The organism is Marichromatium sp. PS1 (genome assembly GCF_041155115.1).
In the GTDB taxonomy this organism is placed as follows: Bacteria; Pseudomonadota; Gammaproteobacteria; order Chromatiales; family Chromatiaceae; genus Marichromatium; species Marichromatium gracile.
Genome location: NZ_BAAFHB010000004.1, coordinates 55,942 through 111,566 on the forward strand (window position 1 = coordinate 55,942; position 55,625 = coordinate 111,566).

Sequence of the window (55,625 nt, forward strand, 5' to 3'; positions counted from 1 at the left end):
CGAACGGCAACAACGCCATCAAGATCACTGAATTCCTGCAAGGGAGCAAGGAGACGACGACGCCATGAGTCCGGAGAAAGGCAAGGGCCAGGACGATGCCGCGCTGGCCGACGACTGGGCGGCGGCACTCGAGGAGCAGAAGGAGTCCGATACCCCGCCGCAGACGACGCCGGGTGGGGCCATCCATGAGTTCGGCGCCGGTTCGCCACAGCCGATGACGCCGGAGGACTTCACCGACAATCAGACGCCGCCGTCGGACAACGTCAACCTCAACATGATCCTCGACGTGCCGGTGACCATCTCGATGGAGATCGGCCGGGCCAAGATCCCGATCCGCAACCTGCTCCAGCTCAATCAGGGCTCGGTGGTGGAGCTCGACCGGCTGGCCGGTGCGCCGCTCGACGTCCTGGTCAATGGCACGCTCATTGCTCATGGTGAAGTCGTGGTGGTCAACGAGAAGTTCGGTATCCGTCTGACCGACGTCATCAGTCCCAGCGAGCGTGTGCGAAAACTCAAATGAGATCAATGCGGTCGAGCTCGACGCCAATCCTCGTCGGCATCCTGGCGCTGCTCCCGGGGGCGGCCTGGTGCGCCGATGTCGAGCTGACCAGCGCCGGATATCTGGCGCAGCTCTTCGGCGCGCTGGTGCTGGTGATCGCCGCCATCCTCGGCCTGGCCTGGCTGCTGCGCCGGCTGCCCGGCGGGGTGGGGCGGGCCGCTGACCAGCCGATCTCGATCCTCGCGGTACGCGCCATCGGTGCGCGCGACCGACTGCTGCTGGTCCAGGTCGGCGAGGAGCAGCTGCTGATCGCCGCCGGCGCCACCGGCATGCGTACCCTGCACCGGCTGCGCAAGCCGGTGAGCGTCGCGCCGCCGGAGAACGGTGGCGGGGTCGATTTCGCCACGCTGCTCAAGCAGAGTCTGGGTCGGCGGGGGCGGTCGTGAGCGCGCGTCACTGGTTGCTGCTCGCGTTGCTGTTGCTGCCGGGGCTCGCCCTGGGGCAGCCGGGGGGGCTTGCTGCGGTGACCGTCACCGATGGCGCCGACGGTGGGCAGACCTACTCGGTCACCCTCCAGGTGCTGCTGTTGATGACGCTGCTGACGCTGTTGCCGTCGGTGCTGATCATGATGACCTCCTTCACCCGCATCATCGTGGTGCTGGCGTTGTTGCGCCAGGGGCTGGGGACCACCCAGACGCCCTCCAACCAGGTGCTCCTCGGGCTGGCGCTGTTTCTCACCCTGTTCATCATGGCGCCGGTGTTCCAGGAGGTCTACGACACCGCGGTCAAGCCCTACATGGACGAGGAGATCAGCACCGAGGCGGCGATCGGTCAGGCGGTGGAGCCGCTGCGGCGCTTCATGATCGCCCAGACCCGCGAGACCGACCTGGCGATGTTCGCCGAGATCCGCGGCATCGACGGTTTCGACTCGCCCGAGGCGATCCCCTTGAGCATGCTGGTGCCGGCCTTCGTCACCAGCGAACTCAAGACCGCCTTCCAGATCGGCTTCCTCATCCTGATCCCCTTCCTGATCATCGATCTGGTGGTGGCCAGCGTGCTGATGTCGATGGGCATGATGATGCTCTCGCCGCTGATCATCTCGTTGCCGTTCAAGATCATGCTGTTCGTGCTGATCGACGGCTGGCCGCTGCTGATGGGCACCCTGGCGCAGAGTTTCTACAGTTGAGGATGATGCTATGACTCCCGAAATGGTGATCGACGTCGGCAAGGACGCGGGCATGGTCGTGGTGCTGCTCTCGGCCCCGGCGCTGCTGACCGCGCTCGCCGTCGGTCTGGCGATCGGGATGATCCAGGCCGCCACCCAGATCCAGGAGATGACGCTGACCTTCATCCCCAAGCTGCTCGGCATGGGGGTGGCGCTGCTGTTCACCGGCCACTGGATGCTGGCGCTGGTCACCGACTACACCATCAGGCTTTATCACAGCATCCCCGAGCTGATCGGCTGAACCGCGGATGGTGATCTCATTCGACACCCTGCTCGACTGGGTGGGGATGTTCGTCTGGCCCTTCGTGCGCATCAGCGCCATGCTGCTGGTCGCGCCGATCTTCGGCGCCCGGACCGTCAACGCCCGTGTCCGGCTGTCGCTGGGCTTGCTGCTGGCGATCCTGGTCGCACCCCTGTTGCCACCGTTTCCCGCCATCGATCCACTCAGCATGGAGGGATTGGTGGTCGCCCTCCAGCAGGTGCTGATCGGTGTCATGATGGGCTTTGTCGCCCAGCTGGTATTCGCCGCCGTGACCCTGGCCGGCGAGAGCATTGCCTTGTCGATGGGATTGGGCTTCGCCTCGGTGATCGACCCCGCCGGCGGGGTACAGGTGCCGATGGTGTCGCAGTACTTCGTGATCCTCACCACGTTGCTGTTCCTCGCCTTCGATGCCCATCTGGTGTTGCTCCAGCTGATGACCCTGAGCTTCGAGGTGATGCCGGTGGGGATGCAGGGGCTGGTTGCCGAGGACTTCTGGCGCATCGCCGGGTTCGGTACCACCATGTTCGCCGGCGCCTTGCTGATCGCGCTGCCGGCGGTGGCCTCGTTGTTGCTGGTCAATCTCGCCATGGGCGTGGTCACCCGTGCCGCGCCTCAGCTCAACATCTTCGCGGTCGGTTTCCCGGTGACCCTGCTGATGGGGTTCGTGCTCATCATACTGATCCTGCCGGGGCTGCCGGCGCGGATCGGGGATCTGCTCACCGCCGCTTTCCTGCTGATCCAGCGGCTGCTCGGGGTGTGACATGGCCGAGAACGAGAACGGCCAGGAAAAAACCGAAGAACCGACCGCCAAACGCCAACGCGAGGCGCGCGAAAAAGGCCAGGTGCCACGCTCGCGAGAGTTCAACACCCTGATGGTGTTGCTCGCCGGTGCCGGCTTCATGGTGTTCTTCGGTGGTCATCTCGGCGGCCAGCTCGCCGCCCAGATGGCCGATGGCTTCACCCTGGAGCGCGAGCTGTTCTACGACACCCAGCGACTGCTGCCCTATCTGGCCAGCCAGATCGGTCGCGCGTTGCTGACCCTCGCGCCGCTGTTCGCGTTGCTCTTCGTGGTCGCGCTACTCGGGCCGATCCTGATCGGCGGTGCCAACTTCTCGGCGCAGGCGATGTCCCCCAAGCTCAATCCGCTCAAGGGGATCAAGCGCCAGTTCTCCGCCCAGGCACTGCTCGAACTTGGCAAGACACTTGCCAAGTTCGTGATCGTCTCCCTGGTCGCCGGCATGGTGCTCTGGAGCGTTTCCGACGAGTTGCTGCATCTCGGCGAGGAGCCGCTCAAGGAGGCGATCTTCCATACCGCCGACATGGCAGTATGGATCTTTCTGCTGGTCTCGGCGGCGCTGGTGCTGATTGCTGCGGTCGACGTACCCTTCCAGCTGTGGAACCACAACAAGCAGCTGCGCATGACCCGTCAGGAGCTCAAGGACGAGTACAAGGAGACCGACGGCAAGCCCGAGGTCAAGGGACGCATCCGTCAACTGCAGCAGGAGATGGCCAGCCGGCGGATGATGGCCGAGGTGCCCAAGGCCGACGTGGTCATCACCAACCCCACCCGCTATGCCGTGGCCATCGTCTACGAGCCGGCGCGAATGCGTGCTCCACGGCTGCTCGCCAAGGGGGTTGGCGAGGTCGCCGGGGCGATTCGCGGGCTCGCCGACGAGCACGACATCATCCGGGTGGAGGCGCCGCGGGTGGCGCGTGCGATCTATTTCACCACCGATCTCGGCGAGGAGATCCCCGGTGGGTTGTTCGTCGCCGTGGCGCGCATCCTCGCCTATGTCTACCAGCTCAAGCGTCACGACCCCGAGGTATCGATGCCGACCGATCTGCCTGTGCCCGATGAATATCTCGATCCGCGCGAGGCCGCCCGCGCCGCACGGGGTAAACGCTAGTGGCCGGATTCAGTGAACGCCTCGGGGGCCTGAGCCGGCTCGGGCTGGGCGCGCCGCTGCTGCTCATCGCGCTGCTGTCGATGATGGTGCTGCCGCTGCCGCCGCTGGCGCTCGATCTGCTGTTCACCTTCAACATCTCGCTGTCGCTGATCGTGGTGATGGTGGCCGTCTACACCCCGCGCCCGGTCGATTTCGCCGCCTTCCCCTCGGTGTTGCTGCTCGCCACCCTGCTGCGTCTTGCGCTCAACGTCGCCTCGACCCGGGTGATCCTGCTGCGCGGCGCCGATGGCACCGATGCCGCCGGGCAGGTGATCCAGGCCTTCGGCGACTTCGTGCTCGGCGGTAACTTCGCCGTCGGTCTGGTGGTCTTCACCATCCTGGTGATCATCAACTTCGTGGTGGTCACCAAGGGCGCGGGGCGTATCTCCGAGGTCAGCGCGCGTTTTACCCTCGATGCCATGCCGGGCAAGCAGATGGCCATCGACGCCGATCTCAACTCCGGGCTGATCACCCAGGACGAGGCGCGTACGCGGCGCGAGGACATCGCCCAGGAGGCCGACTTCTACGGCTCGATGGATGGCGCGAGCAAGTTCGTGCGCGGGGACGCCATCGCCGGCATCCTCATCCTCTTCATCAATATCCTCGGCGGCATCGTCATCGGCACCACCCAGCACGGCATGTCCTTCGGCGAGGCCGGCAACGTCTATGTGCTGTTGACCATCGGCGACGGGCTGGTGGCGCAGATCCCCTCGCTGATGCTCTCCTCGGCCACGGCGATCATCGTCACCCGCACCTCGACGGCGCAGGACATGGGGCAGCAGGTGTTCGGACAGATGTTCGAGAACCCGCGGGCACTGTTCGTCGCCGCCGCCGTGCTCGGCATCCTCGGCGCCATCCCGGGGATGCCGAATATGGTCTTCCTCGGGCTTGCGGCGATGATGGCCGGCGGCGGCTATCTGCTCAGTCGTCGCAGCGCCCAGCCGGCCGGCGCCGAGGAGGTCGACCAGCTCCCGCCCGGGGTGGAGATGCCGCCGGCGCCGGAGGAGCGCGAACTCTCCTGGGAGGATGTGCCGCCGGTCGACCTGGTCGCGCTCGAGGTCGGCTACCGGCTCATCCCGCTGGTCGATCGCGGCCAGAACGGGCAGCTGATGGGACGGATCAAGGGCATTCGGCGCAAGCTCTCGCAGGAGCTCGGATTTCTCATCCAGCCGGTGCACATCCGCGATAACCTCGAGCTCGGTCCCAACCACTACCGTATCTCGCTGCTCGGGGTCACCCAGGCCGAGGCCGAGGTCTTCCCCGATCGCGAGCTGGCGATCAACCCGGGACAGGTCTTCGGCACCGTCCCCGGCACCCCGACCAAGGACCCGACCTTCAACCTCGATGCGTTGTGGATCGATCCGAGCGATCGCGAGAACGCCCAGGGCGCGGGCTACACCGTGGTCGATGCCGCGACCGTGATCGCCACCCATCTCTCGCAGGTGTTTCGCGAGAATGCCCACCGACTGATCGGTCACGAAGAGGTCCAGCACCTGCTCGATCAGCTCGGCCGGCGCTCGCCCAAGCTGGTCGAGAACCTGCTCTCGAAGACGCTGTCGCTGAGCGCGATCCTCAAGGTGATGCAGAACCTGCTCGCCGAGCAGGTCTCGATCCGCGACATGCGCACCATCGCCGAGACCCTGGCGGAGCAGGCGCAGAAGAGTCAAGATCCCGGCGCTCTGACCGCGGCGGTGCGGGTCGCGCTGGCGCGCTCGATCGTCCAGGACCTGGTCGGGCCTGCGGGCGAGCTGCCGTTGATCGCCCTTGAGCCAACATTGGAGCAACTCTTGCATAAGTCGCTGCGAGGCAGTCAGGGCGAGACCGTCGGGCTCGAACCCGGACTGGCTGAGCGGGTTCAGCGTTCGGTGGCCGACGCGGCCAGACGCCAGGAGATGGAGGGGGCGCCAGCGGTGCTGGTGGTCGCCCCGGAGATCCGTACCTGGGTCGCGAGCTGGTTGCGCGGCGCCGTCAGCAGCCTGACGGTGCTGGCCTTCACCGAGATCCCGGACAACCGCAAGATCCGGGTGGTGGCCACCGTGGGGCAGGGCGACGCCGCTCCGGCAAAGGCATGATTGAGCGAGCAGGAGTACGACCATGAGTGTGAGGCGCTATACGGCACGGGACATGCGCGACGCGATGCGTCAGGTGCGCGAGCTGCAGGGACCGGATGCGGTGATCCTGTCGAGTCGTCGGGTCGATGGCATGCTGGAGGTGATCGCCGCGCTCGACGAGGGCGATCAGGCCGCCGCGCCGGCACCGACGGTACCGACCCGTGCGCCACGCCGCGAGCGCGCGAGCGCGCCCGAGGCGCGTGCTCCGCGCCCGGCGGTGCCGGCGACCGCGACCCTGCCCACCGACCCCGAGATCGCGGCGATGCGGCGTGAACTCTGCGACCTGCGCAGCCTGCTGGTGCAACACCAGAACGCCAGCGAGTCGGCGCGCTGGGCGGCGCGTCATCCGCTCGCCGCCGAACTGGTGACGCGCCTGACCGACTGTGGCTTCACCGAGAAGCTCGCGCGCAGTCTCGCCGGTGGGATCCTCGAGGAGACCTCGGTCGAGAGCGCCTGGTCGCGGCTGCGCGCGCGGCTCTCGGCGGCGATCCCGACGGCACAGTCGCCGGTGCTCGACCAGGGGGGCATGCTGGCGCTGGTGGGGCCGACCGGGGTGGGCAAGACCACCACCCTGGCGCGGTTGGCGCTGCGCCAGATCCGGCGCATGGGACGCGACTCGGTCAGCCTGGTCTCACTTGACCGCCAGCGCATTGGCGCCTACAAGCAGTTGCAGGCGTTCGGGCAGATGGCCGGGGTCTCGGTGATGCTGCTCGAGAACGAGCATGAGCTGGCGGCGTTGTCGAGTCGCGCCGGTGATGGCAGACTGATTCTCATCGATACGGCCGGGCATGCCGCGCGTGATGCCGCCGAGCGCCGATTGTTTGCGCAGGTGCGCGAGCGCATCGAGCTCGAGACCTGGCTGGTAATTGCCGCTACCCATCAGTCGATGGTGCTCAGACAGGTGCTCGAGGCGTTCCAGTCGAGCGAACCCTCGGCCCTGGTGTTGACCAAGGTGGACGAGACGGAACAGCTCGGCGAGACCCTGTCCGTGTTGATGGAGCAGCGGCTCGGTTTGATTTTTTATAGCGATGGTCAACGCATGACCGAAGATTTCCACAAGGTCGATACACTCTATCTCACCCGCTTGGCGCTCCAGGAGCGGGCGCACGCCATGCGTGCGCCGGGCGGCGCCCGCGCCTCTCTCGATGGTCTGGCAATGAACGCGATGCCGGCGTCCACGCGGACGTCTGGTGAACAGGGCAGCATGGTTCTGGAGTCGGTCTTGCCCTTCAGGACGCCTGCCCATGCAACCGCCTAGCAATCGGCTCAGGAGTATCGCCGTCGCCAGCGGCAAGGGGGGCGTCGGCAAGACCAATGTCTCGGTCAATCTCGCCGTCGCGCTCGCGCGCATGGGACGGCGGGTGATGCTGTTCGACGCCGACCTCGGTCTGGCCAACGCCGATCTGCTGCTCGGACTGCGCCCGACCAAGACCCTGCACGATCTCGTCGAAGGGCGGGTCGAGGGACTCGAGGATGTGTTGGTGCAAGGCCCGCAGGGCATGCAGCTGGTGCCCTCGGCCTCGGGTATCGCCAGCATGGCCAATCTCAGCCCCGCCGAGCATGCCGGGCTGATCCGTGCCTTCAGCTCCTACCGTCAGCCGCTCGACGTGCTCATCGTCGATACCTCGGCCGGCGTCCAGGAGTCGGTCACCGCCTTCTGCAAGGCGGTTCAGGAAGTGATGGTGGTGGTCTGTGACGAGCCGGCATCGCTCACCGACGCCTATGCACTGATCAAGGTGCTGCACCAGGATCACGGCTTGCGTCGTTTCCGCATGGTCTGCAACATGTTGAGCTCGCCGGAGGCCGGTCGGCGTCTGGTGCGCAAGCTCTCGGCCGTCTGCGCCCAGTACCTGCCGGAGGTGATGCTCGAGGCCTCGGGTATCATCCCGCTCGACGACAACCTGCGTCGGGCCGTGCAGCGGCGCGGGCCTGTGGTCGACCTGTATCCGGGCAGTCCCTCGGGGCGCGCCTTCACCGAGTTGGCGACCCGGGTCGATCGTTGGCCCATCACCGAGACCGACCTGGGCGGGATCGGCTTTTTCGTCGAACGGATGTTGCAAAGTGCCTGATGGCCCCGAAACGTCCATTGCAGGGGTATCCTAGCCTGGCCGACCGGCCCGACGAGCTGGTTGCGGCCAATGTCGATCTGGTACAGCGTATCGCGCATCATCTGGCGGCGCGTCTACCGCCGTCGGTGCAGCTCGACGACCTGGTCCAGTCGGGCATGGTGGGGCTGATCGAGGCCGCGCGCCAGTTCCAGGCGGGACAGGGCGCGACCTTCGCGACCTATGCGACCATACGCATCCGTGGCGCGATGATCGATGAACTGCGCCGCGCGGACTGGACCCCGCGCTCGGTCCATCGCAACACCCGTCGCATCGCCGCAGCCATCCGTGAGGTGGAGACGCGCGAGGGGCGCACGGCGAGCGACGCCGAGGTCGCCGCCGAGCTCGAGATCGGGCTGGCGGACTATCATGCGATGCTGCAGGACAGTGCGAGCGCCAACGTCCTCGGCATCGAAGACCTGGGCGGCCCGGAGATGGAAGCCGATCGCTGGTTGGCGGGGACGGAGGATTCGCCCCCGGAGCAGCTCGCTCAGGCGCAGTTTCGCCTGGCACTGGCCCAGGCCCTGGGTGGCTTGCCGGAGCGCGAGCGCCTGGTCATGAACCTGTATTACAACGAGGCGTTGAACCTGCGCGAGATCGGCGCCGTGCTCGGCATCACCGAGTCGCGTGTCAGCCAGATCCGCAGTCAGGCCTTGCACCGCTTGCGCTCACGGTTGTCCGACTGGACCGGCGAGGGCAGTGAGTCGCTGTTGTGATCGATAAATCCGACAATTGACACTGGGAGTTCAGTGTGGACAAAGGCATGAAGATCCTCGTCGTGGACGATTTCTCCACGATGAGACGCATCATCAAGAACCTGCTGCGCGAGCTGGGGTTCAATAACACCATGGAGGCCGACGACGGCAGCACGGCCTTGCCGATGCTCAAGAGCGGTGGCTTCGATTTCCTCATCACCGACTGGAACATGCCCAACATGGAAGGCATCGAGCTGCTGCGCCAGGTCCGCGCCGACCCTGAGCTCAAGGAGCTGCCGGTGCTGATGGTGACGGCCGAGGCCAAGCGCGAGCAGATCGTCGAGGCGGCCCAGGCTGGCGTCAACGGCTATATCGTCAAGCCCTTCACCGCCGAGACACTGAAGGAAAAGATCGATAAGATCTTCGAGCGGGTCGCAGGCTAGGGTCGGGCTGAAGCGACTGTCTCGCGCTGCGCCGGCCGTCGCCTCATCGTTCGCCCCTGGCGCTGACACATGGACTCAGCCCACTCCGGCACGTGCCTCCATGGCCGGCCCAGCCATGTCACGGGTAGCCTTTTCGTTCGGCCTGGGAACAATCGATGGACAATGACGAAACACGTTTGACCGCACAGCTTGCACTTGCGCAGGAGCTGGTCGAACACCTCCAAAACGGCGATGAGGAAGGCGCGCGTCTGGTCATCCAGCAGTTGCGCTTCCCCTACGAGCGTGAGCTGTTCGAGGAGCTCGGCAAGCTGACCCGCGAGCTGCACGAAGCGCTGCAGAGCTTCCGCGGCGACTCGCGTCTGGTCGAGATCACCCAGGACGAGATCCCGGACGCCAAGGAGCGGCTCTCCTATGTCGTCACCATGACCGAGCAGGCCACGCACCGCACCCTCAATGCGGTCGACGAGGGCTTGCCGATCGCCGAGCGGGTACATGACAGCGCGGTGCGGCTCTCCGAGCGTTGGGGGCGGTTCCGGCGCCGCGAGCTCTCGCTCGATGAGTTCCGCGAGTTCGCGCGCGAGCTCGACGCCTTCTTCTCCGCCACCGGTCAGGAGACCGAGCGGCTGCGCTCGCTGATGTCCGAGGTCATGATGGCCCAGGACTTCCAGGATCTTACCGGCCAGATCATCGGGCGGGTCATCCGTCTGGTTCAGGACGTCGAGGAGAACCTGGTCGGCTTGATTCGACTCTCCAGCGGACGCATGGAAGGGGCTGTCGCCAAGCCCGTCGAGCCGACCGTCGAGAAGGCCGAGGAACCCGCCCGGGGTGGTGTCGGGCCGGCGGTGCCCAACACCAGCGACGATCTCGGGGATGTCGTTTCGGGTCAGGACGACGTCGATGCCCTGCTGTCCAGTCTCGGCTTCTAGTTGCCCGAGCCCATCGAGTTCAGAGGATAAGGTGAATGCCAATCGACCCGAATGACGAAATTCTTCAGGATTTCCTGGTCGAGGCCGGCGAGCTGCTCGAAGGCTTGAACGAGCAACTGATCGATCTGGAGCAGGATCCGGCGAACCGCGACCTGCTCAATTCGGTCTTCCGCAGTTTTCATACCATCAAGGGTGGCGCGGGCTTTCTCAACCTCAATGCGCTGGTCTCGGTCTGTCATCATGCCGAGGACGTGTTCAATCTGCTGCGCAACGGCGAGCGTCATGTCGATGCGCAGTTGATGGATACGGTGCTGCGGGTGCTCGATGTCGTCAACGTCATGTTCGGCGACCTGCAATCGGGCAAGGAGCCCGAGCCCGCCGCGCCCGAACTGATCGCCGAACTCGAGCAGCTGGCCTCGCCTGCGGCGGCGGCCCCCGAGCCGCCCCCGGCTCCCGTCGAGCCGGTGCCTGCCGAGCCCGAGGCGGCGCCTGAGCCGCCCTCCGAGTCCGTGGCGGCGGGTGCCGAGCCCGCGGATGAAATCACCGAGCAGGAGTTCGAGGCGTTGCTCGATGCGCTCAGCGGTCAGCCCCAGTCCGGTGCTGCGCCCGCCGAGTCTGTGCCCCCGGAGCCGACCGCGTCGACTTCCGCCGAGGTCTCGGCTGCGGGCGGGCCGCCAGTCGAGGAAGAGCCCGCCGGCGAGGATACCGACCTCATCACTGACGAGGAGTTCGAGAACCTGCTCGATCAGCTCCACGGCAAGGGCGCCTTCACTGCGGCGCCCGCGCCGAAGGCGGCGGCCGAGAGCGCGCCTTCCTCACCCCCGCCGGCGCCACAGCCGAGCACCGCGCCCGCCCCCGCCAAGCCGGCGCCGAAGCCCGAGGGCGAGAGCAGTGCTGCGGCGGCTGCGGCGCGTGCCGTCAAACAGGCTGCCACTCCGACCGAGACCTCGGTGCGGGTCGATACCAACCGACTCGACGAGATCATGAATCTGGTCGGCGAGTTGGTGCTGGTGCGTAACCGGTTGAGCATGCTGCGCTCGCAGACCGAGGACGACGAGGTTTCCAAGGCGATCAACTCGCTCGCCCTGGTCACCGCTGATCTGCAGTCGGCGGTGATGAAGACGCGGATGCAGCCGATCAAGAAGGTCTTCAGTCGCTTCCCGCGTGTGGTCCGCGATCTCTCGCGCTCGCTCGGCAAGGAGATCGACTTCCAGACCTATGGCGAGGAGACCGATCTCGACAAGAACCTTGTCGAGGCCCTGGCCGATCCGCTGGTGCACTTGATCCGCAACGCCGTCGATCATGGCATCGAGATGCCCGACGTGCGCGAGGCCGCCGGCAAGTCGCGGCGCGGGCGGGTGATCCTGGGTGCGGCGCAGGAGGGCGATCACATCGCCCTGACCATCGAGGACGATGGCCGCGGCATGGATCCCCAGGCGCTGCGCCTGAAGGCGGTGGAGAAGGGGCTGCTCGAGCCGTCGATGGCCGAGCGGCTGTCCGATCGCGATGCCTTCAACCTCATCTTCATGGCAGGCTTTTCCACCAAGGAAGAGATCTCCGACGTCTCCGGGCGCGGGGTCGGGATGGATGTGGTCAAGACCCGCATCGCCCAGCTCAACGGTTCCGTCGAGATCGACTCCGAGCTTGGCCGGGGCACCCTGCTGCAGGTCAAGCTGCCGCTCACCCTCGCGATCCTGCCGGCGTTGATGGTGATCCTCGACGGGCGGCGTTTCGCCATTCCGCTCGCCTCGGTCTCCGAGATCCTCGACCTCGACCTCTCGCGCAGCCGCTTCGTCGACGAGCAGGAGGCGATCGTGGTGCGCAGCCATGCCTTGCCGATCTATCACATCGGTCGCTGGGTCCGCCCCGGTCGGGACGAGGGGCCACGAGGCGAGGCCCATGTCGTGGTGGTCCAGGTCGGACAGCGCAAGGTCGGCCTGGTGGTCGACGGCCTGGTGGGACAGGAAGAGGTGGTGATCAAGCCGCTCGGTCTCGGGTTGCGTCATGTCTCCGGGCTCGCCGGGGCCACGATTACCGGTGATGGTGGTATCGCACTGATCCTCGATGTCCCCGAGCTGCTCAAGGTCATGGGGCGCTCGGAGTTCGGCGGTCGCCGGGAAACGGTCGCCGAACTGGCCACAGGGAGCTGATCCGTGCCGCTCAAGGTTGTCGTTGTCGATGATTCCGCCTTCTTTCGACGTCGTATCGTCGAGATCCTGAATGCCGATATCGGCATCGAGGTGGTCGGTACCGCCGGTGATGGTCGTGAGGCCATCGAGGTGGTCAAGCGCCTCAAGCCCGATGTGGTGACCATGGATATCGAGATGCCGGTGATGGACGGCATCACCGCGGTACGACGGATCATGGCCGAGTCGCCTCGTCCGATCCTGATGTTCTCGACTCTCACCACGGATGGCGCGACCGCCACGCTCGATGCCCTGGACGCAGGCGCGATGGACTTCCTGCCCAAGCGCTTCAGCGAGATGGCCAAGGACGAGGACAGCGCCAAGATGCTGCTGCGTCGCCGGGTGCGCGCGCTGGCCCGGGGACGTGGCCCCGCGCTGACTGCGGCTCGTGCCCCGGCGCGCGCCGAGGCGCGTCATGTGCCAGCCTCCCCCGCATCCTCGGCGCCGGCTCAGTCGCCGACCCCGGCACCGCCGCCCCGCTCATCGGGTGTGCGCGGCGAGTCGTTACGCTCGTTGCGGGCGTTGCTGATCGGCACCTCGACCGGTGGGCCGGTGGCGCTGCAAGAGGTGCTCAAGGCGCTGCCGAGCCAGTTCCCGCTGCCGATCGTGGTGGTCCAGCACATGCCGGCGAGCTTCACCCCGGCCTTTGCCGAGCGCCTCAACAACCTCTGCCAGATCGAGGTGCGCGAGGCGGCCAATGGGGATGCACTCAAACCGGGGGTGGCGCTACTCGCGCCCGGCGGCATGCAGCTGGTGCTCGAGGGCGGATCGCAGCCACGGGTGCGGATCGTCGACAGCCCGCCCGGCACCATCTACAAGCCGAGTGTCGATATCACCTTCACCTCCGCCGTCGCTGCGCTACGCAGTCAGGTGCTGGCGGTGGTGCTCACCGGAATGGGGGCCGACGGTCGTGAGGGCGCGCGCGCGCTCAAGGAGCATGGGGCCCGGATCTGGGCCCAGGACGCCGCCAGCTCGGTGGTCTTCGGGATGCCGGCGGCGGTCATCGAGGCCGGGCTCGCCGATCAGGTGCTTGCGTTGAGGGATGTCGGGCCGGCGCTCGTCAAAAGCCTCTGTTGAGATGGATGTCCTGACCCTGGTCGGGCTCCTGCTGGGGCTGGTGGCCGTGGTCGGGGGCTCCGTCGCCAAGGGCAGTGGGCTGGGCGCGCTGTGGAATCTCGCCGCCTTCACCATCGTGGTGATCGGGACCCTGGGCGCGGCACTGGTCCAGGCCCGCCTGCCGGTATTCCGTCATGCATTGCGCATCCTGCCCTGGGTGGTGCTTACCCCCAGGCTCGATCCCCTGGCGATGGTCAAGCGCCTGGTCGACTGGGCGCATCTGTCTCGTCGTGAGGGACTGCTCGGTCTCGAGGCGCTCTCCGAGCAAGAGACCGATCCCTTCGTCCGCAAGGGGTTGCAGCTGCTCGTCGACGGCACCGAGCCCCAGGTGCTGAGACAGATCCTCGAGTCGGATCTCGACAATCGTGAGCACTTCGACCTGCAGGGTGCCAGGGTCTTCGAGAGTATGGGGGTCTATGCCCCGACCCTCGGCATCATCGGGGCGGTGATGGGGTTGATGGCGGTGATGCAGAATCTGGCCGACCCGAGCAAGCTTGGCCCGGGGATTGCTGCAGCATTCGTGGCCACCATCTACGGGATCGCCTCGGCCAACCTGCTGTTCCTGCCGGTGTCGAACAAGCTCAAGGGCTTGATCCAGGCGCGCGTCAATTATCAGACGATGCTCCTCGAGGGGTTGGTGGCGATCGCAGAGGGTGAGAACCCGCGCAACATCGAGAACAAGCTGAGCGGCTTCATCCAGCGTTGAGGCGGTCCATGGCGCGACGGCGCAGATACGACGACCATACCAACCATGAGGCCTGGGCCATCCCCTACGGGGATCTGGTGACCCTGCTGATGGCCTTCTTCGTGGTGATGTATGCGGTCTCGAGCATCGATGCGGGCAAGTATCGAGTGCTTTCCGACTCGCTGGAGCAGGCCTTCGGGTCGCAGCCCAAGGTCTCGCCGATACAGATCGGTGAGCCATTGCCGGGCGATGCCTTGATCGGTGAGGACATGCGCCGCACGCTCGCCCCGATCAGCAGCAGCCTGGCGCTGCTCGACCCGGCGCTGCTCGATCCTCTGGTCGACATGACCGATGTGTCCGCCGATCTCGCGATGCGCAGCATCCTCGAGGGGGGAGGGGATGTGCGCAGGCGCGAGATACTACGCGAGATCGGCGAGATGGCCGGTGAGATCGAAGGGGCGCTCGGCGGGTTGGTCGATGACGGGCGTATTCAGGTCGACCGTCAGGCCTATTGGCTGGAGATCGAGATCAACACCAGCCTGCTGTTCCTCAGTGGCTCGGCGACCCTCGAGCCGGCGGCCCTGCCGGTCCTGGAAGAGGTGGCCAAGGTGCTGGCAAAGCGCGATTCGCGCATCCATGTCGAGGGGCATACCGATGATCTGCCGATCGGTAACTCGATCTACCCCTCGAACTGGGAGCTGTCATCGGGGCGCGCGGCGACGGTGGTCAATCTGTTTGCGCAGAATGGCGTCGATCCCCGTCGCATGGTGGCGATCGGTTATGGTGAGTTCCAGCCTGTCGCCTCCAACGACACCGCCGAGGGGCGGGCGCGCAATCGGCGTGTGGCCATCGTGGTGCTGCCGGGGCCGCCGCCGCGTTCTCACGAACGCGTCGAGCCCGAATGGCTCAAGCGTGATCATATTGTCCCCGAGGTGGACGAGTTCGGCGCCGTACCCGGGGATTGATCCGGGCGCCGCCGCCGACCATCATTCAGAATGACCTCCGGCGGTGCGTGACGGCCGGACATCAAGGCGAGGAATCCATGAGCGAACCAAACACCCAGACCAACACCGCGGGCACCTCCTCCTCCTTCGTAACCTTCAGCCTGGCAGAGGAGACCTATGCCATCGATGTGCTGCAGGTTCAGGAGGTGCTCAAGATCACCGAGATCGCGCCGGTGCCCGGCGTGCCCGATTACATCCTCGGGATCATCAACCTGCGTGGCGACGTGGTCACCGTGATCGATGCGCGCCGGCGCATGGGGCTGCCGCCGCGTGCGCCCGATGAAGCCTCGCGCATCGTCATCATCGACATCGACAACCAGAATGTCGGCATCCTGGTCGATGCGGTGGCGGAGGTCGTGCAGATCGATGCCGACTCGGTCGATCCGGCGCCGGCGGTGGGCAATGACCAGAGCAGTCGCTTCATCCTCGGCGTGACCAGTACCGAGGAGGGGCTGACGATCCTGATCAGCCTCGAGAAGCTGCTCTCCGATGACGAGTGGGAGCTGGTACGTAGCGTCGGCTGATCCTGGGTGCCGCGGGTGCATGGCCCGCGGCTTCCGGCCAGGGGTGGTCGAGGCGGCTCAGGAGGGAGTGTATGAGCGATCCGATCAAGCCGATGCTACCCGTCCAATCCGGTCTCAGGGGACGCGACTCGGACGAGGACCAGGGGCAGGCGGCCGCGCTGTGGAGCCCTTTGCTGCGTCGCCGAGCCGGGCTGCGCGAGCGTCGTCAGATCGAACGGCGCCAGGGCGAGCGTCGTCGACTCGAGCGTCGCAGCATGGAACGCCGTTCAGAGGAGCGTCGTGCCGGCGCGCCACGCGCGCTGGAACGTCGCCGGCAGGAGCGGCGGCAGGGGGAGCGGCGGCTGGGCGATCGACGACGAACTGAGCGTCGCCGTCCCGGCGATGATCCACCGACCTCGGGTGAAAGCGGTGTGTCGCGCCGACTGATCGGCAGGAAACGTCGGGGGTTCATCGATGAGTATGCCTAGCCGGGAAGCCGGGTCGCGACCTGTATCGCGGCCGCGCCTCGCCGCTGACCGCTGAGAGCCTGGGCCCTTGATCAGTCTGGCGGAAATCCTGGCCATCCTGGCACTGCTGGCGGCAGCGCTCGCGCTCGCCGCCTTCGTCTATCTGTGGCGCGAAACACGCAGGTTGCGGCGCGACCTGAGGCGTTTTGATCCCGTGCTGCAGACCTTGCATCGCGACCTTCGGGTGATCGCCGGCGAGAGCTTCCATCGCGGTCAGGATCGGGTGATGCTGGTCAATGCCCTGGAGCGCCTGGCCGATCAGCAGCAGGAGATGCGCCTCGAGATGCGCATGCGCGATGCCGATCAGAGTCCCTATGCCCAGGCGATCAAGCTCATCCGCAATGGCCAGAGCCGGGAGCAGGTCCGTCGACTCTGCGCCCTGACCGACGCCGAACTCGAACTGCTCTTCGGCCTGCATGGCCACGGAATCGGTGGTGAGTACGCCTCCGATCGGCTGTCCGACACGGGTTCCTGAGAGCGCCTGGGCGTCGGCGCGCCTCGATCTTCAGTCCTGCTCGTGCGGCTCCTGGTGTTGCTGGCGCGGGTCGATTCCGGCAAGTGCGAACACGAATGCCAGGACCTCGGCGACGGCGACATAGAGTTCCGCCGGGATCTCGTCGCCGATCGGGATCTGTGCCAATGCCTCGGCGAGCTGGCGGTCGGCGTGCAGCGGGATGTCGTGGGCCTCGGCGATACGCACGATCTGCTCGGCGGTGACGCCCAGCCCCGAGGCGGTGATGCGTGGCGCGTTGCGCGTGTCCCAGTGCAACGCGACCGCCTTGCTCGGCGTCTCCTCGGGAAGATCATCGTGCTTGCTCATGCCTGCTCGCTGATCAGTGGCCCGGGGTGACGCGTCGGGTTCGCCGTCTGGCCCTGGCCCGCGTGCAGGGCGGTGACCTCAAGTTCACGCGCCTCGAGCTGTTCGCGCAGCAACGGCAGTCTGCTGCGCAGCAGCGCCGCGGTCGGCGCGCGCTCGGCCAGCAGGCTCGCGCTCAACCGCTGCCCCTTGAGGGTCAGGCGAATCGAGAGCGGGCCGAGTTCGGCCAGATCCAGCCGCAGCCGGATCGTCCATCCAGCCTCCTCGACCTCGCCTTGTCTTCGCTCGCGTTCGATCTCGGCCTGAACGGTGCCGACACCGCCGCTGTGTCGATAGGGCAGGTCGAGCACCCAGCGCGGCTGTTCGGTCTCCTGCTCCAAGGGTTGTAGCTGGAGGCTGACGAGCTGCTTGAGCATGCCTTCGGTCTCGTGCTCCAACGCCTTCCCGGCGTTGATCACGGCGGGCGTGGCGGTGCGGGCCGTGGTGTCGGCCGCATCCCGGTTGTGACGCCTGATCTGGTCGGCGAACTGCAACAGCTGTGCCTTGAGATCCTCACCGAGACTCGCATCGGTGAGCGCTCCGGGTGTGAGCGCGAGTTGCGCGAGCCGGGCCTCGAGCCAGATCCCTGATCCCTCGACGGCACGCTGCAGTCCGCCGGGCTCAGTGAGTGTGCTGGGGCCGGGCAGGCGGCTGATCAGACGCTCGAGTCGGTCGTTGAGTGGGACGGCGGCGGTGCTCGGGGCCGGCGTCTGCCCCTTGGGTTGGGCCGTGCCGATGGCCTCCTGGGTCGTGAGTCGTCTGCTCCATTCGGTGAGGGTCTCGGCGAGTGCGCGTGCCTGTGGCAGGTGCAGCCTGACCTGTTGGGTGAGCCAGTCGCGTGTCATCGTCTCGCTGTTTGCAAGCGTTGCCGAAGGGGGTGCGAGCGGTGCGGGAGGCGGTTGGGCGGGGAGTAGCCGTAGCGTCGGGATCGGGCGCAGCGCGATGACCTCGGCGGTTGGCCGCGTGGGCAGGGGCGCGGCGTTCGGTTGGGGCGGCGGCGTTGATGTCGATGTCGCCGCCCCCGGGAGCTGAGGACTGGGCTGTGGGGCGCTGGCCTGTGCTGGCGACTGCGTGGATGGCAGTGGTGCCAGCAAGCGCAGTTGCAGCGGGGCCGACCAGCTGGTGCCCGGGCCCGGGGGACGGACCCGGGCGAAGACCTCTCCCGGGGCGGGCGCTGGGGTGCGGTTCGGTGTGGCGAGCTCAAGCTCGAGCTTCAATCCGATGGTCAGCTCCAGGGCCTGTCGTACCGTGGCGCTGCCCTGCATCCGGCTGCTGCTCAGCAGCTGCAGCAATGGTTGACCTGGGATGGGTTCGCTCATGCGGGCCGTGATGCGGGGCTCGCGGGTCAGACCGCGACCTTGCGCGCCTCACGCTGATAGTGGAGGGTTGCGCGCATCAGCGCGCGCTCGGTGCCCTGATCGAGATTGACGATACGAAAACCGGCGGCGAAGCGCCCGGGCTCGGCCACCGGTCGGCTGTTGATCAGGACTGCCTCGCCGGTCAGCGGTGCGTTCAGGACCGGCAGCTGCATCCCCGAGTAGTGCAGCAGGGTGCCGGGCTCGACCCGTGCGATATCGCTCCAGTCGACCTCGAGACAGAAGCCCTTGGCCGAGAGGTCGAGCAGCCGGCCGTTGAGCGTATCACTGGAGTTGACGTGGTGCAGACGAACGTGACGGATCTCGCCAAAGGGCAGGGCGGCGCGGAAGATCTCGCGACGCTGCAGATAGTTGAGTGCCTCGGGGTAGGGGCAGGCGTAGAGCGCGATGCCGTCCTCCTCGAGGATGTCGGCCACCCGGGTCGAGAAGCGGATCGCGATCCCGCGCAGGTTGCCATAGACGCGGATCTCATGGGCCTGGCCGACCTGCTGATGTCCCTCCTCGGGGTGGAGTTCGTCGAGAAACAGTGTGCGCTGTTCACCATCGAGACGGATCAGCGAGGAGGCGAACAGCGGGCCGTCGGGATCGAGACGGACGTTGACCACCAGCAGCCGGTGATTCATGTCGCTGAGGATGGTCGAGATCCGTCCGGGGTTGGTGATCAACTCTTCTGCGGCCATGATGCTGCTCGGTCTGTGGTTGGCGGAGGGGCCGTCCGGCTCCGGCCAGGGCGAGGTCGGCCTGTCAGGCGCGGCTGATGGTGCGACTGTGCGGGGTGCCGTTGTTGGCTTGGCCGCGCGGGTCGTAGGTGGTGGCGTTGGGGTCCTCGCCGCGGAGGATGCGCAGCGACAGGGTGACGCGCTTGCGATCACGATTGATCAGTGTGGCATTGGTGCGGTTGAGTTGGTCGCAGCGCACCACGTAGCCCCGCAGCGCATCCCAGCGCGGGGTGAGGTCGCGTCGTGGATCAACGCGCTCGAGCAGCCGCTCCACGCCCTGAGCGTCGAAGGTGTAGCCGGTGTCCTCGACCCATTGCTTCATGCGTAACGTCTCTTCCTCGAGCTGGTCGGCGAGCTGCTGCTTGCCGGCGACGACGCGCTGCAACTCATCGGGATCGCGCAGCTCGATCGCCCGGGTCTCGTCGAGCAACGCCTGCTCCAGACGGGTCGCCAGGGCGATCGCCGTTTCGAGCGAGTGGGCGAAGGGACCGGTGTGCTCCATGGGCCAACCTCAAGTCAGACGGTGATTCAGGCCAGCAGTTGCTCGAACTCGATGACGCTGTCGGCGAGCTGCTGGTTGTCGATCGGATAGCGCCCCTCGGCGATGGCCTGCTTGATCTTCGCGACCTTGGCCTCGTCGATCGGCGGCTCGGTCGATTCGCCCCGCGATGCGCTCATGCTCTTGGCCGCTGAGGTCAACGTGACCGTCTCCCCACCCTCGACGCCCGGACGTGCCTGGGCCTCGCCCTCGGGCGCCTTGGCGCCACCGCGCACGCCGTTGCCGGCGGAGTTGTTGCCTTCGGTGCGAAACGCGGTCGTGGTGAGGTTCTTGATGTCCATTGGCGTTGCTTCCGATCGACGTGGGCTCACAGCTGATAACGGCCGTCGACCAGGAAACTGTAGTCCATTGTCGTGTGCCCGTCGCAGCCCCACCATATGGCTACAATGGTACGTGGATATGCCCGGAGGGTTCCACATAGCCTTCGACGATCCGGCGCGAGGAGCGGTTGCGCACGCGGATGCGCTCTCCCGCCGCTCCATCCTCGAGCGCCTCGCCGGACATTCGGACCATCAGGCCGCCGTCTCCCGAGTAGATGGTGACGAGCTGTCCGCGCTCGACGAGCTTGCGCGGGGCGACGTGGGCGCTGGTGATGACTTGCCCCGGAGTGAGCGCGCGGCGCGCTTCCATGCCGATCACGGCGTTCGGGTCCCTGAAGTAACCACCGCTCAGGCTCGAGACCTCCTGGCGTTCACGCCGCAGGTCGGTTGCCTGGATACGCTGCTCGCGGGCGATCGGCCTGGCGACCACCACGACCTGGGTGTGGCGCTCGATACGGGCGGGGACGAAGATCGACCATTGCACCGGCTCGGAGCAGCGCAGGTTGACGGTGGTCGAGCCGCTGGTGCGGGCGCCGGGGGCGAGACTGGCGTTCGGCGTACGATCACACCGCGCCAGTCGCAGGCGGGCGTCGATCTGGCCGACCAGGACCTCGATCTCGTCCGTCCCCGTCGTTTGGGTGATCGCCGAGAGATAGGTGGCCACGGTATCGCGGAGTCGCTCGACCGACTCGATCTCGCCAGCCTGGGGGTGCTGCGCTGGCCACAACAGCAGGCTGAGGAGACCGGCGAGGGCGATCGCCAGGCTGATGGTGCGCCGTGTCGGGTTGTCGATAGAGGTGGATGGTTGCATGGGGATCACCGCTGAATGGATGCTGGCGGGGTGCCGACGCGCCGGGTCGGCTGTCCGATACGCCATGGCATGCAGAAATCGCGCCTGAGCGTAGCCCGGGGCAGGGTCGATGGTGGCGTCTCGTTGGGTCATGATGCCCCGGAGAGACGAGTGGGAGAGGACGGCTGCGCCGAATTCGTTCATGAAGCCTGTCGGCTTAGGCTATCATGCTCAGGCATGATCACCCGGGCCGGCGGGCCTCGACTTGGAGGTGGTAGATGAGTCAGTTTATTGACGACGTCGATCAACGTACCCGCATGGTGGGGCAGAATCGCATGGAGCTGCTGCTGTTCCACCTCGGCAGCGACCAGACGTTCGGTATCAATGTGTTCAAGGTTCGCGAGGTGATCGCTCGCCCCAAGCTGCAGCAGTTGCCCGGGGCGAGCGCGATCGTGCGCGGCGTGGCGACGATCCGTGACCGCACGGTTTCGATCATCGATCTGGCGCAGGCCATCGGCTTCGTCGACCGGCCGGGGGATGATACCGATGCCAAGGTGATCGTCACCGAGTTCAACCGTTCGGTGCAGGGCTTCTGGGTCTCGGCGGTGGATCGTATCGTCAACGTCAACTGGGAGACGGTGAAGCCGCCGCCACGAGGGACCGAACAGGAAAGCTATCTGGTGGCGGTCACCGAGGTCGAGGGGCGGCTGGTGCAGATCATCGATGTCGAGCGGGTGTTCGCTGCCATCAATCAGCTCAAGGAAGATGTCTCGGAGACCACCCTGGAGCGGGCCGAGCACATCGATCATCACAAGTCGATCCTGGTGGTCGACGACTCGATGGTCGCGCGCAAGCAGATCGAGCGCGCCATTGGCGAGATCGGTTTCCAGGTCGAGACCCGCTCCGATGGTCGCGCCGCGCTCGACTTCCTCGAGGAGCTGGCCGAGACTGGCGCTGTCTCGGACACCATCGAGATGGTGATCTCCGACATCGAGATGCCGCGTATGGACGGCTATACCCTGACCCGCAAGATCCGCGACAATAGCAAGCTCAAGGATCTGCCGGTGGTGCTGCACTCCTCGCTGAGCGGGCAGTTCAACGCCGATATGGTCAAGCGCGCCGGGGCCGATGACTTCCTGCCGAAGTTCGATCCGGACGAGTTGGCCGCGATGGTGATGAAGCATGGTGGCCGACCCGCGGACGACTCCTGAGCGAGATGGCCCTTACAGTCTTCCTGATGCATAGAAAGTGTGAGTATTCCATTGAGTGATTCGATCAGCGTGGTCCTGCGCCAGTGCATGGCGGATGCGAACGGACGTTTGGCCAGAGGTCTGTCGTGATAGATCCGCAAGACTACGCAGAATTCTCGCGCTTTCTCTCCGAGTGCTGCGGCTTGGTGCTGGGTGAGAATCGTCAGTATCTCGTCTCCAGTCGGCTCTCGCGCCTGCTCGGTGAGTTCTCCTTCTCCAGTGTCGAGGAGCTGCTGCGCGCGCTGCGCCGCTCTGCGGACCCGACGCTCAAGTCGCGTGTGATCGACGCGATGACCACCAACGAGACCTCCTGGTTTCGTGATGTCTATCCGTTCGAGATCCTGCGCCACGTGGTCCTCCCCGAGCTGGCGGAAAAGAAACGCCCGATCCGCATCTGGTCGGCGGCCTGCTCGAGCGGTCAGGAGCCTTACAGCATCGCCATGGTGCTGGCCGAGTGGGAGCAGAGCTTTCCGCCGAAGAACATCCAGACCAGCGTGCTCGGCACCGATCTCTCCGATACCGTGCTCGCCGAGGCGCGTGGTGGTGTCTACGATGGGCTTGGGATCGTGCGCGGCCTGAGCAAGGAACGGCGCGACCGTTTCTTCGAGACCGTGCCCAACGGGCATCGCATCAAGCCCGATATCCAGCGTCGGGTCCGCTTCCAGAAGCTCAACCTGATGGAGTCCTATGCCGCGCTCGGCAAGTTCGAGATCGTCTTCTGTCGCAACGTGCTGATCTATTTCTCGGCCGAGACCAAGCGTCGGGTTTTTGACGGCATTGCCAAACAGATGGAGCCGGGTGGCTATCTCTTCGTCGGAGCCTCCGAATCGGTCGGCTCCTATACCAACGCCTTCGAGATGGTCCGCACGCCAAAGGGCGCCGTGCTCAGGCGTCGTTAGCGCCTCTCTACGACCCCGCTCGCGCTCCTGTCTGTTCGCGGCGGGGTCGTCTCCAGCCTCCCCAGCCTCCAGCCTCCAGCCTCCAGCCTCCAGCCTCCAGCCTCCAGCCTCCAGCCTCCAGCCTCCAGCCTCCAGCCTCCAGCCTCCAGCCTCCAGCCTCCAGCCTCCAGCCTCCAGCCTCCAGGTTGGCCTAATGTTTGCATTGTCTTCGGCAAGTCAATGCCACAGGCGTGTTCCACATGAGTCTTTCACTCGACAAGGCACTGGGGATCCAGCCCGCGGCGGTACGGGTGCGGGCACAGCGTCTGGAGCTGCTGGCCTCGAACCTCGCCAACGCGGACACCCCGAACTACAAGGCACAGGACATCGATTTCAGGTCTGCGCTCGCCACCCAGGTCGAGCGTGACGATCTGTTGCCACTGGAGCAGACCCGGCAGGGCCATCTGCCGCTGCCGCGCGCGGATCTGGACTCGGCGATGGCGCCGCTCTATCGCATCCCGTCGCAGCCGTCGCTCGATGGCAACACCGTCGACCCGCAGTTCGAGCGCGCCGCCTTCGCCGAGAACGCCATGCAGTTCCAGAGCAGCCTCGAGTTCCTCAATCGTCGGGTTTCCGGCATCCGCTCCGCACTACGCAAGGAGTAAGGCATGAGCACCCTATTCAGTGTCTTCAATACCTCGGCCTCGGCGCTGACCGCGCAGTCGGTGCGACTGAATACCGTCGCTTCAAACCTGGCCAACGCCAATACCGCGGCGAGCTCGCCGGAGGAGACCTACAAGTCGAAGCAGGTGCTGTTCCAGACCCTGCTCGATCGCAGCGACCCCACGGGCGCGGCCCGCCCGGTGCGGGTGGCCGATATCGTCGACTCCACCGCCGAGCCGATCCCGACCTTCGAGCCCAACCACCCGCAGGCCAATGAGGAGGGCTATGTGTTCCGCCCGGCGATCAGCGTCGTCGAGGAGATGGCCAACATGATGTCGGCCTCGCGCAGCTACGAGGCCAACGTCGAGGTGATGAACACCTCGCGCCAGCTGTTGCAGCGCACCCTGCGCATCGGTCAGAGCTAGGAGCCTCGCCATGAGTGAAATCAATACCGACGTGCTCACTGGGCTGGGGCTCAGCAGTTACGAGGGCACCAAGAAGGAACCGATCGACAACTCGCTCGGCCAGGAGGACTTCCTCAAGCTGATGACCACCCAGCTGTCCAACCAGGACCCGCTCAACCCGATGGAGAACGGCGAGTTCATCGGCGAGCTGGCGCAGTTCTCCACCGTCACCGGCATCGAGGAGCTGACCGTCGCCTTCGAGTCGTTGGCGCAGTCGTTCAGCCAATGGCAGACCCTGCAGGGCGCGTCCCTGGTCGGTCGCGATGTACTGGTGCCGGTCGAGGACTTCGAGTTCCAGTCGGGGGAGACGGTGGCGGGAGCGATCAGTCTGCCGAGCTCCGGGACTGGCGTTACGGTCGACGTCTACAACGATGCGGGACAGGTGGTGCGCTCGATGGATCTCGGTACCCAGGCATCGGGCTTGCATGACTTCACCTGGGACGGCTTGACGAACGACGGAACGGAGGCGCCCAGCGGCACCTACGAGTTCAAGTCCAGGGCGCTGCTCGGCGAGAGCACCGAGGCGCTCTACACCCTGGTCAGTGGCGAGGTCAGCAGCGTCGCCCTGGGCGGGGAGGACAGTGGCCTGGTGCTCCAGGTGCAGGGGCTCGGCAACGTCGACTTCAACAGTGTGTTCCGCATCGGCAGTTGACGCGCGCATGGATGCGGCGCGCCGGTAGACCCTGGGACGTCATCGCAGATATCAGCTCTAGTTCAGGAGACGCATCATGCCTTTTCGCATCGGACTCAGTGGTCTGAACGCCGCCTCGGCCGACCTCGAGGTCACGGGTAACAACATCGCCAACGCCGGCACCGTCGGCTTCAAGGAGTCGCGCGCCGAGTTCGCCGACGTCTTCGCCAACTCCTACGGCGACATCACCAAGACCGCCATCGGCTCGGGCGTGCGTCTGGAGGCGGTGACCCAGCAGTTCAGCCAGGGCAACATCGATTTCACCGACAACGCGCTCGATCTCGCGATCAACGGTGAGGGCTTCTTCGTGCTCAACGACAACGGCGAGCAGCTCTACACCCGCGCCGGGGCCTTCCAGGTCAACCGCGACGGCTTCGTCGTCAACAGCGCCGGCCAGCGTCTGCAGGTGTTCCCGCCGGTCGAGAAGAACAGCCCCGACCCCGGTTTCAGCACCGGTCAGTTGAGCGACCTCCAGCTCGACTTCGGTGACAATCCGCCGCGTCCGACCTCGGAGATCGACATGTCGATCAACCTCAGCTCGGAGGCCGAGCAGATCGTCGACGAGGAGGCGGGGGTGATCAATGTGACGGCCGATCCCGCCAACACCGGCGCGGTGACCGAGTCGCGGGTCTATGTGGTCGATTCGAGCAACCCGAACTATCTCAACCCGTTCACCCTCACCTACGACGCGACCAACGATGAGTACACCTATGATGACGGGACCGGTACCCAGGTCCCGGTCGCGGCGGAGAATGTCGTGGTCAGTGGCGACAAGACCACGATCACCGTCAATGGCTGGGCGATGGAGCTGTACGGCACACCCGCCGATGGCGATCAGTTCTCGACCGCGCCCGAGGCGACGGCCACCGTGGGGAGCGCCAACACCAGCGCGGTGACCGTGAGCGGTCTGGCGGTACTCGACTCCTCGGACCCCGATATCCTCGATCCGGCGACCCTGGTCTATCAGGGGGCGAACGCGGCTGGTGACGAGCAGTATCTGCTCAACGGCAAGCTGGTGCTGGCCACGGTGAGCGGTGGCCAGCACGTCATCTCCGAGAACGGCTGGGAGCTGACGCTGTCTGCCCAACCCGATGTCGGCGACGAGTTCAGCGTGGCCTTCGAGCCCGGGGCCCCGGTGAAGTTCGACCAGACCGATCCGGAGACCTATCAGTACTCCACCGCGCTGACCCTCTATGACTCGCTCGGCGCGCCGCGCACCGCGACCATGTACTTCGTCAAGACGGAGAACACCCTGGAGTGGGAGGCCTATGTCGATCTCTCCGGGTCGAACCTGTCGCCGCCGCAGCCGCAAGGCCCGGTGAAGCTCACCTTCGACTCCAACGGCGTGATGACCAGTCCGACCACGGCGACCGACTTCACCTTCGATCTCGCCAACTACGACCCGGTCAATGGCGGTCTGCTCGGTGAGATCGACCCGGTCACGGGCGAGGCCACCGGGGTGGTCTCGATCGACTTCTCCGACATCACCCAGTTCGGCCCCGACTACTCGGTCGACGATCTCAACCAGGACGGCTTCACCACCGGGCGTCTGGTCGGTTTCGACGTCGACCAATCGGGTGTGGTGTTCGCCCGCTACACCAATGGTCAGGCGGCGGCGCTGGGACAGGTGGCGCTGGCCAACTTCACCAACCCGCAGGGCCTGCTGCAGCTCGGTGACAACAACTGGGCGGAGTCCTATGCCGCCGGCGACGTGGTCTACGGCGAGGCCGGCACCAGCAGTCTGGGGCTGGTGCAGTCGGGCGGGCTCGAGGCCTCCAACGTCGATCTCGCCGAGGAGCTGGTCAACCTGATCATCGCGCAGCGCAACTATCAGGCCAACGCGCAGACCATCTCCACGGCCGACGCCATCACCCAGACCATCATCAACATCCGCTGAGTCGCGGATCACGGGGCTGAGTCATGGATCGTTTTCTGTACATCGCGATGTCCGGGGCCAAGGAGAATCTCTACGCCCAGAGCATCAACAACCACAACCTGGCCAACGCCGACACCCACGGCTTCCGCCAGGCGCTGGCAGACGCCTACACCGCGCCGGTGCGCGGGCCGGTGTATCCGTCGCGCGACTATGTACAGGTCGGCAACGAGGCCATCGACTTCACCCCGGGGCCGCTGCAGAGCACCGGGCGCGATCTCGATGTCGCCGTCCGCGGCGAGGGCTTCATCGCCGTGCAGGCCGCCGACGGGGGCGAGGCCTATACCCGCGCCGGCAACCTGCACGTCGACAGCGTCGGTATCCTGCGTACCGAGCGCGGGTTGCCGGTGCTCGGTGACGGCGGGCCGATCGCGGTGCCACCCTTCGAGTCGATCCTGATCGGCACCGACGGCACCATCACCGTGCGCCCGCAGGGCGCCGCCCCGAACACCCTGGCCGCGGTCGAGCGCATCCGCCTGGTCAAGCCCGATACCGACAACCTGATGCGGACCGACGATGGCCTGATTCGTGCAAAGGATGGTCAACCGGTGCCGCCGGATGCCGGTGTCCAGGTGGTCACCGGGATGCTCGAGGGCAGCAACGTCAATACTGTGGCGGCCCTCACCCGGCTGATGGAGCTTTCCCGGCACTTCGAGATGCAGGTCAAGATGATGGACACCGCAGACAGTCTCGAACAGACCAGCAATCAGTTGCTGGGGATCAGTTAACCGCGTTCGCGCCAGTACAGGAGTCGCACCATGAATCGTGCCCTCTGGGTCGCCAAGACCGGACTCGACGCGCAGCAAACGCGTATGTCGGTCGTCTCCAACAATCTTGCCAACGTCAACACCACCGGCTTCAAGAAGGGGCGGGCGGTGTTCGAGGACCTGCTCTACCAGACCGTGCGCCAGCCCGGTGCCCAGGCCACCCAGGAGGCACAGCTGCCCTCGGGTCTGACCCTGGGGACCGGCGTGCGCACCGTGGCCACCGAGAAGCTGTTCAACCAGGGCAACCTGATCCAGACCGAGAACGCCCTCGACATGGCCATCGAGGGGCGGGGCTTCTTCCAGATCCTGCTGCCCAGCGGCGAGATCGGCTATACCCGCGACGGCTCCTTCCAGCTCAACGCCGACGGCGAGGTGGTGATGTCCAACGGCTATCCGCTGCAGCCGGGGCTGGTGGTCCCCGAGGACACCCAGTCGCTGACCATCGGCAAGGACGGCACCGTTACCGCCCAGTTGCCCAACCAGCCCGAAGGGGTCCAGCTGGGGATCGTCCAGTTGGCCGACTTCATCAACCCCGCCGGGCTGCAGCCGATGGGCGAGAACCTGTTTCTCGAGACCGGGGCCTCGGGTGCGGCGCAGCAGTCCAATCCCGGGCTCAACGGCATCGGCACCGTGATCCAGGGTTCGCTCGAGAGCAGCAATGTCAACATCGCCGAGGAACTGGTCAACATGATCGAGACCCAGCGCGCCTACGAGGTCAACTCCAAGGCCGTCTCCGCCGCCGATCAGATGCTGCAGTTCGTCAACAACAACCTGGCCCGCTGAGGGCCGGGACGAGGCACCGCATGAACACCCGCCCACTGATGACATTGGCACTGATCTCCTCCGCACTCTCCGGGTGTGCCAGCCTCGATCCGCCGCGCCCCGGCGACTCGCCCGAGTACCAGACGGTGGCCCCGACCACGGCCGCTGCCAGCGCATTCAACACCGGCTCGATCTTCCAGCAGGGTCGTGCCAAGACCCTGTTCGAGGACTACAAGGCGCGGCGGGTCGGCGATATCCTCACCGTCGAGCTCGCCGAGAGCACCAATGCCCAGAAGACCGCCGAGACCTCGACCTCCAAGGATTCCGGTTACTCGATGGATCTCGGCAGCGTCAGCATCGCCGGTCGTCCGGTGACCGCCGGCGGTGCCTCGCTGTTCGCCGCCGAGTCGAACGCCGGACGCACCTTCGACGGTGCCGGCGACTCCAAGCAGAGCAACCAGCTCACCGGCAGCATCACCGTGACCGTGGCCCAGGTGCTGCCCAACGGCAATCTGGTGGTGCAGGGCGAGAAGTGGCTGGGGATCAACCAGGGTCAGGAGTACGTCCGGCTGCGCGGCATCGTGCGCCCGGTCGATATCAGCGCCACCAATACGGTGCAGTCGACCCAGGTCGCCAATGCCCAGATCTACTACGGCGGCACCGGCGCGCTGGCCGACAGCAATGGCCCGGGATGGCTCACCCGGATCGCCAACAGCCCGCTGTTCCCCTTCTGATGGCGCGGGCAAGAGGTTCGACATGAACGATCGCAGTCTCGCCCTTGTGTTTTCGCTGCTGCTCGGTGTGTTCGCGCCGTTTGCACTGGCGGGCAACACCTATGCACCGGATGATGCCCGGGTGGCGCGGGTCAAGGATCTCGCCACCATCTCCGGGGTGCGCGACAACCAGCTGCTCGGCTATGGCCTGGTGGTCGGGCTCGACGGCACCGGCGACCAGACCACCCAGACCCCCTTCACCATCCAGACCATGAAGAACATGCTCGGCCAGCTCGGCATCACCGTGCCGGCCGACGTCAATCCCCAGCTCAAGAACGTCGCCGCGGTGATGGTGACCGCCGATCTTCAACCCTTCGCCAAGCCGGGGCAGCGCATCGACATCACCGTCTCGTCGATGGGTAATGCCAAGAGCCTGCGTGGTGGCACCTTGCTGATGACCCCGCTCAAGGGCGCCGATGGCGAGATCTATGCCATCGCTCAGGGCAACCTGATCGTCGGCGGTTTCGGCGTCGAGGGCGCCGACGGCAGCCGGGTCACCGTCAATGTCCCGAGCGTCGGACGTATCCCCCGGGGGGCGACGGTCGAGCGCGAGGTGCCGAGCGCCTTCGCCCAGGGCGGGCTGATGGTGATGAACCTGCACCGTCCCGACTTCACCACCGCCAGCCGCCTCGCCGAGGCGGTCAATCGCACCTTCGGCAACGACGTCGCCCAGCCGATGGACGCCTCTTCGGTACAGATCCATGCCCCGATCGACCCGGGTCGCCGGGTCGACTTCGTCGCCACCCTGGAGAACCTGGAGGTGGAGACCGGGGAGCCGGCCGCCCGGGTGGTGATCAACTCACGTACCGGCACCGTGGTCATCGGCTCCGGGGTACAAGTCTATCCGGCCGCCGTCTCGCACGGCAGCCTCACCGTGACCATCAGCGAGGACGCCCTGGTCTCGCAGCCGCAGCCGCTCGGCGGCGGTCAGACCGCGGTGGTGCCCGATACCGGCATCGACGTGACCGAGGAGAACAACCGCATGTTCCTGTTCGCCCCGGGGACCTCGCTCGACGAGATCGTGCGCGCGGTCAACAACGTCGGCGCCGCGCCCGGCGATCTGGTGTCGATCCTCGAGGCGCTGCGCGAGGCCGGCGCGCTGCGCGCCGAGCTGGTGGTGATCTAGTCATGCTGCCGCTCGACTCCACCTCCGCACTCACCGCCCGGGCGGGACTCGGCAACCGTCTGGCCGCCGATCCGGCGAGCCTGAAGTCGCTCGGTGCCGTGGTGCGGCGTAACGATGCCGCCGCGCTCGATACCGCCGCGCGCGCCTTCGAGTCGTTGCTGGTCGGGCAGATGCTCAAGCAGATGCGCACCGCCTCGCTCGGCGAGGGCATCCTCGACTCGCAGCACAGCCGCATGTACCAGGAGATGCACGATCAGCAGATCGCGGCGAACCTGAGCGATGGGCGGGGGTTGGGCATCCGTCAGGCGCTGCTGCGCCAGCTCTCGCCGTCCGGGCCGGCGGTGAGCGCCGAGAGCGGCGCCGAGCGCACCCTCGCCGTCCCCGAACGCACCCCCTGGTTGCGGCGGCTGCATCCGGCGGAGAGCTCGACGGACGCGGCACCGACCGCCCGGAGCGAGGAGGCCGCGTCGGGTGCGACCTCGACGGGCATCGCCCGCGCCGGGGAGGGGCGCTGGCCGCCGCGCAACCCGCAGGAGTTCCTCGACTATCTCGCCCCGCACGCCGAGCAGGCTGCCGCGCGACTGGGTGTCGATCCACATGTGCTGCTCGCACAGTCGGCGCTGGAGACCGGCTGGGGGAAGCACGTGCCGCGTCATGCCGATGGCAGCAGCAGCTTCAACCTCTTCGGCATCAAGGCCAATCGCGCCTGGCAGGGCGAGCGCGTCTCGGTCGGCACGCTCGAGTATCGTGACGGCGTGGCCCGGCGCGAGCAGGCGCGCTTTCGTGCCTACCCGAGTCCCGCCGGTTCATTCGAGGACTATGTCGATTTCCTCCAGCGCAATCCTCGTTATGGTGATGCGCTGGCCCATGCCGACTCGCCGCGCGATTTCGTGCGTGGGTTGCAGCGCGCCGGCTATGCCACCGATCCGCGCTATGCTGAGAAGATCCTCGGCATCCATGCCAAGCTGCGACGGATGAGCGCCGAACAGGCCACGGAAGCGCCTGCCGCGCCTCAAGTTTCCACGGCGCCGGCCGATAAGACTCGAGTGCGAGGGTAGATGATGCGGGGTGTTCAGCAACAGGGTCCAGTGGAGTGGTCGATCGTGGTTGACGGCGGCCAGGCATCCATCAACCGGCAGATCCACGGGAGACGGGTATGAGTATTCTGGGGACGGGGGTATCGGGGCTGCTGGCCTTCCAGCGCGCGCTCTCCACCACCGGGCACAACATCGCCAATGCCGCCACCGAGGGCTATACCCGCCAGCGCGTCGACTTCAGTACGCGTACGCCGCAGTTCACCGGTGGGTATTACGTCGGTCAGGGCGTCACCGCCGACGGTATCCGTCGCATCCAGGACGATCTGGTCGACGCCCGGCTGCGCACCAGTCTCTCGGACAACGGCTATGGCTCGGTGCGCGCCGAGTATGCCGAGCGGGTCGACAGCCTGCTCGCCGATGCCACCACCGGCATGGCGCCGGTGCTGGAGAACTATTTCGCCGCCGTCCAGGATGTCGCCGACGACCCGACCGCGATCGCCGCGCGCACCGCACTGATCGGCGAGGCCGAGTCGCTCTCCGCGCGCTTCTCTCGCGTCAACGGCGAGATCGAGGAGCAGCGCGGCCTGCTCAACGGCGAGATCCGTTCGAGCGTCGACGAGATCAACCAGCTCACCGCGGCGATCGCCGAGCTCAACACCCAGGTCGTCACCGGCGATTCGCGCGGCAGCCAGCCCAACGACCTGCTCGACCAGCGCGATCTGCTGCTCAACCAGCTCGCCGAGAAGATCGATCTCAACACCACGGTGCAGGACGACGGCTCGGTCAACGTCTTCGTCGGCAACGGTCAGGCGCTGGTCACCGGCGGGAACGCGGCCGAGCTGGTCGCGCGCTCCTTCTCCGGTGACGGCAACATCGATGTCGGACTCAAGACCTCCGGGGGCGATCAGCCGGTCGACATCTCGCGCTTTGTGACCGGCGGAGAGCTCGGCGCCATGCTCGAGACGCGTACCGGGATCCTCGACGAGGCGCAGAATACCCTGGGGTTCATCGCCCTCAACCTGGGCGCCGCCTTCAACCAGCAGCACACCCTCGGTGTCGACCGTGACGGCAACCTTGGCGGCGAGCTCTTTGCCATCCCCGAGCCCGATGTCTATCCGACGCCCGGCAATGCCGCCAGTGGCCAGCTCGAGGTCACCCTCGAGGACGTCGGCGAGCTGACGCAGAACGACTACCGGCTGCGCTTCACTGGCAGCGCCTACCGTCTCGAGACCCTCCCCGATGGCACCGATGTGCCGCTGACGCCCGATCCCGACGACCCGGATGTCCTCACCGGTGGTGGATTACGTATCGATACCGGGGATCTCTCCGGCGCCGCCTCGCGCGATCAGTGGCTGATCCAGCCGACGCGGGGCGCGGCCGATTCGCTGGAGGTGCTGATCAGCGATCCGGAGAAGATCGCCGCCGCCGGCGCCATGGTCGCCGATGCCGGCGATCTCAATGCCAGCGCGGTGCAGATTGCCTCGGTCGTCGCCGTCGACGGCGACGACCCACGGCTGCTCAACAGCGCCGTGGTCGGCTACAACGGCTATGGTTATACCCTCGATGGTGTCGAGCTGCCGCCGAGCGCGGTCAACGTCGACGAGCAGGGCTTCACCACCATCAGCGCCAATGGCTGGGCGCTGACCCTCGATGGCACGCCCGAGGTCGGTGACGAGTTCTCCGTCGCCGGCAACGGCGGGGTGGATATTGTCCTCGGCCAGGATAACCTGCGCCCGGATGTCGTCAGCCGCAGTGTCATCGACACCACCGACCCCGATCTGCTCGACGAGGTGGTGATCGAGTTCGACGGCACCGACTACACCCTCGACGGCGTTGCCCTGACACCACCGGACCTCACCACGCTGCCCTCGGGCAACATCCAGATCACCGCCAACGGCTGGCAGCTCGAGCTGCAGAACGCCTGGATCGCCGGTGATCGCTTCACCGTCGGTGGCGGCGGCACCTTGGCGGTGACGCCGGACGCCGGTAACACCGGCACGGCGGCGGTGCTCGAGAGCCGTGTCACCGATCCCGAGGCCGATTTCTCGACCGCCTCGACCCTGGCCTTCAACGGTACCAACTACGTCCTCGACGGCACCGTGCTGCCGAATTCCGCGGTTGAGGTGGCGCCGGACGGCAACACCACCACGATCACCGCCAATGGCTGGGCGCTGACCCTCGACTCGCAGCCCGCTGCGGGTGACCAGTTTGACATCGGCGGGCTTGCCGAGATCGCCGTCTATCCCGATCCGGCCAATGGTGTCAGCGCCGCCGAGGTGCGGGTGACCGACAGCGAGCACCCGCGTTTTGCCGACACCGTCGAGCTGAGCTACGACGCCGCCACCTTCCAGTACAGTCTCGATGGCGTGCCGCTGCCGACCTCGGCGGTGAGCGGGAGCGCCGATGGCCGGGTGACCATCGCCGCCAATGGTTGGGAGGTCACGCTCGAGCGCGCGCCCAATGACGGCGAGGTCTTCGAGATCTCCGGCAATGTCCAGCGCGAGGGCGACAACCGCAACATGCTCGAGCTGACCCGGCTCCAGGACGCGCGCATCCTCGAGGGCGACGAGAGCATCCAGAACGGCTACAGCAGCCTGATCTCCGAGGTCGGCACCCAGACCCGTCAGGCACAGATCGTGCGTGATGCCAGTGCCACCCAGCTCGAATCGGCCCAGGCCCAGCGTGAGTCGATCTCTGGGGTGAACCTCGACGAGGAAGCGGCCAATCTGTTGCGCTACCAGCAGGCCTATCAGGCCTCGGCGCAGGTGATCGCCACGACCAGCACCCTGTTCGACACCCTGATCAACGCGGTCAGGCGTTAAGCCCCGCGGAGGCGAGCCCAGCATGCGTATCTCCACCCAACAGGCCTTCCAGAGCGGCGTCACGGCGATGCAGCGGGCGCAGTCCGAGCTCAGCCACACCCAACTGCAGCTGTCCACCGGTCGGCGCATCCTCACCCCTGCCGACGACCCCGCGGGGGCGACCCAGGCCGGTCAGCTCAATGCCGCGATCCGCGCCAACGAGCAATATCAGCGTAACGCCGACTATGCCCAGCCGCGTCTTGAGCAGGAGGAGGCGAGCATCATCGCCATGGAGAACCTGCTGCAACGCGCCCGCGAGCTGGTGCTCGCCGGCAACAACGATACCCAGAACGACCAGACCCGTAGCTATCTCGCCAGCGAGATCCATCAGCTGCGCGATGATCTCATCGACATCGCCAACACCAGAGACGCCAACGACGAATACCTGTTCGCCGGGACCCGCTCGTTCGTCCAGCCCTTCAACAAGGAGGCCGACGGCTCGGTCGGTTATGTCGGCGCCCAGGGGGCTGGCGCGGTACGCGAGGTCGAACTCTCGTCGACCAGCACCATCACCGTCGGTGACAGTGGCGACGTCCTCTTCATGGATCTGCCCGAGCGCAGCGGCCTGGTACTCGAGGCGCAGCAGCCGCTTGGCAATACCGGCTCGCTGGTGGTCGAGGAGACGCGGATCAGGGATCGTGAGGACTTCGATGCCACCGCCGGTGAGCGCTTCGAGATCCGCTTCGCCGAGAATGCCGGGACCATGGAATATTCCGTGGTCGACGACCTCGGTAATGTCGTGCTCGACAAGAGCGGCACGCCGATCCAGGGCGTTGCCTACAACAGCGGCGATGCGATCGAGTTCGCCGGGCGCAGCGTGACCCTGACCGGCGCGCCGGCCGATGGCGATACCGTGGTCTCGCGCCCGGCCGAGCACCGTGACATCTTCGCCACCCTCGACGAGATCGCCACCGCGCTGGAGACCCCGGTGAGCGACCCCGAGGTCCGCGCCCGGCTCTCCGAGTCGGTCGAGATCGCACTCGGCAATATCGACTCGGGTCTCGATCGGCTCAGCGATGTCAGGAGCACGGTCGGCTCCCGGCTACAGACGCTCGACACCCAGACCGAACTCAATGCCGAGCGCGAACTCAATCTCGAGAGCACCCTCTCCGACATCCAGGACGTCGACTATGCCGAGGCGATCAGCCGCTTCAGACTGCAAGAAGTGGTCCTTCAGGCCGCGCAGCAGACCTATGTGCAGGTCAATCGGCTGTCGCTGTTCGACTTCCTCTAGGAGGTCTTGGACCCGCCTTGATCCTGTCCGGGATTGCCATAGGCCTTGCGCATCCGCTGCGCGGTATGCGCCGACCCAGGGTTGTCCTGCGGTTCGGTCTGGCGCTCGCCGTCCTCGGCCGCACGCAGTCGCTGCAGCTTGCGCAGCACCTTCGTCCGTTCGTTGATGGCACGCGTCTCGGCGTGGCCCTCTTGTTCGAGAATGTGCTGCAGGCGCTGGCGCTCGCTTGCGCTCCATGTCTCGGGTTTGAGGTCCGTGCCGAGTCGCTGGATCAGTGCCCGGCGTCGCTTCTGCAGCGTCTCGACCAGCGCCCAGTCGGCGCCCGTCGCCGCCCCCACCAGCTGTTCGGTGGCCTGCTCGAGTTCGGTGATCAGATCGGTGTGCATGGTCATGGTCGAGGCCTCTCGTCGCTTGCTCTCGGGGTGCTCGATCCCTGTTCGGACTGTGCCACCCGGGGACGTCCCGGGCAAGCATCAGTGGCACTTTAGGCGGTTCGCCGATCGGTGCTAGGATGCTCATTCAATCACGGGGGCGCCGGGTCTTCGCCCGCACCCGATCCGCCAACGTCAATCTCGGAGCAACGATCGTGACAGACTCCCAACGACTGCTCGAGCAGGCCATCGAACATCAGCGCGGTGGACGGGCCGAGGCCGCCGAGTGGCTGTATCGTGCAGTGCTGGCGCTCGATGTGGATCATGCCGAGGCCAATCACAACCTCGGCATCATCGAGATCGAGCGCGGCGATCTCGATGCCGGGCTCGACCATGTGCGTCATGCACTCGATCAGGCCCCGGAGATCGGTGGTTACTGGTTGACCCTGGTTGAGGGTCTGCTGCTCGCCGGGCGTGCCGCCGAGGCCGCCGAGGTGATGGAGCGCGCGCGCGGACTCGGGCTCGACTCCCCCGAGGCGGATGCGCTCGCCCAGCGCATCACCGAGGCGATGGCGGCGACCCCGGCCTCGACTGCGGCGCCGCTGCCTTCGGAGCCGACCATGCCGGCGTCATCGGCTGGCAATGACTCACTGTTGCTGACCATGGATGACGGTGTGCGCATCCATGTCCCCAATGATATCGACGCGTTGCCCACCTATCTGCTGCTCGAGCGCGAGGACTGGCCGGAACCCGAGCTGGCGCTGGTGCGTCGTCTGGTGGAGCCCGACGATCTGGTGCTCGATCTGGGCGCGGGTCTCGGTGTCTATACCCTCGCCATGGCCCATGCCATGGGGCAGGGCAACGGTCGGGTGCTGGCGCTCGAGCCGGTTACCGAAGCCGCGGCGCTGCTGGCGCGCAGCCTTGCCGAGAATGCGCTGGAGACACGTGTCGTGCTTCAGCAACGGGCGATCGGAGACGGGGCCGGCGAGGTCGGTATCCGGGTGCGTCGGGCGGCGCGCCCGCACGACCTCGGCGATTCCTTCGAGACGCGTACGGTCGGGGCACTGACCCTGGACGAGCTCTTGGCCGATGCGGCCTGGCCCGCAGGCGCGAGTCCGTCGCTGGTGCGTCTTGATCTCGCCGCCGAGCATCTGCCCGCTGTGTTGCGGGCGGGGGAGCGGTTTTTTGCCGCACACGACCCGCTGCTGATGTTCCGGGTCGCTCCGGATTGCGACCTGGGTGCGTTGCGCCAGGCGGTCGAGACGCTCGGTTACGCGCTGTACCGCCAGGTCGATGCACTGAGCGCCCTGGCCCCCTGTGGTACGGCGGAGACGCTCGATGCGCGCCGTCGTAACCTCTTTGCCTGTGCGCCGGCGCGAGCCGAGCGGCTGCGGGCGCGCGGCCTGATGGTGTGAACCGGCTCAACTGGAGATCGCGATGACCGAGAGCGCATGGTATATCCGGCTGGGCGCCTATCCCTATGCCCAGCCCTTTCTGATCGACTGGCAGATCGCCGACCACGGTCGCGATCCCTTCTGGTCGCGCTTCGAGGAGGCGCTCGAGCGCTATCTCGACAGCCACGACTCGGCTCGGCCGGTGGCCGAGCGCTATCAGGCGCTGACCGAGGCGATGGCGCGTTTCGTCCAGCTCAGGGCCGAGGGGGATGGTCATCTCGCCACCCGCATGGTGCTGATCCGTATCCTCTTCGATCTCGGTGAGCGTCAGCGTGCCGGCGGTGAGGTCGCAGGTCTGCTGCAGGGCATGACCTGGCTCACCGAGCCGATCCCGGACGACCTGCAGATCCATGTCAACCGCCCGCTGGTCGCACCGATGCCGAGCTTCGACCAGCGTCCGGTGAAGGGCGATCTGGGACTCTGGCTGCAGGCCGCGTTGATCGAGACGCTGGAGTGCACCAAGGCCGACTCGTCCTACTTCCACAACGATCTGCAGCTGTTCAAGCTGCTGCTGGCCAACCCCAACCACAGCCTGGAGATGGAGCGTCGACAGCGCCTGCTCGCCACCCGGCTGGGGATCGCGCTCGGTTCGCCCGAGGTGCCGGCGGCCGACCGCGACCTCCGCCCCGAGCGCAACAGCGAGGTGTGGTCGCTGCTGCGCGCCCCGACCTGAGCGTCACCATCCGTCACGCGCGCCGTGCTCGCGCTGGCGCGCCAGCGCCCAGTCGATATGCTCGCGAACCATGGGGTCTGGATGGTCCCGCCAGCGTATGAGTGCAGTGAGCGCCGCCGGCGACGAATCGGCATTGCCGAGTGCAACGGCGAGGTTGCGCAGCCAGCGACCATGACCGATGCGTCTGATCGCAGATCCCGAGGTCCGTTCGAGAAAGGTCGGCTCGTCCCAGCCGATCAGGGTGATCAGGGTGGCGCGATCGAGTCCCTGGCGAGGCAGGAAGTCGGTCTCGGCGGTGGCGCGGGCGAAACGATTCCAGGGGCAGACCTGCTGGCAGTCGTCACAGCCGTAGATGCGGTTGCCGAGTGCGGGGCGCAGCGCCAGCGGGATCGGGCCTGGGTGCTCGATGGTGAGGTAGGAGATGCAGCGCCGGGCGTCGAGCCGATAGGGCGCGATGATCGCTGCGGTGGGACAGACCTCGAGACAGGCCGAGCAGTGACCGCAGTGTGAGCGCAGCGGTGTATCGAGCGGGAGCGGCAGGTCGGTGAACAGTTCGCCGAGAAAGAACCAGGAGCCGGCGCGCGGGTTGATCAGGTTGGTGTGCTTGCCGATCCAGCCCAGTCCGGCCTGCTCGGCGAGCGGCTTCTCCATCACCGGCGCCGAGTCGACGAAGGCGCGATAGCCGAAGGGGCCGATCGTCTCGGTGATCTGGTCGGCGAGGCGCTGCAGGCGACGACGGATCAGCTTGTGATAGTCGCGCCCGAGTGCATAGCGCGAGACGAAGGCGCGTGCCGGGTCGCTGAGCGTCGCCGGGTCCTCGTGTGGTTCGGGATGGTAGTCCATGCGCACCGAGACGATGCGCAGTGTCCCCGGCACCAGCTCGGTGGGACGGGCGCGCCGGCGACCATGGCGGGCCATGTAGTCCATCTTGCCGTGATGGCCGGCGTCGAGCCAGTCGAGCAGACGCTGCTCGGCGCGCTGCAGTCCGGTCTCGGTGATGCCGACCTGCTGAAAGCCGAGCGCCATCCCCCAGCCCTTGATCCGGGTCGCCAGCTCGAGCGCCTCGTGCGGATCGAGCGCGCGCGTCATCGTCTGCTCCGGTACTCGCCTGTCTCGTCCATTCACCCTAGAATCGGGGTCGCCACGCCGATCCCAATCCATCTCCAGACCGTCATGAACCAGCCATCGCTGCCGCACGCACTCTACCGCGCCGATCAGGCCCGCGCGCTCGACCGCGCCGCCTGTCTCCAGCCCGACCTGAGCGGTCGTGAGCTGATGGAGCGCGCCGCACGCGCGGCGCAGCGACTGGTGGCCGCGCGCTGGCCGCAGGCGCGCCGGGTCTGCGTGCTCGTTGGCGGCGGCAACAACGGGGGTGACGGCTATGCGCTGGCGCGGCTGTTGCGCCGGGCCGGGCGCGAGGTTCGGGTGTTGAGCCTGGTCGCGCCGGAGCGGCTGCGGCATGAGGCCGCCGAGGCCTGCCGTGACTGGCGGGCGGTCGGCGGGGCGATCGAGCCCTGGCGCGGTGGCCTTCCCGAGGACGCCGAGCTGCTGGTCGATGCCCTGCTCGGCATCGGGCTCGAGCGTCCGTTGCGCGAGCACTGGGCCGAGGCGGTGCGTGCGCTCAATGCCCACCCGGCGCCGGTTCTCGCGCTCGATCTCCCCACCGGGTTGCATGCCGACCGGGGCGCCGTGCTCGGCGAGGTGGTGCGGGCCAGCGCGACCATCAGCTTCATCGTGCTCAAGCAGGGGCTGCTGACCGGGGCCGGCCCCGGCTGCTGTGGCCGGCTCTACTGGGACTCGCTCGGGGTGCCGGAGACCCTGCTGGTGGCCGAGCCGGCCAGTGCGCAGCGCATCGACTGGGCCAGCCAGCGCGCCTGTCTGGGCACGCGACGGCGCGATGCGCACAAGGGGCAGTGCGGTCATGTGCTGGTGATCGGTGGCGCCCCGGGGATGTCCGGCGCGGCACGTCTTGCCGGCGAGGCGGCGCTGCGTGCCGGTGCCGGGCTGGTGACGGTCGCCACCCATCCGGCACATGCCGCGCTGCTCAATCTCACCCGCCCGGAGCTGATGGTGCGTGGGGTCGAGCACGACGCCGATCTCGAGCCACTGCTCGCACGTGCCGATCTGGTGGCCATCGGTCCCGGGCTCGGGCGGGAGGCGTGGGGGCGCGGGCTGTGGCGGCGGGTGCGCGAGTGCCGGTTGCCGCTGGTGGTCGATGCCGACGCGCTCAACCTGCTCGCCGAGCAGCCGCTGCGGCGCGATGACTGGGTGCTGACGCCGCATCCGGGCGAGGCGGGGCGGTTGCTCGGCTGTGGGACCGCCGCGCTCGAGGCGGATCGTTTCGCCGCGCTCGCGGCCTTGCGTCAAAAGTATGGCGGTGCCCTGGTGCTCAAGGGTGCCGGCAGTCTGGTCGCCGACGCGGACGAGACACCGCCGGCGGTCTGCAGCGACGGTAATCCGGGGATGGCGACCGCCGGTGCCGGAGACGTGCTCACCGGGGTCATCGCTGCGCTGATCGGGCAGGGGATGGATGTCGGGGGCGCCGCGCGTGTCGGGGTCTGTCTGCATGCCGCCGCCGGTGACCGGGCAGCGCGCGCGGGTGAGCGGGGAATGATCGCCGGGGACATCATCGAGGCGGTGCGCGCCCTGGCCGACGGGAGAGAGAACCATCATGCATGAGATCCATATCGCCGGTGAGGCGGCCCAGCTGGCGCTCGGTGCACGGCTGGCCGAGCGGATGCGAGCGCCCTTCGTGCTCTATCTGCAGGGCGACCTCGGCTGCGGCAAGACCACCCTGACCCGGGGGCTGCTGCGTGCGCTCGGTCACCAGGGTGCGGTGCGCAGTCCGACCTATACCCTGATCGAGCCCTATGTACTCGCCACCACCCAGCTCTACCATCTCGACCTCTATCGCCTGGCCGATCCCGAGGAGCTGGAGTATCTCGGTCTGCGCGATCTGCTCGAGACCCCGGCGATCTGGGTGGTCGAGTGGCCGCAATGCGGTGCCGGCGCGTTGCCGCCGCCGGATCTGCAGCTCCAGCTCGAGCATCGCGCCGATGGGCGCAGCCTGCGCCCGGTGGCGACCACCGAGGCGGGTCTGACGCTGGCCCGAGCGCTCTATGAGCGCTGAGTCCCGGTCGCGCAAATCCTTGTTGTATAAGCGATACATTTCGTTCCGAAGAAATTCAGAAAGCGAGGCTAATCCCAGGTTTTTTCTTGGAATACTCCCGCTAAAGCTGCTATCTTAAAAACAACGAACCGTCAATCCCCTGGGGCGGGTCATCTCCACTGCATGGCCGTGCCGTCCCCGAGAACATCGGTCGTCGGCGACCCCGGCGACCCCGAGGCTGCGACGTGAAACGGGTTTTCACTCTCCTGCTCTGCTCCCTCCTGGCCCTGCCCGCACTTGCCGCGCAGGTCACGGTCGAGGGCGCGCGCGTCGGTGTCGAGGACGGTCGCACCCGGGTGGTACTCGATACCCGAGCTGCGCTCACCCACAAGATCTTTACCCTCGAGGGGCCGGACCGGGTCGTCGTCGACCTCAGCGACGCCCGGCTGTCCGGCACGCTGCCGCGGCCACGTGGCAATGATCCGGCGCTGGTCGGGCTGCGCAGCGGTATTCGCGACAAGACCGATCTGCGTATCGTCTTCGACCTCAAGTGTCCGGTACGGGTCAAGAGCTTCAGCCTGCCGCCGGATCGCCGTCACGACAAACACCGCCTGGTGATCGATCTGCTGCCGCGGACCGCCAGTGCCGCACCCCATGCCACGGTGGTGGCCAGTCGCACTCGATCGCCTTCACGTCCCGAGGTGCTGATCGCCATCGATGCCGGCCACGGCGGCGCCGATCCCGGTGCCATCGGCAAGCGCGGCACCTACGAGAAGGACGTCACCCTGGCGATCGCCCGCAAGCTCGCCGCGTTGGTCGAGCGCGAGCCGGGGATGCGCCCGCTGATGATCCGCGACGGGGACTACTACGTCCGATTGCGCCAGCGCATCGAGAAGGCGCGCAAGCACAAGGCCGATCTGTTCATCTCCATCCATGCCGACGCCTTCACCAACGATCGCGCCCACGGTTCCTCGGTCTATACCCTGTCGTTCAACGGCGCGAGCAGTGAAGCGGCGCGCTGGCTGGCCAACCGCGAGAACGCCGCCGACCTCATCGGCGGGGTCAACATCGCCGACAGCGACGATCTGCTCGCCAGCGTGCTCATCGACATGACCCAGAACGCGACCATCGAGCACAGCACCGAGGCCGCCGGCGCGGTGCTCTCGCATCTCGGCGAGATCGGGGATCTGCACAAGCGCCGGGTCCAGCGTGCCGGGTTTGCGGTACTCAAGTCGCCGGATATTCCCTCGATGCTGGTCGAGACCGCCTTCATCACCAATGCCGAGGAGGAGCGCCGGTTGCGCGACCCGGCCCATCAAGAGCGGCTGGCACGCGCCATCCTCGCCGGGATCAAGGCCTATTTTCGCAAGTACCCGCCACAGGGTGCGCTGCTGCAGGCGGCCAACGGGCGCTCGACCCCGCGCCGTCACGTCACCCACCAGGGCGATACCCTCTCCGAGATCGCCCAGCGCTATCGCGTCAGTCTCTCCTCGCTGCGTGCCGAGAACGGCCTGACCGACGACACCATCCGCGTCGGTCAGGTGCTTGCCATCCCCGAGGACTCGTGACCTCGCTTGCGACCAGGACGGATTGAGCCGCAAAGGGGAAAAGCCTCCAGCTTTCAGCTATCAGCCGCCAGCGAGGGGAGGGCTTGGCTCGTCGCGCGACCGTTGATTGCAGGCCGACACTGGAGGCTGTTGACTGAAAGCTGGCCGCTTTCTTCGCGTGTTTTCTTTGCGTTTTGGTCATTCGAGTCGGCTTCCAGCGGCCAGCTTCCAGTAGGGAACAGCGCCTGCGCTGGGGGCCTGAACACAAAATCCCTTTGTGCCCTTTGTGTCTTTGCGGTTCAATCCCGCTGGCCGCTGGCCGCTGGCCGCTGGCCGCTGGCCGCTGGCCGCTGGCCGCTGGCCCTTGCTGTCTGCGCGCCGATCTGGTTCCATCTGCGCGATGGTTTCCCCGATCCGTACCCTCCCGCCCCATCTCGTCAATCAGATCGCCGCCGGTGAGGTCGTCGAACGCCCGGCCTCGATCGCCAAGGAGCTGATCGAGAACAGCCTCGACGCCGGTGCCGAGCGTATCGAGATCGAGGTCGAGCAGGGCGGGGTGAAGCGGTTGCGGGTGCGTGACGACGGTTGCGGCATCCCGCGCGACGAGTTGGGCCTGGCGCTCTCGGCGCATGCCACCAGCAAGATCGCCGCACTCGAGGATCTCGACGGCATCATCACCCTCGGTTTCCGTGGCGAGGCGCTGCCGAGTATTGCCTCGGTCAGCCGGCTGACGCTGACCTCGCGTCCCCGCGAGGCGCCCGGGGACACTCCGGCCTGGAGTATCGGGGTCGGTCCCGATGGTACGCTCGAGTCGCCACAGCCGGCCGCGCACCCGCCCGGGACCTCGGTCGAGGTGCGCGAGTTGTTCTTCAACACCCCGGCGCGGCGCAAGTTCCTGCGCACCGAGCGCACCGAGTTCGGCCACCTCGAGCAGGTGGTGCGACGTATCGCCCTGGCCTGTCCCGAGGTTGGTCTGGTGCTGCGCCACAATGGCCGTCAGGTGTTCGACCTGGCTCCGGCCGGTGGCGAGACGGCACGTGAGCGCGCCCGTCTCGCCCAGCTGCTCGGCCAGTCCTTTGCCGAGCAGGCGCTGACGGTGGAGGCCGAGGCCGTCGGGTTGCGCCTGCACGGTTGGGTGTTGCCACCGGCCTTCTCGCGCAGCCAGGCCGATCAGCAGTACTTCTACGTCAATGGCCGCATGGTGCGCGACAAGCTGGTGGCACACGCGGTGCGCCAGGCCTTCAGCGATGTGCTCCACCATGCCCGTCATCCGGCCTTCGTGCTGTTTCTCGAACTGCCGGCGCGTCAGGTCGACGTCAATGTCCATCCGGCCAAGCACGAGGTGCGCTTCCGCGAGAGTCGTCAGGTCCACGACTTCCTGTTCAGCAGTCTGCAGCGCCGGCTCGCCGACGGCGTGCTCGGAGAGCGGACGCCCGAGACCGGGACGATTGCGCCCGCGACGGTGGCCGCCTCCACGCGCGCGTCGTCGGCCGCGCCGCTCACGCCGGCGCTTGCCACCTCGGGCGGGCAGGCCGGGCGCGTCGGCACAGGCGCGCGAGCCGCTGTCGCTCGTGAGCGGAGTTCCGTCGTCGCCCCGGCGGGCCGGGTCGCCGAGCGTCCGGCGCGCTATCAGGCCGATCTGGCCTTCCAGCACCCGAGGCCAGCGGCACGAGATGGCGGGGGAGAGGAGTCGTCCTCGACAGCGCCCGCCGCCCCGGCCAAGCCGTTGCCCGAGGTCGGCGGGGCGAGGCCCGTGCCTCGCCAGGAAGAGGTCGAGGCGGCCGATGCCCCGCCGCTCGGCTTCGCCCTGGGGCAGGTCAACGGGGTCTTCCTGCTCGCCCAGGCGCGCGACGGGCTGATCGTGGTCGATATCCACGCCGCCCACGAGCGCATCGGCTACGAGCGGCTCAAGCAGGCCTGGGCGCGCGGGCGCATCGTCTCCCAGCCGCTGCTGTTGCCGGTCACCCTCCAGGTCAGTCGCGCCGAGGTCGAGTTGCTGGAGACGCAGCGCGACACCCTTGCCCGGTTGGGGCTGGTGATCGAGCCGCTCGGCGCCGAGACCCTGGTGATCCGCGAGGTCCCGGCGCTGCTGCGTCAGGCCGAGATCGCGCCGCTGGTGCGCGACCTGCTCTCCGATCTCACCGAGCACGGGCGCAGTCGGCGGCTCGATGCGGCGATCGACGCGGTGCTCGCGACCATGGCCTGTCACGGCGCGGTGCGCGCCAACCGGCGGCTCACCATCGAAGAGATGAACGCGTTGCTGCGCGAGATGGAGCAGGTCGAGCGTATCGATCAGTGCAACCATGGCCGTCCCACCTGGGTGAAGATGACCCACGATCAGCTCGACCGACTGTTCGAGCGCGGCCGCTGAGCCGCATCCCCGAGAGGATCCCCTGTCATGACCGAATCGACCGACCCGCGGCCGTGGGCCATCCTGTTGCTCGGCCCGACCGCTGCCGGCAAGACCGATCTCGCCGTCGAGCTGGTGCGTCGGCTGCCGTGCGAGATCATCAGCGTCGACTCGGCGATGGTCTATCGCGGCATGGACATCGGTACCGCCAAGCCCGGTCCCGAGGTGCTCGCCGAGGCCCCGCATCGGCTCATCGACATCCTCGACCCGAGCGAGTCCTATTCGACCGCGCAGTTTCGCGCCGATGCCCTGGCGGCGATGGCCGAGATCAGCGCACGGGGGCGGATCCCCTTGCTGGTCGGTGGGACCATGCTCTATGTGCGCGGTCTGTTGCGCGGTCTGGCCGAGCTGCCGGGGGCCGATGCGGCGGTGCGTGCCACGCTCGATGCGGAGGCGGCGCGTCTCGGTTGGCAGGCGATGCACGAGCGGCTCGCTGCGGTCGATCCGGTGAGCGCGGCGCAGATCCATCCCAACGACCCGCAGCGCATCCAGCGCGCGCTCGAGGTCCACACCCTCGCCGGGCGCCCGATGAGCGCGCTGATCGCCGAGGCCCGCGCACGCGCCGAGCCGCCCTATCGCTGGATGAAGCTGGTGCGCGCGCCAGGCGAGCGCGCGCTGCTGCATCGGCGCATCGAGCAGCGCTTTTGCGACATGCTCGATCAGGGGCTGGTGGCCGAGGTCGAGCGGCTGTGGGCGCGCGGCGACCTGCACCCGGAGCTGCCCTCGATGCGCTGCGTGGGCTATCGCCAGGTGTTGAAATATCTTCACGGCGAGTACGACCGTGATGAGCTGGTGCAGCGCGGTATCTATGCCTCCAGACAGCTCGCCAAGCGTCAGCTCACCTGGCTGCGCGCCGAGCCCGACTGTCATTGGATCGATGATCACCCGGATCCCTGTGGTCAGGCGCTGGCGGCGCTCGCGGCGGCCGGTATCGGTGGCGCGGGCGGCGGTCGATGAGCCGTGGCCGGTGTTGCTGGTCCTTGCCGCGGTGTCGCCAGCGAGGCATGCTCAGTGCGGTCCCCCGCGTTGGGGGCTTGCTCCAAATCAGGTCGGTGTCCGTCACCAGTTCGCAACCCGCTGACGGACGACGCGGTCATGACGACCGTAGAGAGCGGCGGTGATCCGGGATGGGGGGAAGCGCTGCCCCGGAGCACCTGTCCGGCCACGGTCACATCCGGATGCCGACCGAACAAACGACAACAAGGAGACTCAACACATGGCAAAGGGCCATAGCCTGCAAGACCCCTTCCTGAACACCCTGCGCAAGGAGCGCGTGCCGGTCTCGGTGTTCCTGGTCAACGGTATCAAGCTGCAGGGGCAGATCGAGTCCTTCGATCAGTTCGTCGTGCTGCTCAAGAACAACGTCAGTCAGATGATCTACAAGCATGCGATCTCGACGGTGGTGCCGGCGCGCAACGTCAAGCTGCCGCCGAGCGATGAGTCGCCGAAGGGCGAGGACAAGTCCGACGATGCCTGAGTCGCACGCGCAACGATTGCTGGGGGCGCGGCGTGTTTGAGCGTCCCGATGTCGGTGAGCGGGCGGTGCTGGTACAGATCGATCTCGGCGGCGAGCGGGTCGATGCCGAGCAGCGCGAGGAATTCGCGCTGCTCGCCGAGGCCGCCGGCGCCGAGGTGCTGGCGACCCTGGGGGGGAGTCGTGCCGCGCCCGATCCGCGCTACTTCCTCGGCAGCGGCAAGGCCGAGGAGCTCAAGGATCTGGTCGCCGCCTGCACCGCCGACCTGGTGATCGTCGATCATCCGCTCTCGCCGGCTCAGGAGCGCAACCTCGAGCGCCTGGTACAGTGCCGGGTGCTCGATCGCTCCGGGTTGATCCTCGATATCTTTGCCCAGCGGGCGCGCTCCTTCGAGGGCAAGCTGCAGGTGGAGCTGGCGCAGCTGCGTCACCTCTCGACCCGGCTGGTGCGCGGCTGGACCCATCTCGAGCGCCAGAAGGGCGGTATCGGGCTGCGCGGTCCGGGCGAGACCCAGCTCGAGACCGACCGCCGTCTGCTCGGCAAGCGCGTGGCGATGCTCGAGCGCCGCCTCGGCAAGATCGAAGGGCAGCGCGCCCAGGGGCGCAAGGCACGGGCCAAGGCCGAACTCTCGGTGGTCTCGCTGGTCGGTTATACCAATGCCGGCAAGTCGACGCTGTTCAATCGTCTCACCGAGGCCGGGGTGTTCCAGGCCGATCAGCTGTTCGCCACCCTCGATCCGACGCTGCGTCGATTGGAGTTGCCGACCGGCGAGCGGGCCTTGCTGGCCGATACCGTGGGCTTCGTCAGTGATCTGCCGCATGAGCTGGTGGCGGCCTTTCGCTCGACGCTGGAGGAGGCGCGCAACGCCGCGTTGCTGCTGCACGTGATCGATGCCGCCGCCACGCAGCGCTCGCGACTGATCACCGATGTCGAGCAGGTGCTCGAAGAGATCGGTTGCAGCGAGATTCCGCGCCTGGAGGTGTTCAACAAGATCGATCGGCTCGAGGAGGCCGTGCCGCGTCTCGAGCGCGATGCCGAGGGGGTGCCGGTGCGGGTGTGGATCTCGGCGCGCGAGGGCGAGGGGATCGAGCTGTTGCTGCAGGCGATCGCCGAGCGTGTCGGTGGCCAGCGCGTCGAGCGCCGGGTCCGACTCGAGCCAGCCGATGGGCGGGTGCGGGCGCTGCTCTTCGCTCACGCCCAGATACTCGCCGACACCCCCCTCGAGAGCGGTGGATGGGAGATGAGCTTCAGTATCGCGCGGGCCGATCTCGCGCGGCTGCGGGCACGCGATGTGCGCCTGGCCGCCTGTGTCGAACCCTGAGTTTCATTGGGGGTGGGGCGTTTGCTCCACCCCGCTGCGCCATCTTAGAATGACACCTTCGATTTGGGGCCCGGGGATGCGTGTCCGCGTGACCTCATCATGCGATATCGCTTGATATCGGCCTCGTACGTCGGCATTGTTCTACGCGATATTCACCTGCCATCGGATTTGTCGTGACGCCCTGTTTGCAGTGGCTGGATCGTCAACCCCCGACAGGGCAATCCGGGACGACTCCCCCAACCAACCAGTACAGACGGAGAAGCTATGGCCTGGAACGAGCCAGGTGGCGGTAACAAAGATCCTTGGAGTGGTGGCGGCGACCAAGGACCGCCCGATCTCGACGAGGTGGTACGCAAGCTCCAGGAGCGCCTGGGTGGGCTCTTCGGCGGCAAGGGCGGCGGGCAGGGCGGCCCGAGCGGTGGTCCCGGGCGCGACCTCAGTCTGCGCCTGATCGGTGTGGCGGTGGCCGTGCTGGTGGTGATCTGGCTGGCCACCGGCATCTATATCGTCGGCCCTGCCGAGCGCGGCGTCGAGACCCGCTTCGGCAAGCTCACCGAGACCACCGGGCCGGGGCCGCATTGGCACATCCCCGCACCGATCGAGTCGGTGACCAAGGTCAATGTCGACGAGATCGCGACCTTCAGTCACAAGGCATCGATGCTCACCCAGGACGAGAACATCGTCGATGTCGAGCTGACGGTGCAGTCGCGTATCCAGGATGCGGCGAACTATCTCTTCCAGGACCAGAATCCCGAGAAGACCCTGCGTGACGCCACGGTGACCGTGGTGCGCGTGACCATCGGTGGCAGCAAGCTCGACTATGTGATGACCGAGGGTCGTAGCGCGGTGGCGGTGACCATCAAGGAGCGCATCCAGGCGCTGATGGATCAGTACAAGACCGGCCTCGAGGTGACCACGATCAACATGCAGCCGGCCAAGCCGCCGGAGCAGGTCAAGGCCGCCTTCGACGATGCCATCAAGGCCCGCGAGGACAAGGAGCGCATCGAGAACCAGGCCGAGGCCTATGCCAACGAGGTGTTGCCGCGCGCCCGTGGTGAGGCTGCGCGCATCATCGCCGATGCCCGCGCCTATCGCGACAAGGTGATCGCCGAGTCCGAGGGTGAGGCGGCGCGCTTCAGTGCCATCCTCGCCGAGTATCAGAAGGCCCCCGAGGTGACGCGCGAGCGTCTCTATCTCGAGACCATGGAGCAGGTGCTCGGCGGGAACGCCAAGGTGCTGCTCGACGTCAAGGACGGCGGCAACAGCCTGATGTACCTGCCCATCGATCAGATGCTCAAGCAATCAGCAACGCCGGCCCAGAGTGGCCCGGCAGCGTCGGCGCCGGTCGCGGCGACGCCGGCGAGCGCCACCGGGGCGAGTGATTCCACGCCCCAGCGCATCGTGGACCGTGAGCGGAGGACGCGTTGATGAATCAGTACAGGACCCTGCTGCCGATCGGCGTCGCGGTGCTCGCGCTCCTCGTCTACAGCTGTACCTTCGTGGTCAAGCAGTACGAGGTGGCGATCAAGCTGCGACTCGGTGAGATCGTCTCCGACCAGTACGGCCCCGGGCTGCATTTCAAGCTGCCCTTGATCAACTCCATCGAGATCTTCGATCGTCGTATCCAGACGCTCGACTCGCGTCCGGAGCGTTTTCTCACCATCGAGAAGAAGGACGTGATCGTCGATTCCTACGCCAAGTGGCGGATCTCCAACGCGGCGCAGTTCTTCCGCTCCACCGGTGGCAGCAGTGCGCGGACCAGCCGGCTGCTCTCGGAGCGGATCAACACCAGCCTGCGTGACGAGTTCGGTAAGCGCACCATCCAGGAGGTGGTCTCCGATGATCGTCTGGAGCTGATGCAGATCCTCACCAAGGAGGTCAATGCCAACACCGAGGATCTCGGTGTCGAGATCGTCGACGTGCGGGTGAAGAAGATCGACCTGCCGCCCGAGGTCAGTGAGTCGGTCTATCAGCGCATGCGCGCCGAGCGTGAGCGGGTGGCGCGTGACCTGCGGGCCAAGGGTTCTGAGGCCGCCGAACGGATTCGCGCCGATGCCGATCGTCAGCGCACCGTGATCACCGCCGACGCCTATCGTCAGTCCGAGGAGATCCGCGGTGAGGGCGATGCGCGCTCGGCCGAGATCTATGCCGGCGCTTATAGCGTCGACCCCGAGTTCTACGCCTTCTACCGGAGTCTCGGTTCCTATCGCCACGCCTTCGGCAATGGTGGCGACGTGATGGTGCTCGAACCCGATTCGGAGTTCTTCCGTTTCTTCCGTCAGCAGCAGGCCCCGGTCGAGGCCATCGGCCGCTGATCCTCCCTCCGCTGCAGGATGCGGCCCCGTTTCGGGGCCGCATTTCCCCACCCAAGACGTCTTGCAGACGTTTCGTCCACGTTTCAGCGACCCTTCGCACCCTGGTTAAATGCATGCATTTTGTTGTCAAAATGCTGCTTTTGCGCTGAAATCACGTTTTTCTGTCTGTCTGCGGGGTGTTTTTCGATGTCCCGGCGATGGACAAATGCCCTTGCGTCTGGAAAGATGGGCGCCTTTTGAAAGGGTACCAGCCCGGTTGCGTTCGCGTGATCGAGCCCCGGTCGAGGACGTCTGGTTGTGAACGAGCTGCTGATCGCACTGGCGCTGATGCTGGTGGTCGAGGGGATCTGGCCGTTTCTCTCGCCGCGAAGCTTCAGACGCGCCTTGTTGCTGATGGTGGCCGAGCGGGATCGGGCGCTGCGTTTGGCCGGGTTGACGAGCATGATCGTCGGGCTCGGGCTGCTCTATCTGGTGAACTGAGTTTTAGTGCGCAATGAATGAGGAACGGTGGCTGCTGCCAGCCGGAATCGAAGAGGTGCTCCCGCCCCAGGCCCAGGTCATCGAGGGGCTGCGTCGCGAGTTGCTGGATCTCTATGCCGGCTGGGGATACGACTTGGTCATCCCGCCGTTCATCGATTATCTCGACTCGCTGCTGACCGGGACCGGTCAGGACCTCGACCTGCAGACCTTCAAGCTCACCGACCAGGTCTCCGGGCGGTTGCTCGGGGTGCGGTCCGACATGACCCCGCAGGTCGCGCGTATGGATGCCCATCATCTGCGTCGTGATGTGCCGCAGCGTCTGTGCTATCTCGGCACCGTGCTGCGCACTCGCGACGACGGCTTCGGTGGGACGCGCAGCCCGCTCCAGCTCGGTGCCGAGATCTATGGTCATGGCGGCGTCGAGAGCGATATCGAGATCCTGCGCCTGATCATGCTCACGCTGCGCGCGGCGGGGATCGAGGAGAGCTATCTCGATCTCGGTCATGTCGGTATCTTCCGCGGGCTGGCCCGTCAGGCCGGGCTCGATGCGGCACAGGAGCACGCGCTGTTCGATGCGCTCCAGCGCAAGGCGGTGCCCGAGGTCGAGCAGCTGATCGGCGGCTTCGGCGTCCACGGTGCTGCGGCCGACATGCTGGTCGCGCTCGCCGAACTCAACGGCGCCGATGCGCTGGTGCGTGCCGAGCAGGTGCTGAGTCGCGCCGACCAGCCGGTACAGGCCGCGCTCGATGACCTGCGGCGCATCGCCGAGGGGCTGCAGCGCTGGCTGCCCGAGGTCGGGGTCCACTATGACCTCGCCGAGTTGCGCGGTTATCGCTACAAGACCGGCGCGGTGTTTGCGGCCTTCGTCCCCGGCTGGGGGCTCGAGGTCGCGCGTGGCGGGCGCTATGACGACATCGGTCGGGTGTTCGGCCGGGCGCGCCCGGCGGTCGGCTTCAGTGCCGACCTCAAGGAGCTGTTGCGTCACGGACGCGGGCTCGAGCAACGCTATCGCGTTGACGCGCCGGTGCTCGCGCCGGCCGATCCCGATCCGGCGCTGCGCGCCGAGATCGAGCGGCTGCGCGCCGCTGGGCGACGGGTGGTCGAGGTACTGCCCGGGGTCGAACAGGATCCACGTCAACTCGGCTGCAGCCAGACCCTGGCGCGGTGCGAGGGGCGCTGGGAATTACAAGCTATCGATGCGGAGTAGGAAAGAGTCTAGATGGGCAACAACGTCGTTGTAATAGGCACCCAGTGGGGCGATGAGGGCAAGGGCAAGGTCGTCGACCTGCTGACCGATCGCGCTGGCGCCGTGGTGCGTTTCCAGGGTGGACACAACGCCGGTCACACGCTGGTGATCGACGGGGCCAAGACCGTCCTGCACCTGATCCCCTCGGGCGTGTTGCGCGAAGGCGTGCGCTGCCTGATCGGCAACGGCGTGGTGCTCTCGCCGCAGGCGCTGCTCGACGAGATGGCGATGCTCGAGCAGGCCGGCGTGCCGGTGCGCGAGCGTCTCGGCATCAGTGCCGCCTGTCCGCTGATCCTGCCCTATCACGTCGCGCTCGATCAGGCGCGCGAGCGTGCCCGCGGCAGCAACGCCATCGGCACCACCGGGCGCGGCATCGGTCCGGCCTACGAGGACAAGACCGCGCGGCGCGGCATCCGTCTCGGCGAGCTGCTCGATGCGACCCATTTCGAGGCGCGTCTCGGCGAGGTCCTCGACTATCACAACTTCGTCCTCGAGCACTACTACAAGCTCGCGCCGCTCGAGCTCGCGCCGATCCGTGACGAGGCCCTGGCCCATGCCGAGGAGCTGCGTCCGCTGATCGTCGACGTCCCCGGCCTGCTGCACCAGATGCGCGCGCGTGGCGAGGACGTGCTCTTCGAGGGCGCGCAGGGCGCGCTGCTCGACATCGATCACGGCACCTATCCCTTCGTCACCTCCTCGACCACCACCGCCGGCGGTGCCGCCAGCGGCAGTGGGGTAGGGCCGCGCGACCTCGACTATGTGCTGGGGATCGTCAAGGCCTACACCACCCGTGTCGGGGCCGGCCCCTTCCCCTCGGAGCTGTTCGACGACGAAGGCAATCATCTCGGGGTGAAGGGGGCGGAGTTCGGCGCCACCACCGGGCGCAAGCGTCGCTGCGGCTGGCTCGACATGGTCGCGCTCAAGCGCTCCTTCGCCATCAACAGCGTCACCGGCATCTGCATCACCAAGCTCGATGTGCTCGACGGCATGGAGCGGGTGCGGATCTGCACCGGCTACGAGCTCGACGGCGAGCTGCTCGAGACGCCGCCGGTAGGCAGCGAGGCGATGGCCCGCTGCACCCCGCGCTATCTTGATCTGCCCGGCTGGAGCGAGTCGAGCGTGGGCGCCGAGAGCTACGAGGCGCTGCCCGAGAATGCGCGACGCTATATCGAAACCATTGAACAGCTCAGCGGACTGCCGGTCGATCTGGTCTCGACGGGTCCCGATCGTGTGCAGACCCTGATCCGACGTCATCCGTTCGACGTCTGAGGGCTATCGTCATGACCGAAATCTCCTTTTCAAAACTCTTCCTCGAAGGCTTGCAGCTGATGGGGGTCGGGATGACCATCGTGGTCGCCTTCCTGATCCTGCTCATCGGCGTGCTTCACCTGGTGGCCGCCGCCGTGCGCCGCTGGGCCCCAGAGGAGACCGCGCCCGAGGCGCGGCCCGCCTTCCCGCAAGGTGCCGGGGCCGTCACCGATCGTCGCCTGACCGCGGCGATCACGGCCGCCGTCGTCCAATACCGGAAGCGACGCCGGACCTGACACCCAGGGGTCCGTCTGTAACCGGGGCGTCGTCGGGGGGTGTACCCGCCTGACCGGCGGCGCCCCTGATCGCGAACTTCGAAATCGAACCTTCACCATGAACGATCCCAAGCCGCTCGGTATCACCGAGGTCGTCCTGCGCGACGCCCATCAGTCCCTGCTCGCTACTCGGCTGCGTCTTGAAGACATGCTGCCGATCGCGCCCAAGCTCGATCAGGTGGGCTACTGGTCCATGGAAAGCTGGGGCGGGGCGACCTTCGACGCCTGCATCCGTTATCTGGGCGAGGATCCGTGGGACCGTCTGCGCCAGCTCAAGGCGGCGATGCCGAACACCCCGCAGCAGATGCTGCTGCGCGGCCAGAACCTGCTGGGTTATCGGCACTATGCCGACGATGTGGTCGAGTCCTTCGTCGAGCGTGCCGCGACCAACGGTATCGATGTCTTCCGCGTGTTCGACGCGATGAACGACCTGCGCAACCTCGAGGCTGCGATCAAGGCCGTCCTCGCCACCGACAAGCACGCTCAGGGCACCATGTCCTATACCGTGAGCCCGGTGCACGACCTCGACTACTGGGTCGACATGGGTCGTCGTCTCGAGGACATGGGGTGTCACTCGATCTGCATCAAGGACATGGCCGGCCTGCTCAAGCCCTATGTCGCCGAGCAGCTGGTCACTCGCCTCAAGGAAAGCTGTTCGATCCCGATCGCGATGCAGAGCCATGCCACGACCGGCATGAGCACCAGCACCATCGTCAAGGCGGTCGAGGCCGGTATCGACATGGTCGACTCGGCCGTCTCCTCGATGAGCATGACCTACGGGCACTCGCCGACCGAGTCCGTGGTCGCCATCTTCGAGGACACCGATCGCGCCACCGGGCTGGATCTCAACCTGCTCGAGGAGATCGCCGCCTACTTCCGTGACGTTCGCAAGAAGTACTCCAAGTTCGAGGGTGCGCTCAAGGGTGTCGACTCGCGCATCCTGGTCGCCCAGGTGCCGGGCGGCATGCTCACCAACATGGAGAACCAGCTGCGCGAGCAGGGTGCGAGCGATCGTCTCGACGAGGTGCTGGTCGAGATCCCCAAGGTGCGCGAGGACCTCGGTTTCATCCCGCTGGTCACCCCGACCTCGCAGATCGTCGGCAGCCAGGCGGTGCTCAACGTGCTCATGGGTGAGCGCTACAAGAGCATCACCGCCGAGACCGCCGGCGTGTTGCGCGGTGAGTACGGTGCCACCCCCGCGCCGGTCGACGCCGCGCTGCAGCAGCGCGTGCTCGAAGAGGGTCAGACCCCGATCACCTGTCGCCCGGCCGACAACCTCTCCCCGGAGATGGAGTCGCTGACCGCGCAGCTCCAGGAGATCGCCGAGGAGCGTTCGCTGAGCCTGGCCGACGAGGTGGTCGACGATGTGCTCACCTACGCGCTCTTCCCCCAGGTCGGGCTGAAGTTCATCGAGAACCGCGACAACCCCTCGGCCTTCGAGCCGGCGCCCTGGACCGAGGCACCGGTCGCCGCTGCCGACAAGGCCGCACCTGCCGCTGCCGCGAGCGGCGCGGCGATGGCCGAGGCCTATCGTGTCGAGGTCGACGGTCACGCCTACAACGTCCGTGTCTCGCCCGAGGGTGCGGTCGAGATGATCGCCCCGGCTGCGGGTGCCGCCCCGGCCGCCGCCCCGGCGCCTGCTGCGGGTGCTGCGAGCGAGGTGCCCGCGCCGCTGGCCGGTACCGTGTTCAAGGTGCTGGTCAAGCCCGGTGATCAGGTCGCCTCCGGCGACGTGGTGATGATCCTCGAGGCGATGAAGATGGAGACCGAGGTGCGCTCGCCCGAGGGTGGAACCGTAGCTGCGGTCTGCGCCTCCGAGGGGGACGCGGTGCAGGTCGGTCAGGCCCTGCTGACCCTGAGCTGAGCGCGGACCCATGGAAAAGTTGTTGCTACTGTGGCAGTCCACCGGACTGGCCAATTTCACCTGGGGTCAGGCGCTGATGATCGGCGTCGGCGGTCTGCTGATCTATCTGGCGATCGCCAAGAAGTTCGAGCCGCTGCTGCTGCTGCCGATCGGCTTCGGCGCCATCCTCTGTAACACGCCGGTGGCCGGGATCGGTGGTCCCGACGGCATGGTGGGCATGATCTACCATGTCGGCATCGAGACCGGGATCTTCCCGCTGCTGATCTTCATGGGGGTCGGCGCGCTGACCGATTTCGGCGCCCTGATCGCGCGCCCCTCGACCCTGTTGTTGGGTGCCGCGGCGCAGTTCGGCATCTTCGCCACCCTGCTCGGGGCGCTGGCGCTGAACCTGATCCCCGGGTTCGACTTCAGCATGGCCGATGCTGCCTCGATCGCGATCATCGGTGGCGCCGACGGCCCGACGGCGATCTTCCTCGCCTCGCGCC

At 66.8% G+C, this 55,625-nt stretch carries 57 protein-coding genes and 2 pseudogenes (2 of these 59 only partly in view); 51 read left to right on the forward strand and 8 right to left on the reverse strand.

Going from position 1 to position 55,625, the window contains the following annotated elements:
* The 20 genes from fliM to ACAM26_RS09495 all read left to right on the forward strand — a co-directional run.
* Nucleotides 1-68, forward strand: partial view of a flagellar motor switch protein FliM gene (gene fliM / locus ACAM26_RS09400; protein ID WP_123140808.1) — the 3' portion only. 931 nt of this gene lie to the left of the window's left edge; the window shows 68 of its 999 coding nt (coding positions 932-999); its start codon lies beyond the left edge, outside the window; it ends in the stop codon at nucleotides 66-68.
* On the forward strand, nucleotides 65-520 hold the full coding sequence (fliN, locus tag ACAM26_RS09405) for a flagellar motor switch protein FliN (RefSeq protein WP_190287937.1): 456 nt from the start codon (nucleotides 65-67) through the stop codon (nucleotides 518-520). The genes fliM and fliN overlap by 4 nt, the downstream gene beginning before the upstream one ends.
* On the forward strand, nucleotides 517-945 hold the full coding sequence (fliO, locus tag ACAM26_RS09410) for a flagellar biosynthetic protein FliO (RefSeq protein WP_123140806.1): 429 nt from the start codon (nucleotides 517-519) through the stop codon (nucleotides 943-945). Before fliN ends, fliO begins: the two co-directional genes overlap by 4 nt.
* Nucleotides 942-1,685 (forward strand): flagellar type III secretion system pore protein FliP, encoded by a 744-nt coding sequence (gene fliP / locus ACAM26_RS09415; protein WP_123140805.1) that lies wholly within the window; start codon nucleotides 942-944, stop codon nucleotides 1,683-1,685. Before fliO ends, fliP begins: the two co-directional genes overlap by 4 nt.
* A gap of 10 nt (nucleotides 1,686-1,695) precedes the next feature.
* Nucleotides 1,696-1,965 carry a flagellar biosynthesis protein FliQ gene (gene fliQ / locus ACAM26_RS09420; RefSeq protein WP_005224619.1) on the forward strand — a complete coding sequence of 90 codons (270 nt, stop codon included), beginning with the start codon at nucleotides 1,696-1,698 and terminating at the stop codon, nucleotides 1,963-1,965.
* 7 nt (nucleotides 1,966-1,972) lie between these two features.
* On the forward strand, nucleotides 1,973-2,746 hold the full coding sequence (fliR, locus tag ACAM26_RS09425) for a flagellar biosynthetic protein FliR (RefSeq protein WP_123140804.1): 774 nt from the start codon (nucleotides 1,973-1,975) through the stop codon (nucleotides 2,744-2,746).
* Nucleotide 2,747: 1 nt separating this feature from the next.
* Nucleotides 2,748-3,893: a flagellar biosynthesis protein FlhB gene (flhB, locus tag ACAM26_RS09430; protein WP_369613507.1), complete on the forward strand. Its 1,146-nt coding sequence runs from the start codon at nucleotides 2,748-2,750 to the stop codon at nucleotides 3,891-3,893.
* Entirely contained in the window at nucleotides 3,893-6,004 is a 2,112-nt protein-coding gene (gene flhA, locus ACAM26_RS09435) for a flagellar biosynthesis protein FlhA (protein ID WP_123140802.1), read from the forward strand. The genes flhB and flhA overlap by 1 nt, the downstream gene beginning before the upstream one ends.
* A gap of 22 nt (nucleotides 6,005-6,026) precedes the next feature.
* Nucleotides 6,027-7,301, forward strand: coding sequence for a flagellar biosynthesis protein FlhF (gene flhF / locus ACAM26_RS09440; protein ID WP_369613508.1), 1,275 nt, complete (start codon nucleotides 6,027-6,029; stop codon nucleotides 7,299-7,301).
* Nucleotides 7,288-8,112, forward strand: coding sequence for a MinD/ParA family protein (locus tag ACAM26_RS09445; RefSeq protein WP_123141880.1), 825 nt, complete (start codon nucleotides 7,288-7,290; stop codon nucleotides 8,110-8,112). Before flhF ends, ACAM26_RS09445 begins: the two co-directional genes overlap by 14 nt.
* Nucleotides 8,112-8,864 (forward strand): RNA polymerase sigma factor FliA, encoded by a 753-nt coding sequence (locus ACAM26_RS09450; RefSeq protein ID WP_123140799.1) that lies wholly within the window; start codon nucleotides 8,112-8,114, stop codon nucleotides 8,862-8,864. The genes ACAM26_RS09445 and ACAM26_RS09450 overlap by 1 nt, the downstream gene beginning before the upstream one ends.
* Before the next feature lie 47 nt (nucleotides 8,865-8,911).
* A complete protein-coding gene (gene cheY / locus ACAM26_RS09455; protein ID WP_005224626.1) occupies nucleotides 8,912-9,286 on the forward strand; it encodes a chemotaxis response regulator CheY in 375 nt (124 codons plus the stop codon).
* Nucleotides 9,287-9,441: 155 nt separating this feature from the next.
* Nucleotides 9,442-10,212 carry a protein phosphatase CheZ gene (locus ACAM26_RS09460; RefSeq protein ID WP_123140798.1) on the forward strand — a complete coding sequence of 257 codons (771 nt, stop codon included), beginning with the start codon at nucleotides 9,442-9,444 and terminating at the stop codon, nucleotides 10,210-10,212.
* Between the two features lie 35 nt (nucleotides 10,213-10,247).
* On the forward strand, nucleotides 10,248-12,362 hold the full coding sequence (locus tag ACAM26_RS09465; protein WP_123140797.1) for a chemotaxis protein CheA: 2,115 nt from the start codon (nucleotides 10,248-10,250) through the stop codon (nucleotides 12,360-12,362).
* A 3-nt stretch (nucleotides 12,363-12,365) separates the two neighbouring features.
* Nucleotides 12,366-13,475 carry a chemotaxis response regulator protein-glutamate methylesterase gene (locus ACAM26_RS09470; RefSeq protein ID WP_123141878.1) on the forward strand — a complete coding sequence of 370 codons (1,110 nt, stop codon included), beginning with the start codon at nucleotides 12,366-12,368 and terminating at the stop codon, nucleotides 13,473-13,475.
* 1 nt (nucleotide 13,476) lies between these two features.
* Nucleotides 13,477-14,220, forward strand: coding sequence for a flagellar motor protein (locus ACAM26_RS09475; RefSeq protein ID WP_369613509.1), 744 nt, complete (start codon nucleotides 13,477-13,479; stop codon nucleotides 14,218-14,220).
* A gap of 8 nt (nucleotides 14,221-14,228) precedes the next feature.
* Entirely contained in the window at nucleotides 14,229-15,164 is a 936-nt protein-coding gene (gene motD, locus ACAM26_RS09480; RefSeq protein ID WP_123140794.1) for a flagellar motor protein MotD, read from the forward strand.
* A 77-nt stretch (nucleotides 15,165-15,241) separates the two neighbouring features.
* Complete coding sequence (locus tag ACAM26_RS09485) at nucleotides 15,242-15,727, forward strand: chemotaxis protein CheW (protein ID WP_123140793.1); 486 nt, start codon at nucleotides 15,242-15,244, stop codon at nucleotides 15,725-15,727.
* Between the two features lie 71 nt (nucleotides 15,728-15,798).
* Nucleotides 15,799-16,194 carry a hypothetical protein gene (locus ACAM26_RS09490; RefSeq protein ID WP_369613510.1) on the forward strand — a complete coding sequence of 132 codons (396 nt, stop codon included), beginning with the start codon at nucleotides 15,799-15,801 and terminating at the stop codon, nucleotides 16,192-16,194.
* Nucleotides 16,195-16,261: 67 nt separating this feature from the next.
* Complete coding sequence (locus tag ACAM26_RS09495) at nucleotides 16,262-16,708, forward strand: DUF2802 domain-containing protein (RefSeq protein ID WP_123140791.1); 447 nt, start codon at nucleotides 16,262-16,264, stop codon at nucleotides 16,706-16,708.
* A gap of 30 nt (nucleotides 16,709-16,738) precedes the next feature.
* Here the strand turns inward: ACAM26_RS09495 and ACAM26_RS09500 are convergent, their stop codons facing one another.
* From ACAM26_RS09500 to flgA, 6 genes are all read right to left on the reverse strand, one after another.
* Nucleotides 16,739-17,053: an EscU/YscU/HrcU family type III secretion system export apparatus switch protein gene (locus ACAM26_RS09500; protein WP_123140790.1), complete on the reverse strand. Its 315-nt coding sequence runs from the start codon at nucleotides 17,051-17,053 to the stop codon at nucleotides 16,739-16,741.
* Nucleotides 17,050-17,934, reverse strand: a complete 885-nt coding sequence (locus ACAM26_RS09505; RefSeq protein ID WP_123140789.1) for a flagellar hook-length control protein FliK — start codon at nucleotides 17,932-17,934, stop codon at nucleotides 17,050-17,052. Before ACAM26_RS09505 ends, ACAM26_RS09500 begins: the two co-directional genes overlap by 4 nt.
* Nucleotides 17,935-18,434: 500 nt before the next feature.
* Nucleotides 18,435-19,145 (reverse strand): flagellar brake protein, encoded by a 711-nt coding sequence (locus tag ACAM26_RS09510; protein WP_123140788.1) that lies wholly within the window; start codon nucleotides 19,143-19,145, stop codon nucleotides 18,435-18,437.
* 64 nt (nucleotides 19,146-19,209) lie between these two features.
* Nucleotides 19,210-19,686 carry a flagella synthesis protein FlgN gene (locus ACAM26_RS09515; protein WP_062274522.1) on the reverse strand — a complete coding sequence of 159 codons (477 nt, stop codon included), beginning with the start codon at nucleotides 19,684-19,686 and terminating at the stop codon, nucleotides 19,210-19,212.
* A gap of 26 nt (nucleotides 19,687-19,712) precedes the next feature.
* Nucleotides 19,713-20,024, reverse strand: coding sequence for a flagellar biosynthesis anti-sigma factor FlgM (gene flgM, locus ACAM26_RS09520; protein WP_165913552.1), 312 nt, complete (start codon nucleotides 20,022-20,024; stop codon nucleotides 19,713-19,715).
* A gap of 100 nt (nucleotides 20,025-20,124) precedes the next feature.
* Nucleotides 20,125-20,874, reverse strand: a complete 750-nt coding sequence (flgA, locus tag ACAM26_RS09525; protein WP_123140786.1) for a flagellar basal body P-ring formation chaperone FlgA — start codon at nucleotides 20,872-20,874, stop codon at nucleotides 20,125-20,127.
* A gap of 257 nt (nucleotides 20,875-21,131) precedes the next feature.
* Here flgA and ACAM26_RS09530 point away from each other — a divergent pair, with 257 nt between their 5' ends.
* From ACAM26_RS09530 to flgL, 14 genes and pseudogenes are all read left to right on the forward strand, one after another.
* Complete coding sequence (locus tag ACAM26_RS09530) at nucleotides 21,132-22,064, forward strand: chemotaxis protein CheV (protein WP_123140785.1); 933 nt, start codon at nucleotides 21,132-21,134, stop codon at nucleotides 22,062-22,064.
* 125 nt (nucleotides 22,065-22,189) lie between these two features.
* Nucleotides 22,190-23,002: a protein-glutamate O-methyltransferase CheR gene (locus ACAM26_RS09535; protein WP_123140784.1), complete on the forward strand. Its 813-nt coding sequence runs from the start codon at nucleotides 22,190-22,192 to the stop codon at nucleotides 23,000-23,002.
* A gap of 239 nt (nucleotides 23,003-23,241) precedes the next feature.
* Nucleotides 23,242-23,646 carry a flagellar basal body rod protein FlgB gene (gene flgB, locus ACAM26_RS09540; RefSeq protein WP_123140783.1) on the forward strand — a complete coding sequence of 135 codons (405 nt, stop codon included), beginning with the start codon at nucleotides 23,242-23,244 and terminating at the stop codon, nucleotides 23,644-23,646.
* A 3-nt stretch (nucleotides 23,647-23,649) separates the two neighbouring features.
* Complete coding sequence (gene flgC / locus ACAM26_RS09545) at nucleotides 23,650-24,069, forward strand: flagellar basal body rod protein FlgC (protein ID WP_123140782.1); 420 nt, start codon at nucleotides 23,650-23,652, stop codon at nucleotides 24,067-24,069.
* A gap of 10 nt (nucleotides 24,070-24,079) precedes the next feature.
* Nucleotides 24,080-24,760 carry a flagellar hook assembly protein FlgD gene (locus ACAM26_RS09550; protein ID WP_123140781.1) on the forward strand — a complete coding sequence of 227 codons (681 nt, stop codon included), beginning with the start codon at nucleotides 24,080-24,082 and terminating at the stop codon, nucleotides 24,758-24,760.
* Between the two features lie 76 nt (nucleotides 24,761-24,836).
* Nucleotides 24,837-25,382 (forward strand): annotated as a pseudogene (locus tag ACAM26_RS09555) (flagellar hook-basal body complex protein); the annotation flags it as partial.
* 540 nt (nucleotides 25,383-25,922) lie between these two features.
* A pseudogene (locus ACAM26_RS09560) lies at nucleotides 25,923-26,696 on the forward strand (flagellar hook protein FlgE); the annotation flags it as partial.
* Nucleotides 26,697-26,719: 23 nt separating this feature from the next.
* A complete protein-coding gene (locus ACAM26_RS09565) occupies nucleotides 26,720-27,460 on the forward strand; it encodes a flagellar basal body rod protein FlgF (protein ID WP_123140779.1) in 741 nt (246 codons plus the stop codon).
* Nucleotides 27,461-27,490: 30 nt separating this feature from the next.
* Complete coding sequence (flgG, locus tag ACAM26_RS09570; protein ID WP_123140778.1) at nucleotides 27,491-28,282, forward strand: flagellar basal-body rod protein FlgG; 792 nt, start codon at nucleotides 27,491-27,493, stop codon at nucleotides 28,280-28,282.
* Nucleotides 28,283-28,302: 20 nt separating this feature from the next.
* On the forward strand, nucleotides 28,303-28,995 hold the full coding sequence (gene flgH / locus ACAM26_RS09575) for a flagellar basal body L-ring protein FlgH (RefSeq protein WP_123141875.1): 693 nt from the start codon (nucleotides 28,303-28,305) through the stop codon (nucleotides 28,993-28,995).
* Between the two features lie 22 nt (nucleotides 28,996-29,017).
* Nucleotides 29,018-30,160, forward strand: coding sequence for a flagellar basal body P-ring protein FlgI (locus ACAM26_RS09580; protein WP_123140776.1), 1,143 nt, complete (start codon nucleotides 29,018-29,020; stop codon nucleotides 30,158-30,160).
* A gap of 2 nt (nucleotides 30,161-30,162) precedes the next feature.
* Entirely contained in the window at nucleotides 30,163-31,218 is a 1,056-nt protein-coding gene (gene flgJ, locus ACAM26_RS09585) for a flagellar assembly peptidoglycan hydrolase FlgJ (protein WP_123140775.1), read from the forward strand.
* A gap of 98 nt (nucleotides 31,219-31,316) precedes the next feature.
* Nucleotides 31,317-34,019 (forward strand): flagellar hook-associated protein FlgK, encoded by a 2,703-nt coding sequence (flgK, locus tag ACAM26_RS09590; RefSeq protein ID WP_369613511.1) that lies wholly within the window; start codon nucleotides 31,317-31,319, stop codon nucleotides 34,017-34,019.
* A 22-nt stretch (nucleotides 34,020-34,041) separates the two neighbouring features.
* The gene (flgL, locus tag ACAM26_RS09595) at nucleotides 34,042-35,292 is read left to right on the forward strand and encodes a flagellar hook-associated protein FlgL (RefSeq protein WP_123140774.1); all 1,251 of its coding nucleotides are present in this window, start codon (nucleotides 34,042-34,044) and stop codon (nucleotides 35,290-35,292) included.
* Here flgL and ACAM26_RS09600 read toward each other — a convergent pair.
* Nucleotides 35,289-35,684: a hypothetical protein gene (locus ACAM26_RS09600; RefSeq protein WP_369613512.1), complete on the reverse strand. Its 396-nt coding sequence runs from the start codon at nucleotides 35,682-35,684 to the stop codon at nucleotides 35,289-35,291. The genes flgL and ACAM26_RS09600 overlap by 4 nt on opposite strands.
* Nucleotides 35,685-35,878: 194 nt before the next feature.
* Here ACAM26_RS09600 and ACAM26_RS09605 point away from each other — a divergent pair, with 194 nt between their 5' ends.
* Complete coding sequence (locus tag ACAM26_RS09605; protein ID WP_190287936.1) at nucleotides 35,879-37,078, forward strand: FkbM family methyltransferase; 1,200 nt, start codon at nucleotides 35,879-35,881, stop codon at nucleotides 37,076-37,078.
* Between the two features lie 22 nt (nucleotides 37,079-37,100).
* On the forward strand, nucleotides 37,101-37,790 hold the full coding sequence (locus tag ACAM26_RS09610) for a hypothetical protein (RefSeq protein WP_123140771.1): 690 nt from the start codon (nucleotides 37,101-37,103) through the stop codon (nucleotides 37,788-37,790).
* A gap of 3 nt (nucleotides 37,791-37,793) precedes the next feature.
* Here ACAM26_RS09610 and queG read toward each other — a convergent pair whose 3' ends face one another.
* Nucleotides 37,794-38,879: a tRNA epoxyqueuosine(34) reductase QueG gene (queG, locus tag ACAM26_RS09615; RefSeq protein WP_369613513.1), complete on the reverse strand. Its 1,086-nt coding sequence runs from the start codon at nucleotides 38,877-38,879 to the stop codon at nucleotides 37,794-37,796.
* An 84-nt stretch (nucleotides 38,880-38,963) separates the two neighbouring features.
* Here queG and ACAM26_RS09620 point away from each other — a divergent pair, with 84 nt between their 5' ends.
* The 15 genes from ACAM26_RS09620 to ACAM26_RS09690 form a co-directional block, all read left to right on the forward strand.
* Entirely contained in the window at nucleotides 38,964-40,469 is a 1,506-nt protein-coding gene (locus ACAM26_RS09620) for an NAD(P)H-hydrate dehydratase (RefSeq protein ID WP_369613514.1), read from the forward strand.
* A complete protein-coding gene (gene tsaE / locus ACAM26_RS09625; protein ID WP_123140768.1) occupies nucleotides 40,462-40,920 on the forward strand; it encodes a tRNA (adenosine(37)-N6)-threonylcarbamoyltransferase complex ATPase subunit type 1 TsaE in 459 nt (152 codons plus the stop codon). The genes ACAM26_RS09620 and tsaE overlap by 8 nt, the downstream gene beginning before the upstream one ends.
* Before the next feature lie 224 nt (nucleotides 40,921-41,144).
* Entirely contained in the window at nucleotides 41,145-42,467 is a 1,323-nt protein-coding gene (locus ACAM26_RS09630; RefSeq protein WP_123140767.1) for an N-acetylmuramoyl-L-alanine amidase, read from the forward strand.
* A gap of 379 nt (nucleotides 42,468-42,846) precedes the next feature.
* On the forward strand, nucleotides 42,847-44,817 hold the full coding sequence (gene mutL / locus ACAM26_RS09635; RefSeq protein ID WP_369613515.1) for a DNA mismatch repair endonuclease MutL: 1,971 nt from the start codon (nucleotides 42,847-42,849) through the stop codon (nucleotides 44,815-44,817).
* A gap of 27 nt (nucleotides 44,818-44,844) precedes the next feature.
* Nucleotides 44,845-45,813: a tRNA (adenosine(37)-N6)-dimethylallyltransferase MiaA gene (gene miaA / locus ACAM26_RS09640; RefSeq protein WP_369613516.1), complete on the forward strand. Its 969-nt coding sequence runs from the start codon at nucleotides 44,845-44,847 to the stop codon at nucleotides 45,811-45,813.
* A gap of 259 nt (nucleotides 45,814-46,072) precedes the next feature.
* Nucleotides 46,073-46,333 carry an RNA chaperone Hfq gene (gene hfq, locus ACAM26_RS09645; RefSeq protein WP_005223727.1) on the forward strand — a complete coding sequence of 87 codons (261 nt, stop codon included), beginning with the start codon at nucleotides 46,073-46,075 and terminating at the stop codon, nucleotides 46,331-46,333.
* 32 nt (nucleotides 46,334-46,365) lie between these two features.
* Complete coding sequence (gene hflX / locus ACAM26_RS09650) at nucleotides 46,366-47,652, forward strand: ribosome rescue GTPase HflX (protein WP_123140763.1); 1,287 nt, start codon at nucleotides 46,366-46,368, stop codon at nucleotides 47,650-47,652.
* 264 nt (nucleotides 47,653-47,916) lie between these two features.
* Entirely contained in the window at nucleotides 47,917-49,080 is a 1,164-nt protein-coding gene (gene hflK, locus ACAM26_RS09655) for an FtsH protease activity modulator HflK (RefSeq protein ID WP_123140762.1), read from the forward strand.
* Complete coding sequence (gene hflC, locus ACAM26_RS09660; protein ID WP_123140761.1) at nucleotides 49,080-49,967, forward strand: protease modulator HflC; 888 nt, start codon at nucleotides 49,080-49,082, stop codon at nucleotides 49,965-49,967. The genes hflK and hflC overlap by 1 nt, the downstream gene beginning before the upstream one ends.
* A 297-nt stretch (nucleotides 49,968-50,264) precedes the next feature.
* Nucleotides 50,265-50,447: a DUF2065 domain-containing protein gene (locus ACAM26_RS09665; RefSeq protein ID WP_062274437.1), complete on the forward strand. Its 183-nt coding sequence runs from the start codon at nucleotides 50,265-50,267 to the stop codon at nucleotides 50,445-50,447.
* A gap of 13 nt (nucleotides 50,448-50,460) precedes the next feature.
* The gene (locus tag ACAM26_RS09670; RefSeq protein WP_123140760.1) at nucleotides 50,461-51,654 is read left to right on the forward strand and encodes an ATP phosphoribosyltransferase regulatory subunit; all 1,194 of its coding nucleotides are present in this window, start codon (nucleotides 50,461-50,463) and stop codon (nucleotides 51,652-51,654) included.
* A 12-nt stretch (nucleotides 51,655-51,666) separates the two neighbouring features.
* Nucleotides 51,667-52,962, forward strand: coding sequence for an adenylosuccinate synthase (locus ACAM26_RS09675; protein ID WP_123140759.1), 1,296 nt, complete (start codon nucleotides 51,667-51,669; stop codon nucleotides 52,960-52,962).
* Between the two features lie 11 nt (nucleotides 52,963-52,973).
* A complete protein-coding gene (locus tag ACAM26_RS09680) occupies nucleotides 52,974-53,237 on the forward strand; it encodes an OadG family protein (protein ID WP_207301260.1) in 264 nt (87 codons plus the stop codon).
* A 97-nt stretch (nucleotides 53,238-53,334) separates the two neighbouring features.
* Nucleotides 53,335-55,140 (forward strand): sodium-extruding oxaloacetate decarboxylase subunit alpha, encoded by a 1,806-nt coding sequence (oadA, locus tag ACAM26_RS09685; RefSeq protein ID WP_123140758.1) that lies wholly within the window; start codon nucleotides 53,335-53,337, stop codon nucleotides 55,138-55,140.
* A 10-nt stretch (nucleotides 55,141-55,150) separates the two neighbouring features.
* Nucleotides 55,151-55,625 carry the 5' portion of a sodium ion-translocating decarboxylase subunit beta gene (locus ACAM26_RS09690; protein WP_062274423.1) on the forward strand. 662 nt of this gene lie beyond the right edge of the window, so 475 of the gene's 1,137 nt are visible here — the first part of the coding sequence; the start codon lies at nucleotides 55,151-55,153; its stop codon lies off the right edge, out of view.

Bases quoted from the DNA above. Each gene is read 5' to 3' on its own strand.
- fliN (WP_190287937.1), top strand. From the start codon at position 65: ATGAGTCCGGAGAAAGGCAAGGGCCAGGACGATGCCGCGCTGGCCGAC.
- fliO (WP_123140806.1), top strand. From the start codon at position 517: ATGAGATCAATGCGGTCGAGCTCGACGCCAATCCTCGTCGGCATCCTG.
- fliQ (WP_005224619.1), top strand. From the start codon at position 1,696: ATGACTCCCGAAATGGTGATCGACGTCGGCAAGGACGCGGGCATGGTC.
- fliR (WP_123140804.1), top strand. From the start codon at position 1,973: ATGGTGATCTCATTCGACACCCTGCTCGACTGGGTGGGGATGTTCGTC.
- flhB (WP_369613507.1), top strand. From the start codon at position 2,748: ATGGCCGAGAACGAGAACGGCCAGGAAAAAACCGAAGAACCGACCGCC.
- flhF (WP_369613508.1), top strand. From the start codon at position 6,027: ATGAGTGTGAGGCGCTATACGGCACGGGACATGCGCGACGCGATGCGT.
- ACAM26_RS09445 (WP_123141880.1), top strand. From the start codon at position 7,288: ATGCAACCGCCTAGCAATCGGCTCAGGAGTATCGCCGTCGCCAGCGGC.
- ACAM26_RS09450 (WP_123140799.1), top strand. From the start codon at position 8,112: ATGGCCCCGAAACGTCCATTGCAGGGGTATCCTAGCCTGGCCGACCGG.
- cheY (WP_005224626.1), top strand. From the start codon at position 8,912: ATGAAGATCCTCGTCGTGGACGATTTCTCCACGATGAGACGCATCATC.
- ACAM26_RS09460 (WP_123140798.1), top strand. From the start codon at position 9,442: ATGGACAATGACGAAACACGTTTGACCGCACAGCTTGCACTTGCGCAG.
- ACAM26_RS09465 (WP_123140797.1), top strand. From the start codon at position 10,248: ATGCCAATCGACCCGAATGACGAAATTCTTCAGGATTTCCTGGTCGAG.
- ACAM26_RS09475 (WP_369613509.1), top strand. From the start codon at position 13,477: ATGGATGTCCTGACCCTGGTCGGGCTCCTGCTGGGGCTGGTGGCCGTG.
- motD (WP_123140794.1), top strand. From the start codon at position 14,229: ATGGCGCGACGGCGCAGATACGACGACCATACCAACCATGAGGCCTGG.
- ACAM26_RS09485 (WP_123140793.1), top strand. From the start codon at position 15,242: ATGAGCGAACCAAACACCCAGACCAACACCGCGGGCACCTCCTCCTCC.
- ACAM26_RS09490 (WP_369613510.1), top strand. From the start codon at position 15,799: ATGAGCGATCCGATCAAGCCGATGCTACCCGTCCAATCCGGTCTCAGG.
- ACAM26_RS09500 (WP_123140790.1), bottom strand. From the start codon at position 17,053: ATGAGCAAGCACGATGATCTTCCCGAGGAGACGCCGAGCAAGGCGGTC.
- ACAM26_RS09505 (WP_123140789.1), bottom strand. From the start codon at position 17,934: ATGACACGCGACTGGCTCACCCAACAGGTCAGGCTGCACCTGCCACAG.
- ACAM26_RS09510 (WP_123140788.1), bottom strand. From the start codon at position 19,145: ATGGCCGCAGAAGAGTTGATCACCAACCCCGGACGGATCTCGACCATC.
- ACAM26_RS09515 (WP_062274522.1), bottom strand. From the start codon at position 19,686: ATGGAGCACACCGGTCCCTTCGCCCACTCGCTCGAAACGGCGATCGCC.
- flgM (WP_165913552.1), bottom strand. From the start codon at position 20,024: ATGGACATCAAGAACCTCACCACGACCGCGTTTCGCACCGAAGGCAAC.
- flgA (WP_123140786.1), bottom strand. From the start codon at position 20,874: ATGCAACCATCCACCTCTATCGACAACCCGACACGGCGCACCATCAGC.
- ACAM26_RS09530 (WP_123140785.1), top strand. From the start codon at position 21,132: ATGAGTCAGTTTATTGACGACGTCGATCAACGTACCCGCATGGTGGGG.
- flgB (WP_123140783.1), top strand. From the start codon at position 23,242: ATGAGTCTTTCACTCGACAAGGCACTGGGGATCCAGCCCGCGGCGGTA.
- flgC (WP_123140782.1), top strand. From the start codon at position 23,650: ATGAGCACCCTATTCAGTGTCTTCAATACCTCGGCCTCGGCGCTGACC.
- ACAM26_RS09550 (WP_123140781.1), top strand. From the start codon at position 24,080: ATGAGTGAAATCAATACCGACGTGCTCACTGGGCTGGGGCTCAGCAGT.
- ACAM26_RS09565 (WP_123140779.1), top strand. From the start codon at position 26,720: ATGGATCGTTTTCTGTACATCGCGATGTCCGGGGCCAAGGAGAATCTC.
- flgG (WP_123140778.1), top strand. From the start codon at position 27,491: ATGAATCGTGCCCTCTGGGTCGCCAAGACCGGACTCGACGCGCAGCAA.
- flgH (WP_123141875.1), top strand. From the start codon at position 28,303: ATGAACACCCGCCCACTGATGACATTGGCACTGATCTCCTCCGCACTC.
- ACAM26_RS09580 (WP_123140776.1), top strand. From the start codon at position 29,018: ATGAACGATCGCAGTCTCGCCCTTGTGTTTTCGCTGCTGCTCGGTGTG.
- flgJ (WP_123140775.1), top strand. From the start codon at position 30,163: ATGCTGCCGCTCGACTCCACCTCCGCACTCACCGCCCGGGCGGGACTC.
- flgK (WP_369613511.1), top strand. From the start codon at position 31,317: ATGAGTATTCTGGGGACGGGGGTATCGGGGCTGCTGGCCTTCCAGCGC.
- flgL (WP_123140774.1), top strand. From the start codon at position 34,042: ATGCGTATCTCCACCCAACAGGCCTTCCAGAGCGGCGTCACGGCGATG.
- ACAM26_RS09600 (WP_369613512.1), bottom strand. From the start codon at position 35,684: ATGACCATGCACACCGATCTGATCACCGAACTCGAGCAGGCCACCGAA.
- ACAM26_RS09610 (WP_123140771.1), top strand. From the start codon at position 37,101: ATGACCGAGAGCGCATGGTATATCCGGCTGGGCGCCTATCCCTATGCC.
- queG (WP_369613513.1), bottom strand. From the start codon at position 38,879: ATGACGCGCGCGCTCGATCCGCACGAGGCGCTCGAGCTGGCGACCCGG.
- ACAM26_RS09620 (WP_369613514.1), top strand. From the start codon at position 38,964: ATGAACCAGCCATCGCTGCCGCACGCACTCTACCGCGCCGATCAGGCC.
- tsaE (WP_123140768.1), top strand. From the start codon at position 40,462: ATGCATGAGATCCATATCGCCGGTGAGGCGGCCCAGCTGGCGCTCGGT.
- mutL (WP_369613515.1), top strand. From the start codon at position 42,847: ATGGTTTCCCCGATCCGTACCCTCCCGCCCCATCTCGTCAATCAGATC.
- miaA (WP_369613516.1), top strand. From the start codon at position 44,845: ATGACCGAATCGACCGACCCGCGGCCGTGGGCCATCCTGTTGCTCGGC.
- hfq (WP_005223727.1), top strand. From the start codon at position 46,073: ATGGCAAAGGGCCATAGCCTGCAAGACCCCTTCCTGAACACCCTGCGC.
- hflK (WP_123140762.1), top strand. From the start codon at position 47,917: ATGGCCTGGAACGAGCCAGGTGGCGGTAACAAAGATCCTTGGAGTGGT.
- hflC (WP_123140761.1), top strand. From the start codon at position 49,080: ATGAATCAGTACAGGACCCTGCTGCCGATCGGCGTCGCGGTGCTCGCG.
- ACAM26_RS09670 (WP_123140760.1), top strand. From the start codon at position 50,461: ATGAATGAGGAACGGTGGCTGCTGCCAGCCGGAATCGAAGAGGTGCTC.
- ACAM26_RS09675 (WP_123140759.1), top strand. From the start codon at position 51,667: ATGGGCAACAACGTCGTTGTAATAGGCACCCAGTGGGGCGATGAGGGC.
- ACAM26_RS09680 (WP_207301260.1), top strand. From the start codon at position 52,974: ATGACCGAAATCTCCTTTTCAAAACTCTTCCTCGAAGGCTTGCAGCTG.
- oadA (WP_123140758.1), top strand. From the start codon at position 53,335: ATGAACGATCCCAAGCCGCTCGGTATCACCGAGGTCGTCCTGCGCGAC.